Annotated in this window: 45 protein-coding genes and 2 tRNA genes (2 of these 47 running past the window's edge); 38 read left to right on the top strand and 9 right to left on the bottom strand. The window is 70.9% G+C overall.

Annotation, left to right across the window (positions count from 1 at the left end; genetic code table 11):
* Positions 1-44, top strand: partial view of a hypothetical protein gene (locus DT019_RS12625; protein ID WP_053727400.1) — the end only. The gene continues 151 nt to the left of window position 1, outside the view; only the last 44 of its 195 coding nucleotides appear in the window; its start codon lies beyond the left edge, outside the window; the stop codon is at positions 42-44.
* A 192-nt stretch (positions 45-236) separates the two neighbouring features.
* On the opposite strand, the gene DT019_RS12630 is transcribed toward DT019_RS12625, so the two are convergent.
* Positions 237-307 (bottom strand) — tRNA-Gly (locus tag DT019_RS12630).
* 189 nt (positions 308-496) lie between these two features.
* Between DT019_RS12630 and DT019_RS12635 the strand changes: the two genes are divergently transcribed.
* From DT019_RS12635 to clpX, 5 genes are all read left to right on the top strand, one after another.
* Positions 497-573: transfer RNA gene (locus DT019_RS12635), tRNA-Pro, on the top strand.
* A gap of 189 nt (positions 574-762) precedes the next feature.
* Positions 763-2,157, top strand: coding sequence for a trigger factor (gene tig, locus DT019_RS12640; protein WP_114036842.1), 1,395 nt, complete (start codon positions 763-765; stop codon positions 2,155-2,157).
* Between the two features lie 253 nt (positions 2,158-2,410).
* Positions 2,411-3,019, top strand: coding sequence for an ATP-dependent Clp protease proteolytic subunit (locus DT019_RS12645; protein WP_114036843.1), 609 nt, complete (start codon positions 2,411-2,413; stop codon positions 3,017-3,019).
* Positions 3,020-3,063: 44 nt separating this feature from the next.
* Positions 3,064-3,753 carry an ATP-dependent Clp protease proteolytic subunit gene (locus tag DT019_RS12650; protein WP_114036844.1) on the top strand — a complete coding sequence of 230 codons (690 nt, stop codon included), beginning with the start codon at positions 3,064-3,066 and terminating at the stop codon, positions 3,751-3,753.
* Positions 3,754-3,929: 176 nt separating this feature from the next.
* Positions 3,930-5,222, top strand: a complete 1,293-nt coding sequence (clpX, locus tag DT019_RS12655; protein ID WP_053727404.1) for an ATP-dependent Clp protease ATP-binding subunit ClpX — start codon at positions 3,930-3,932, stop codon at positions 5,220-5,222.
* 73 nt (positions 5,223-5,295) lie between these two features.
* On the opposite strand, the gene DT019_RS12660 is transcribed toward clpX, so the two are convergent.
* Complete coding sequence (locus tag DT019_RS12660) at positions 5,296-6,246, bottom strand: hypothetical protein (RefSeq protein WP_114036845.1); 951 nt, start codon at positions 6,244-6,246, stop codon at positions 5,296-5,298.
* Between the two features lie 137 nt (positions 6,247-6,383).
* Between DT019_RS12660 and DT019_RS12665 the strand changes: the two genes are divergently transcribed.
* A complete protein-coding gene (locus DT019_RS12665) occupies positions 6,384-9,008 on the top strand; it encodes a valine--tRNA ligase (protein ID WP_114036846.1) in 2,625 nt (874 codons plus the stop codon).
* An 81-nt stretch (positions 9,009-9,089) separates the two neighbouring features.
* On the opposite strand, the gene DT019_RS12670 is transcribed toward DT019_RS12665, so the two are convergent.
* Positions 9,090-9,656 (bottom strand): vitamin K epoxide reductase family protein, encoded by a 567-nt coding sequence (locus DT019_RS12670; protein ID WP_189389479.1) that lies wholly within the window; start codon positions 9,654-9,656, stop codon positions 9,090-9,092.
* A gap of 131 nt (positions 9,657-9,787) precedes the next feature.
* Between DT019_RS12670 and DT019_RS12675 the strand changes: the two genes are divergently transcribed.
* On the top strand, positions 9,788-10,948 hold the full coding sequence (locus DT019_RS12675; protein ID WP_114036848.1) for a sensor histidine kinase: 1,161 nt from the start codon (positions 9,788-9,790) through the stop codon (positions 10,946-10,948).
* A gap of 25 nt (positions 10,949-10,973) precedes the next feature.
* Here DT019_RS12675 and DT019_RS12680 read toward each other — a convergent pair whose 3' ends face one another.
* Complete coding sequence (locus DT019_RS12680) at positions 10,974-11,981, bottom strand: rod shape-determining protein (RefSeq protein WP_189389481.1); 1,008 nt, start codon at positions 11,979-11,981, stop codon at positions 10,974-10,976.
* 101 nt (positions 11,982-12,082) lie between these two features.
* Here DT019_RS12680 and folC point away from each other — a divergent pair, with 101 nt between their 5' ends.
* The 18 genes from folC (at position 12,083) to galE (ending at position 36,148) form a co-directional block, all read left to right on the top strand.
* Complete coding sequence (folC, locus tag DT019_RS12685) at positions 12,083-13,588, top strand: bifunctional tetrahydrofolate synthase/dihydrofolate synthase (RefSeq protein ID WP_114036850.1); 1,506 nt, start codon at positions 12,083-12,085, stop codon at positions 13,586-13,588.
* 4 nt (positions 13,589-13,592) lie between these two features.
* Positions 13,593-13,943 carry a DUF4233 domain-containing protein gene (locus tag DT019_RS12690; protein WP_114036851.1) on the top strand — a complete coding sequence of 117 codons (351 nt, stop codon included), beginning with the start codon at positions 13,593-13,595 and terminating at the stop codon, positions 13,941-13,943.
* Positions 13,944-14,030: 87 nt separating this feature from the next.
* The gene (ndk, locus tag DT019_RS12695) at positions 14,031-14,444 is read left to right on the top strand and encodes a nucleoside-diphosphate kinase (protein ID WP_114036852.1); all 414 of its coding nucleotides are present in this window, start codon (positions 14,031-14,033) and stop codon (positions 14,442-14,444) included.
* 267 nt (positions 14,445-14,711) lie between these two features.
* A complete protein-coding gene (locus DT019_RS12700) occupies positions 14,712-15,731 on the top strand; it encodes a rod shape-determining protein (RefSeq protein ID WP_053727412.1) in 1,020 nt (339 codons plus the stop codon).
* Between the two features lie 123 nt (positions 15,732-15,854).
* Positions 15,855-16,961, top strand: a complete 1,107-nt coding sequence (mreC, locus tag DT019_RS12705; RefSeq protein ID WP_114036853.1) for a rod shape-determining protein MreC — start codon at positions 15,855-15,857, stop codon at positions 16,959-16,961.
* Positions 16,962-16,973: 12 nt separating this feature from the next.
* Positions 16,974-17,648: a rod shape-determining protein MreD gene (mreD, locus tag DT019_RS12710; protein ID WP_114036854.1), complete on the top strand. Its 675-nt coding sequence runs from the start codon at positions 16,974-16,976 to the stop codon at positions 17,646-17,648.
* 19 nt (positions 17,649-17,667) lie between these two features.
* The gene (mrdA, locus tag DT019_RS12715) at positions 17,668-19,884 is read left to right on the top strand and encodes a penicillin-binding protein 2 (RefSeq protein ID WP_114036855.1); all 2,217 of its coding nucleotides are present in this window, start codon (positions 17,668-17,670) and stop codon (positions 19,882-19,884) included.
* Between the two features lie 4 nt (positions 19,885-19,888).
* Positions 19,889-21,082: a rod shape-determining protein RodA gene (gene rodA / locus DT019_RS12720; protein WP_114036856.1), complete on the top strand. Its 1,194-nt coding sequence runs from the start codon at positions 19,889-19,891 to the stop codon at positions 21,080-21,082.
* A gap of 83 nt (positions 21,083-21,165) precedes the next feature.
* Positions 21,166-22,716, top strand: coding sequence for a CYTH and CHAD domain-containing protein (locus DT019_RS12725; protein WP_114036857.1), 1,551 nt, complete (start codon positions 21,166-21,168; stop codon positions 22,714-22,716).
* 72 nt (positions 22,717-22,788) lie between these two features.
* Complete coding sequence (locus tag DT019_RS12730) at positions 22,789-24,714, top strand: TIGR03960 family B12-binding radical SAM protein (protein ID WP_114036858.1); 1,926 nt, start codon at positions 22,789-22,791, stop codon at positions 24,712-24,714.
* A 243-nt stretch (positions 24,715-24,957) separates the two neighbouring features.
* Complete coding sequence (locus DT019_RS40870; protein ID WP_317617755.1) at positions 24,958-25,446, top strand: hypothetical protein; 489 nt, start codon at positions 24,958-24,960, stop codon at positions 25,444-25,446.
* Between the two features lie 334 nt (positions 25,447-25,780).
* A complete protein-coding gene (locus tag DT019_RS12740) occupies positions 25,781-26,560 on the top strand; it encodes a TIGR03936 family radical SAM-associated protein (RefSeq protein ID WP_114036859.1) in 780 nt (259 codons plus the stop codon).
* 236 nt (positions 26,561-26,796) lie between these two features.
* Positions 26,797-30,786 (top strand): ribonuclease E/G, encoded by a 3,990-nt coding sequence (locus tag DT019_RS12745; RefSeq protein ID WP_114036860.1) that lies wholly within the window; start codon positions 26,797-26,799, stop codon positions 30,784-30,786.
* Between the two features lie 350 nt (positions 30,787-31,136).
* Entirely contained in the window at positions 31,137-31,457 is a 321-nt protein-coding gene (gene rplU / locus DT019_RS12750; RefSeq protein WP_114036861.1) for a 50S ribosomal protein L21, read from the top strand.
* A gap of 14 nt (positions 31,458-31,471) precedes the next feature.
* Entirely contained in the window at positions 31,472-31,726 is a 255-nt protein-coding gene (rpmA, locus tag DT019_RS12755; protein WP_114036862.1) for a 50S ribosomal protein L27, read from the top strand.
* 144 nt (positions 31,727-31,870) lie between these two features.
* Positions 31,871-33,310, top strand: coding sequence for a GTPase ObgE (gene obgE / locus DT019_RS12760; protein ID WP_114036863.1), 1,440 nt, complete (start codon positions 31,871-31,873; stop codon positions 33,308-33,310).
* A gap of 208 nt (positions 33,311-33,518) precedes the next feature.
* Entirely contained in the window at positions 33,519-35,138 is a 1,620-nt protein-coding gene (locus DT019_RS12765) for a glycosyltransferase family 2 protein (RefSeq protein ID WP_114036864.1), read from the top strand.
* Between the two features lie 26 nt (positions 35,139-35,164).
* Positions 35,165-36,148: a UDP-glucose 4-epimerase GalE gene (gene galE / locus DT019_RS12770; protein WP_114036865.1), complete on the top strand. Its 984-nt coding sequence runs from the start codon at positions 35,165-35,167 to the stop codon at positions 36,146-36,148.
* A gap of 63 nt (positions 36,149-36,211) precedes the next feature.
* Here the strand turns inward: galE and DT019_RS12775 are convergent, their stop codons facing one another.
* The 3 genes from DT019_RS12775 to DT019_RS12785 are packed head-to-tail and all read right to left on the bottom strand — an operon-like array spanning position 36,212 to position 41,793.
* On the bottom strand, positions 36,212-37,735 hold the full coding sequence (locus DT019_RS12775) for a DUF6056 family protein (RefSeq protein WP_147267304.1): 1,524 nt from the start codon (positions 37,733-37,735) through the stop codon (positions 36,212-36,214).
* Between the two features lie 24 nt (positions 37,736-37,759).
* Positions 37,760-38,926, bottom strand: coding sequence for a glycosyltransferase (locus DT019_RS12780; RefSeq protein ID WP_114036867.1), 1,167 nt, complete (start codon positions 38,924-38,926; stop codon positions 37,760-37,762).
* Positions 38,923-41,793, bottom strand: coding sequence for a CDP-glycerol glycerophosphotransferase family protein (locus tag DT019_RS12785; RefSeq protein ID WP_114036868.1), 2,871 nt, complete (start codon positions 41,791-41,793; stop codon positions 38,923-38,925). Before DT019_RS12785 ends, DT019_RS12780 begins: the two co-directional genes overlap by 4 nt.
* A 221-nt stretch (positions 41,794-42,014) precedes the next feature.
* Between DT019_RS12785 and DT019_RS12790 the strand changes: the two genes are divergently transcribed.
* Genes DT019_RS12790 through DT019_RS12800 form a run of 3 tightly spaced genes read left to right on the top strand, consistent with a single transcriptional unit; the run spans position 42,015 to position 45,960 of the window.
* A complete protein-coding gene (locus tag DT019_RS12790) occupies positions 42,015-44,540 on the top strand; it encodes a YfhO family protein (protein WP_223279445.1) in 2,526 nt (841 codons plus the stop codon).
* 2 nt (positions 44,541-44,542) lie between these two features.
* The gene (locus tag DT019_RS12795) at positions 44,543-45,532 is read left to right on the top strand and encodes a glycosyltransferase family 2 protein (RefSeq protein WP_114036931.1); all 990 of its coding nucleotides are present in this window, start codon (positions 44,543-44,545) and stop codon (positions 45,530-45,532) included.
* Positions 45,532-45,960 (top strand): GtrA family protein, encoded by a 429-nt coding sequence (locus DT019_RS12800; protein ID WP_114036869.1) that lies wholly within the window; start codon positions 45,532-45,534, stop codon positions 45,958-45,960. The genes DT019_RS12795 and DT019_RS12800 overlap by 1 nt, the downstream gene beginning before the upstream one ends.
* A 71-nt stretch (positions 45,961-46,031) precedes the next feature.
* Here DT019_RS12800 and DT019_RS12805 read toward each other — a convergent pair whose 3' ends face one another.
* Positions 46,032-48,185, bottom strand: coding sequence for a PIG-L family deacetylase (locus DT019_RS12805; protein WP_223279453.1), 2,154 nt, complete (start codon positions 48,183-48,185; stop codon positions 46,032-46,034).
* 360 nt (positions 48,186-48,545) lie between these two features.
* On the opposite strand from DT019_RS12805, the gene proB reads away from it, so the two are divergent.
* The 5 genes from proB to DT019_RS12830 all read left to right on the top strand — a co-directional run bounded on the left by proB (position 48,546) and on the right by DT019_RS12830 (position 53,685).
* The gene (gene proB / locus DT019_RS12810) at positions 48,546-49,673 is read left to right on the top strand and encodes a glutamate 5-kinase (RefSeq protein WP_114036871.1); all 1,128 of its coding nucleotides are present in this window, start codon (positions 48,546-48,548) and stop codon (positions 49,671-49,673) included.
* 153 nt (positions 49,674-49,826) lie between these two features.
* The gene (locus DT019_RS12815; RefSeq protein WP_114036872.1) at positions 49,827-50,285 is read left to right on the top strand and encodes a hypothetical protein; all 459 of its coding nucleotides are present in this window, start codon (positions 49,827-49,829) and stop codon (positions 50,283-50,285) included.
* Positions 50,286-50,359: 74 nt separating this feature from the next.
* Entirely contained in the window at positions 50,360-51,661 is a 1,302-nt protein-coding gene (locus DT019_RS12820) for a glutamate-5-semialdehyde dehydrogenase (RefSeq protein ID WP_114036873.1), read from the top strand.
* A 79-nt stretch (positions 51,662-51,740) separates the two neighbouring features.
* Entirely contained in the window at positions 51,741-52,424 is a 684-nt protein-coding gene (locus DT019_RS12825) for a hypothetical protein (RefSeq protein ID WP_114036874.1), read from the top strand.
* 178 nt (positions 52,425-52,602) lie between these two features.
* Entirely contained in the window at positions 52,603-53,685 is a 1,083-nt protein-coding gene (locus tag DT019_RS12830) for a hypothetical protein (protein WP_114036875.1), read from the top strand.
* A gap of 200 nt (positions 53,686-53,885) precedes the next feature.
* Here the strand turns inward: DT019_RS12830 and DT019_RS12835 are convergent, their stop codons facing one another.
* The gene (locus DT019_RS12835; protein WP_223279455.1) at positions 53,886-54,992 is read right to left on the bottom strand and encodes a M48 family metallopeptidase; all 1,107 of its coding nucleotides are present in this window, start codon (positions 54,990-54,992) and stop codon (positions 53,886-53,888) included.
* Positions 54,993-55,103: 111 nt separating this feature from the next.
* Between DT019_RS12835 and DT019_RS39530 the strand changes: the two genes are divergently transcribed.
* The 4 genes from DT019_RS39530 to DT019_RS12845 all read left to right on the top strand — a co-directional run.
* Positions 55,104-55,265, top strand: a complete 162-nt coding sequence (locus DT019_RS39530) for a hypothetical protein (protein WP_189389482.1) — start codon at positions 55,104-55,106, stop codon at positions 55,263-55,265.
* A gap of 81 nt (positions 55,266-55,346) precedes the next feature.
* Positions 55,347-55,511 carry a hypothetical protein gene (locus DT019_RS39535; RefSeq protein WP_189389484.1) on the top strand — a complete coding sequence of 55 codons (165 nt, stop codon included), beginning with the start codon at positions 55,347-55,349 and terminating at the stop codon, positions 55,509-55,511.
* A 37-nt stretch (positions 55,512-55,548) separates the two neighbouring features.
* The gene (nadD, locus tag DT019_RS12840; RefSeq protein ID WP_100578252.1) at positions 55,549-56,166 is read left to right on the top strand and encodes a nicotinate-nucleotide adenylyltransferase; all 618 of its coding nucleotides are present in this window, start codon (positions 55,549-55,551) and stop codon (positions 56,164-56,166) included.
* A 46-nt stretch (positions 56,167-56,212) separates the two neighbouring features.
* On the top strand, positions 56,213-57,671 hold the 5' portion of the coding sequence (locus tag DT019_RS12845) for an LCP family protein (protein ID WP_114036876.1). Its footprint extends 212 nt past the window's final position; 1,459 of the gene's 1,671 nt are visible here — the first part of the coding sequence; it begins with the start codon at positions 56,213-56,215; its stop codon lies beyond the right edge, outside the window.

Here is a 57,671-nt window from a genome sequence, read left to right on the forward strand (position 1 = left end):
TCCTGAACTCGATAGCGGACACGATCAACCAGATCAAGTTCTGACCTCCGCGAAGAGCGGGTCACGTCCCCTTGGACGGAGCGCGTACGCGCTCCGTCCGCCCGCGTACGCCAGAGGCGGTGGCGGGCGGCGCCCCGCCACCCCACCCGGGTGCGGCCCCCGCCGTACGCGCCCGGCACCCCTGAGCACGCCGAAGGGCCCGGCAGCCGAGCTGCCGGGCCCTTCGGTCCTTCGAGAGCGGGCGACGGGAATCGAACCCGCGTAGCTAGTTTGGAAGACTAGGGCTCTACCATTGAGCTACGCCCGCAAGCACCGCGCCGCAGGTCATCGCGACCGCGGCACGTAGAGCATCGTAGCGGGTCGTACCCCGGGCGTGCACACCGCGTTCCGGGTCCGTCGCCGGCGCGGCTCGCGGCCGCGCGGTCGGGACCCCGCGCCCGCGCGGGAAACCGGCCGACGCGGGCCCGCGGGGCATGTACCCTACGTGTCGCACCGACGGGGTGTGGCGCAGCTTGGTAGCGCGTCCGCTTTGGGAGCGGAAGGCCGTGGGTTCAAATCCCGCCACCCCGACCAGCGTCACCGACGTTCGATCTCCGCGTTCTCCGCGTATCAAGATCACATTGTGGGAGGCATCCCGCTAGCGGTTACTATGCAAGCTGCGTGCCCGTGTGTCTGATGAATCCGATGTACCGGGCCCCATCCGCTCCAGACCGTCGGTCTGCGGCAGAACCCCAAAGAAGTCAGCCACAAGGAGACCGAACCGTGAAGAGCGCCGTGGAGACCCTGAACCCGACTCGGGTTCGGCTCACTGTCGAGGTGCCCTTCGAGGAGCTCAAGGACAGCCTCGACGCGGCGTACAAGAAGATCAACCAGCAGGTCACGGTCAAGGGCTTCCGCAAGGGCAAGATCCCGGCCCGCGTGATCGACCAGCGGTTCGGTCGTGGCGCCGTGCTCGAAGAGGCCGTCAATGACGCGCTTCCGAAGTTCTACACCGAGGCGATCAACGAGGCGGAGCTCAACCCGCTGGGTCAGCCCGAGGTCGACATCACCGAGCTGAAGGACGGCGAGACGCTGAACTTCACCGCCGAGGTCGACATCCGCCCGACCATCGAGATCCCGGACTACTCCGGCATCGAGGTCACCGTCGACGCCGTCGAGGTCACCGACGAGGACGTCGAGAAGTCCGTGGAGCAGCTCCGCGAGCGCTTCGCCTCGACCTCCCCCGTCGAGCGTGCGGCCGAGGACGGCGACGTCGTGACGATCGACCTGCAGGCCAAGGTCGACGGCGAGGTCCTGGAGGACGGCGTGGCCGAGGGTGTCTCGTACACCATCGGCTCCGGCGAGCTCCTCGAAGGCATCGACGACGCCGTCAAGGGCCTGGAGGCCGGTGGCGAGGCCACCTTCACCTCCGAGCTCAAGGGCGGCTCGGCCGAGGGCAAGGAGGCCGAGGTCACCGTCAAGGTCACCCAGGTCGCCGCCCGTGAACTGCCCGCCCTGGACGACGACTTCGCGCAGCTCGCGTCGGAGTTCGACACCCTGGACGAGCTCAAGGCCGACAGCCGCAAGCGCCTCGAGAACATGAAGCAGTACGACCAGGCCACCCAGGCCCAGGAGCGCGTCCTGGACGAGCTCCTGAAGCTGGCCGAGGTCCCGATCCCCGAGAAGCTCCTCGCGGACGAGATCCAGACCCGCAAGCACAACCTCGAGCACCACCAGCTCGGCCAGATGGGCATCGACCTCGCCAAGTACCTGGAGATCCAGGGCAAGACCGAGGAAGAGTTCACCGCCGAGACCGAGGAGCAGGCGGTCAAGGGCATCAAGACGCAGTTCATCCTGGACGAGCTCGTCAACAAGGAGAAGCTGAACGTCAACCAGGAGGAGCTCACCGAGCACCTCATGCGGCGTGCGGCCTCCTCCGGCATGAGCCCGGACCAGTTCGCCCAGGCCGTCGTCGAGGGCGGCCAGGTGCCGATGCTCGTCGGCGAGGTCGCCCGCGGCAAGGCGCTGGCCGTGGTCGTCGAGGCCGCCAAGGTCACCGACACCAACGGTGAGGTCGTCGACCTGGAGGACGACGAGGACGAGCTCGCCGAGGCCGTCGTCGCGGCCGCCGAGGGCGAGTCCGCCGACGCCGCCGCCGAGGAGAAGACCGAGGCCTGAGCCTCGGCCTGATGGCTGGGAAGGGCCCGTGCGCACCGCGTACGGGCCCTTCTTCGTACGTGATTCCGCTTCAACCACCTTGCGCTCCGAGCGAACAGTTCGGGAACCGGGATGGCGTTGTCCCACCTGCGCGTTAGGGTCCATGAATACGAGGGTGGTGGAGTCTGGCGAGCCGGAGTCCGCGCCCCCGGAACGAAGACGCTGAGACGGCCGAAGCCGTCAGAGACGAGCAGGTGGATACGTGACGAATCTGATGCCTTACGCCGCCGGTGAGCCGTCCCTCGGTGGTGGCCTCGGCGACCAGGTCTACAGCCGACTGCTCAACGACCGCATCATCTTCCTCGGCCAGCAGGTCGACGACGAGATCGCCAACAAGATCACCGCCCAGATGCTCCTGCTGGCCGCCGCCGACCAGGACAAGGACATCTACCTGTACATCAACAGCCCCGGCGGCTCGGTGACGGCGGGCATGGCGGTCTACGACACCATGCAGTACATCCAGAACGACGTCGTCACCATCGGCATGGGAATGGCGGCCTCGATGGGCCAGTTCCTGCTGACCGGCGGCACCGCGGGCAAGCGCTTCGCGCTCCCCAACACCGACATCCTGATGCACCAGGGCTCCGCCGGCATCGGTGGCACCGCCTCCGACATCAAGATCCAGGCCGAGTACCTGATCCGTACGAAGAAGCGCATGGCGGAGATCACTGCCGCGCACTCCGGCCAGACCGTCGAGACGATCATCCGCGACGGCGACCGCGACCGCTGGTACACGGCGGAGGAGGCCAAGGAGTACGGCCTCATCGACGAGATCATCTCCGCTGCCTCGGGCGTTCCGGGCGGCGGCGGCACCGGGGCCTGAGCCCCGACCCGCACCGCTTCCCCCGCCCACTGAACGCCACCAGGATGGTGAACACCCCAATGAGCAACTTCTCCGGCCCTTCGGCCAACGCGAGCGGCCTCTACACCGGCCCGCAGGTCGACAACCGCTACATCGTCCCGCGCTTCGTCGAGCGCACCTCGCAGGGCGTGCGTGAGTACGACCCGTACGCGAAGCTCTTCGAGGAGCGCGTGATCTTCCTCGGTGTGCAGATCGACGACGCGTCCGCCAACGACGTGATGGCGCAGCTGCTGTGCCTGGAGTCGATGGACCCGGACCGCGACATCTCCATCTACATCAACAGCCCGGGTGGTTCCTTTACCGCCCTCACGGCGATCTACGACACCATGCAGTTCGTGAAGCCCGACATCCAGACGGTCTGCATGGGCCAGGCGGCCTCCGCCGCCGCCGTCCTGCTCGCCGCCGGCACGCCGGGCAAGCGCATGGCGCTGCCGAACGCCCGCGTCCTGATCCACCAGCCCTCGGGCGGCACCGGCCGCGAGCAGCTCTCCGACCTGGAGATCGCGGCCAACGAGATCCTCCGGATGCGTTCGCAGCTGGAGGAGATGCTGGCCAAGCACTCGACGACGCCGATCGAGAAGATCCGCGACGACATCGAGCGCGACAAGATCCTCACGGCCGAGGACGCGCTGTCCTACGGTCTGGTCGACCAGATCGTTTCCACGCGCAAGACGACGACCTCCGCCGCGGCCTGAGCCGTTTCGGCACACTTGGCGCGGTCCACGTCAAAGTGAACCGCGCCAAGGGGGGCCCGAACGAGGGGCTCGGCAAGGTACCGTCGGTAGGGGGTCTGGGGGTGTCCCCCCGGAACACGCAGTAGGCACCAGGAGGCGGCGCACATGGCGTCTCCCAGGCGAAGGGGAAGCACCTCGTGGCACGCATCGGTGACGGCGGCGACCTGCTCAAGTGCTCGTTCTGCGGAAAGAGCCAGAAGCAGGTGAAGAAGCTCATCGCAGGCCCCGGGGTGTACATCTGCGACGAGTGCATCGACCTCTGCAACGAGATCATCGAGGAGGAGCTCGCCGAGTCCTCCGAGGTGCGGTGGGAGGAACTGCCCAAGCCGCGCGAGATCTACGAGTTCCTCGAGGGGTACGTCGTCGGGCAGGAGCCCGCCAAGAAGGCCCTCTCGGTGGCGGTCTACAACCACTACAAGCGCGTCCAGGCCGGTGAGAACGGCGGCGCGCAGGGCCGCGACGACGCGATCGAGCTCGCCAAGTCCAACATCCTGCTGCTCGGACCCACCGGCTCCGGCAAGACGCTGCTCGCCCAGACGCTGGCGCGCATGCTCAACGTGCCGTTCGCCATCGCCGACGCCACCGCGCTCACCGAGGCGGGGTACGTGGGCGAGGACGTCGAGAACATCCTGCTCAAGTTGATCCAGGCCGCCGACTACGACGTCAAGAAGGCCGAGACCGGGATCATCTACATCGACGAGATCGACAAGGTCGCCCGCAAGAGCGAGAACCCGTCGATCACGCGCGACGTATCGGGCGAAGGCGTCCAGCAGGCCCTGCTGAAGATCCTGGAAGGCACCACCGCCTCGGTCCCGCCCCAGGGCGGCCGCAAGCACCCGCACCAGGAGTTCATCCAGATCGACACGACGAACGTGCTGTTCATCGTGGGCGGCGCCTTCGCGGGCCTGGAGAAGATCATCGAGTCCCGGGCCGGCGCCAAGGGCATCGGCTTCGGCGCGACGATCCGCTCCAAGCGCGAGATCGAGGCCAGCGACCAGTTCCAGGAGGTCATGCCGGAGGACCTCGTGAAGTTCGGGATGATCCCCGAGTTCATCGGCCGCCTCCCGGTCCTGACCTCGGTCCACAACCTCGACCGCGAAGCGCTCCTCCAGATCCTCGTCGAGCCCCGCAACGCGCTGGTCAAGCAGTACCAGCGCCTCTTCGAACTCGACGGCGTGGAGCTGGACTTCGACCGCCCGGCCCTGGAGGCCATCGCCGACCAGGCCATCCTGCGCGGCACCGGCGCGCGCGGCCTGCGCGCCATCATGGAGGAGGTCCTCCAGTCGGTGATGTACGAGGTGCCGTCCCGCAAGGACGTCGCCCGCGTCGTCATCACGGCGGACGTGGTCCGCAACAACGTGAACCCGACCCTGGTCCCGCGCGAGCCGCGCATCGTCAAGAACGACGGGCGGCACGAGAAGAGCGCGTAGCGCTGCGCTCGCCCGGCCATAGCAAAGGGGCGCCCGGTCAACTTCCTTGACCGGGCGCCCCTTTGAGCTGTCGCTAGGCCTTCTGGCGGGCCGTGTTGTACAGCGTGGCCGTCTCCTTGGCCACGTCGTCCAGCGACGGGCCGCCCCCGGTGGCGGCCTTGGCCATGTCCACCATGGTCACCACGCCGTAGGTGCTGTAGTCGGCCCACACGCACGCGGGGACCATGATGTTCTTCGGGGCCGCCGCCCCCGAGCTGCCGCTGTTGGTGGTGTTGAACTTGAGGTTCTGGCACTTCATCAGCGCACCGGAGAACCCGGCGGGCTTGTACGGCTTGGCCTCGCCGACCAGCTCGATCGTGACGCTCGGGTCCTTGCTGTTCTTGACGTTCTGGAACGACGAGTCGACCACCTTCGCCGGGTCGCCGATCTCGCCCCAGACGCCCTGCAGGTTGAGCCCCTTGCCGGCCAGCGGGTTGTTGGGGTCACCCGACTGGTAGGCCGCGGAGACCTGCTGCGGGTTCTTGACGGTGAGTGCCTCGGCCTTCGACTTCTGATCGGCCGACATGGGGAGGGTCTTGTCGGACCCGTTCTTCTTGTACTCGTCGACCGAGGCCGGCGGTACGACCTTGTACCCCTTCGTGCTCGCCGACACGTCGCTGTTGCTCGCGCCGCCGCCCTTCGTCAGGAACCACACGCCGCCGCCGATGACCGCGACCGCCACGACGACCGCCGTGATGATGACGCCGGTCTTCTTCTTCGGCGGGGCCGGGGGCATGGGCTGCATCGGGGCGCCGTACGGCGGCTGCTGGCCGTACGGGGGCTGCTGGGGCGGCTGGCCGTACGGCTGCTGCTGCGGGTAGCCGTAGGGCTGCTGCGGCGGGACGCCCTGCGGGGCCTGCTGCGGGTAGCCGTAGCCGGGCTGCTGCGGACCGGGCTGCCCATACGGCTGCTGCGGCGGCTGCTGGCCGTACGGGCCGGGCTGCTGTGGCTGGCCACCGTACGGGCCCGGCTGGTTGTAGCTCATTGCTGGGTTCCCCCTAGGGATGCTTATCCGATCCAGACATCCTGGCCGAAGGCCCGCCGAGGCGGTGCATCGGGGGGCTCACCGTTACCAAACATTCCCGTTTCAGTACCGGCCCGTGACACCCCTAAACTGGCCCCGTGACCGAGAACACTCAGCAGCAGAATCCAGCGCCCATCACCGAACTGCCGACCCAGTACGCGCCGGCCGAGGTAGAGGGGAAGCTGTACGAGCGCTGGGTAGAGCGCGGTTACTTCACCGCCGACGCCGGGTCCGAGAAGGACCCGTACACCATCGTCATCCCGCCGCCGAACGTCACGGGCGCGCTGCACCTGGGGCACGCCTTCCAGGTCACGCTCATGGACGCCCTCACCCGCCGCAAGCGGATGCAGGGGTACGAGACGCTGTGGCTGCCCGGCATGGACCACGCCGGCATCGCCACGCAGAACAAGGTCGAGCAGCAGCTCGCCGAGGAGGGCAAGTCCCGGCACGACCTGGGGCGCGAGGCCTTCACCGAGCGGGTCTGGCAGTGGAAGGGCGAGTACGGCGGCCGCATCCTGGGCCAGCTCAAGCGGCTGGGCGCCGGGCTCGACTGGACGCGTGAGCGGTTCACCATGGACGAGGGCCTGTCCAAGGCCGTCCAGACCATCTTCAAGAACCTGTACGACGACGAGCTGATCTACCGGGCCGAGCGCATCATCAACTGGTGCCCGCGCTGCCTGACCGCCATCTCGGACATCGAGGTGGAGTACCAGGAGGACCCGGGCGAGTTGGTCTCGCTGAAGTACGGGGAGGGCGACGACACCCTGGTCGTCGCCACCACCCGCGCCGAGACGATGCTGGGTGACACCGCCATCGCCGTCCACCCGGACGACGAGCGCTACCAGCACCTCATCGGCAGGCTCATCAAGCTGCCGCTCACCGACCGCTCCATCCCGGTCGTCGCGGACGCGCACGTCGACCCCGCGTTCGGCACGGGCTGCGTCAAGGTGACCCCGGCCCACGACCCGAACGACTTCGCCATCGGGCAGCGGCACAACCTCGACTCCATCACCGTCATGGACGAGCGCGGCGTCATCACCGTCCCGGGTCCCTTCGAGGGGCTCGACCGCTACGAGGCCCGTTCGGCGATCGTCGGGGCGCTCAAGGAGCAGGGCCGCATCGTCGCCGAGAAGCGGCCGTACATGCACTCCGTCGGTCACTGCTCGCGCTGCAAGACGACCGTCGAGCCGCGCCTGTCCATGCAGTGGTGGGTCAAGGTCGGCCCGCTCGCGCAGGCCGCCGGTGACGCGGTCCGCGACGGCCGGGTCAAGATCCACCCCGAGGACATGTCGAAGCGGTACTTCGACTGGGTCGACAACATGCACGACTGGTGCATCTCGCGCCAGCTGTGGTGGGGCCACCGCATCCCGATCTGGTACGGGCCGGAGGGCCAGGTCGTCTGCGTCGGGCCCGACGACGAGGTGCCGAGCGGCGACGGATGGCACCAGGACCCCGACGTCCTGGACACCTGGTTCTCCTCCGGCCTGTGGCCGTTCTCCACGCTGGGCTGGCCGGAGAAGACCCCGGACCTGGAGAAGTTCTACTCGACCGACGTCCTGCTCACCGGCCACGACATCATCTTCTTCTGGGTCGCCCGGATGATGATGTTCGGCCTGTACGCGATGGACGGCGAAGTCCCTTTCAAGACGGTCGCGTTGACCGGTCTGGTCCGTGACGAGTTCGGCAAGAAGATGTCGAAGTCGAACCCGAACGCGGTCGACCCGATCGACTGGATGGACGCCTACGGTTCGGACGCCGTCCGGTTCACCCTGGCCAAGGGCGCCAACCCCGGCGCGGACGTGCCGATCGGCGAGGACTGGGTCCAGGCGTCCCGCAACTTCGCCAACAAGATCTGGAACGCGACGCGGTTCGCGCTCATGAACGGCGCCACGGTCGAGGGCGAACTCCCGCCCGTGGAGCAGCTGTCGGCGGTCGACCGCTGGATCCTGTCCCGGCTGAACAAGACCGTGGCCGAGGTCGACGCGTACTACGAGGACTACCAGTTCGCGAAGCTCAGCGAGTCGCTCTACCACTTCGCGTGGGACGAGGTCTTCGACTGGTACGTCGAGCTGTCCAAGACGACGTTCTTCGCGGGCGGCGAGCAGGCCAAGGTCTCCGGCCGGGTCCTGGGCGAGGTGCTCGACGTGATGCTGCGGGTCCTGCACCCGATCGTCCCGTTCGTCACCGACACCCTGTGGACGACGCTGACCGGAGGCGAGTCCCTCGTCGTCGCAGACTGGCCCCGGGACAGCGGTTTCCGCGACGAGGCCGCCGAGCGCGAGATCGAGCTGGTCCAGCAGGTCGTCACCGAGGTCCGGCGCTTCCGCTCCGACCAGGGGCTCCAGCCCGGCCAGAAGGTCCCGGCCGAGCTGACCCTGACCGGCACCGCGCTGGCCCCGCACGAGGCCGCCATCCGTCAGCTCCTTCGCCTCCAGCCGGCCGGTGAGGGCTTCCACGCCACGGCCTCGCTGCCGGTCGCGGGCGCCACGGTCGCGCTCGACCTGTCGGGCACCATCGACGTCGGGGCCGAGCGCAAGCGGCTGACCAAGGACCTCGGCGCGGCCGAGAAGGAGAAGGCCGACGCGAACAAGAAGCTCGGCAACGAGGCCTTCCTCGCGAAGGCCCCGGACAACGTGGTCGACAAGATCCGTACGCGGCTCGCCAAGGCCGAGGCCGACATCGAGCGCATCACCCGCCAGATCGACGGCCTGCCCCAGGGCTGATCCGGCGACGGGCACACGGATATGAGCAGGGCCCCCGGGATCGCATCCCGGGGGCCTTCCTCATGCCGCCCCCTCCCGCGCTCAGAACAGCCGGTCGCCGAACTCCGCCCACACCAGCGCCACCACCACCGCGTACATCGCGAGCGGGACCAGCCAGTGCGGCACCACCCGGCGCAGCCACGAGCGGGGCCCGGCGACGTGCCGGGAGACGTACCAGAACAGCGGGATCATCACCGCCCACACCAGCAGGCACCAGGGGCACAGCGCCCCGATGACGTACAGGCACTGGCCGATCAGCCAGACGGTGAAGGCGAAGCCCGCGGCGACACCCGCCCAGATGCCGAGCCACAGCCACCGCGGGAAGGCGGCGCCCGCCACCAGGGCGAGCCCCAGTGCGGCCAGGGCCGCGAACGCGCCGACGCCGAGCAGCATGTTGGGGAAGCCGAGCAGGTTGCCCTGCCAGGTGTCCATGACGTCGCCGCAGCTCAGCACCGCGTTGATGGAGCAGCCGGGGGAGAAGGCCGGGTCCTCGAGGACGTGGACGCGGTCGGCGGTCAGGGCGGCCGAGGCGAGGGTGCCGAGCAGTCCGCCGATCAGCAGGAGCAGGGCGGTGCCGCGCGCCGGACGGCGGGAGGTGGGAGCTGCCATGGGGCCAACGCTAGGAATCCGGGCGGCCATCGGGGGAGGGCCGAACGGGCAGAAGCCGCGTGCGACATATCACTAAATTTGGGCCGTTCGGCTTAGGCGTTCGGGTCCAAAGACCTTGGATGATGGAGGGCATGCACACCCCGTCCTCCTCCTTCGCGCCGCAGCGCGCGCTGGCGGCGGTGCGCGCCGCGAGCGCGCGCTGGGTGGGCGAGGAGCGCGCCCTGGACGTGCTGATCGCGCTGAGCTGCTTCGGCCTGATGGTCCTGGACGTGCCCGGCCTCGCCAAGGCGGACAACTCCCTCAACAGCTACACCGCGCCCCCCGTCCTCGCGCTGGGCGCGGCCACCCTGCTCTTCCGGCGCCGCTGGCCGTGGCTGCCGTACCTGATGGCGCTGGTCTTCCTGGGCTGGCTGCACCAGCTGAACCTCGTGCAGTTCGCGCTGTACTCGCTCGGCCGCTTCCGGGGCCGGCGCGCGAGCATCCTCGCCACCTGCGGGTACATCGCGGTGGCGTACGCCCTGTTCAACCTGCCGGGCTGGCCGGACAGCCGGGGCGAGACGCTGAGTTCGTTCCTGGCGATCGTCGTGCCGGTGGGCGTGCTGGCCTCCGGCGTCGGGATCTCGGCCTACCGGCACGACCTGGTGCGGGAGCTGGAGGCCCAGCGCGCCGAGACGGCGGCCCTGCACGCCGTGCAGGCCGAGCGGGTCTCGGTGGCCCGTGACGTGCACGACATGGTGGGCCGGGAGCTGACGATGCTCGCGGTGCGCTCCGAGGTGCTCGCCCTGCGGGCCAGGAACGAGCCGCACCACAAGGACTTCGAGGAGCTCGCGGACACCGCGCGCCGGGCCCATCTGATGCTGAACGAGATCATCGTGCGGCGCGCCGACGAGCGCACCGCCACGCCCGGACTCGACGGGCTGCTCGCGCTCGCCGAGGAGAGCCAGGCCGCGGGCACGCCGGTCGGGCTCGACATCGAACCGGCCGCCCACCGGCTGTCGCCGCTGCGCCAGGCGGCGGTGTACCGGGTGGTCCAGGAGTGCCTGACGAACTCGGTCAAGCACGCACAGGGCGAGCCCGTCGCGGTGACGATCCGGCTCGCGGACGGGGACCTGGTGGTCACCGTCCAGAACCCGCTGCCCCGCTCGGCGCCCGTGAAGGCCCCGGTCTCCACCGGAACCGGGACCTTCTCGATGCGGGAGCGGGTGGAGAGCATGGGCGGTTCGCTCGCCACGACCCGTACCGACACCACGTACGAGGTCCGGGCGACCCTTCCTGCCGGTACGGTCGGCTGACCGGCCGGGCAGGGCGCCCGGCGGGTCAGGCGCTCGCCAGGAGCTTCTGCAACTGGTCGAAGTCCTCCACGCACTTGCCCGAGCCGAGCGCCACGCAGTCCAGCGGGTCGTCCGCCACGAACACCGGGATGCCGGTCGCCGACGCCATCCGCAGGTCGAGGCCCGGCAGCAGCGCGCCGCCGCCGGTCAGCACGATGCCGTGCTCCATCACGTCGCCGGACAGCTCCGGCGGGCACTCCTCCAGGGTGACCCGCACCGCCGCGATGATCGACTCGACGGGTTCGTCGAGCGCGGCCCGCACCTCGCGCGCGGTGAGCCGGAGCGTCTTGGGCAGGCCCCCCACCTTCTCGCGGCCCCGGACCGTGAAGACCCGCTCCTCCAGCTCCTCGTCCCCGGGCACCGGCCACGCCGACCCGATCGCGCACTTGACGTCCTCGGCGGTGCGCTCGCCGATGAGCAGCGAGTGCTCCTTGCGCACGTAGTCGGTGATCGCGGTGTCCAGACGGTCGCCGCCCACCCGCAGGGACTGCGAGGTGACGATGCCACCCAGCGAGATCACGGCGACCTCGGTGGTGCCGCCGCCGATGTCCACGACCATCGAGCCGCGCGGCTCGGCCACCGGGAGCCCGGCCCCGATCGCCGCCGCCATCGGCTCCTCGATGAGGTGCACGGCCCTGGCCCCGGCCCGCTGCGAGGCGTGCACGATCGCGCGCCGCTCCACCGGGGTCACCCCGCTGGGCACGCACACCACCATGCGGGTGCGCGGCCGGCGGCCGGGCACCGCCTTCTTCACGAAGTGGCGGATCATCTCCTCCGCCGCCTCGTAGTCGCTGATCACGCCGTCGCGCAGCGGCCGGATCGCGGTGATCGAGCCGGGGGTGCGGCCGATGGTCTCCTTGGCCTCGGTGCCGACCGCGAGGGCCGTGCGGCCGCCCTCCTTCATCGCCACCACGGACGGCTCGTTGAGCACGATGCCCTGCCCGCGGGCGTAGAGAAGCGTGTTGGCGGTGCCGAGGTCGATCCCTATGTCCATGATCGCCAAGTTTGCCCGGGCGGGCCGGAGGACCCGGGGGCCGAACGTCCCGAAAGGGGCGGGTCCAAGGTCCTGTCGGTGCTCGTCCGTAGACTGGCCCCGTGACCGAGCAGCCCGACCGCAGTGAAGCCGATGACTTCGACGGAATTGTCGAAGCCGAGACCGACAGAGACCCCGACCTGGCGGTGATCGAGGCCGGCAGCCGCACCCTGCGCACCCACGGCGGCCCGCCCCAGGGCGAGGCCGTGCCCGCCCGCCCCGCCGACCCCGAGGTGGACGCGGCGCTGCGCGCGGTCGAGACCGAGCTCGCGGGCCGCTGGGGCGAGACCAAGCTGGAGCCGTCCGTCCGCCGCATCGCCGCGCTGATGGACGTCCTGGGCGAGCCGCAGCGCGCCTATCCGACGATCCACATCACCGGCACCAACGGCAAGACCTCCACCGCCCGCATGATCGAGGCCCTGCTCGGCGCCTTCGAGCTGCGCACCGGCCGCTACACCTCGCCGCACATCCAGTCGATCACCGAGCGGATCAGCCTGGACGGCCTCCCGATCCCCGCCGAGCGCTTCATCGAGACGTACGAGGACATCAAGCCGTACGTCGAGATGGTGGACGCCAAGGAGGAGTTCCGGCTCTCCTTCTTCGAGGTCCTCACCGGCATGGCGTACGCGGCCTTCGCGGACGCCCCGGTGGACGTGGCCGTCGTCGAGGTCGGCATGGGCGGCTCCTGGGACGCGACGAACGTGATCGACGCGGGCGTCGCCGTGGTCACCCCCATCGACCTCGACCACACCGACCGGCTCGGCAACACGCCGGCCGAGATCGCCGTCGAGAAGTCCGGGATCATCAAGCAGGGCGCGACCGTGATCCTGGCGCAGCAGCCCGTCGACGCGGCTCAGGTCATGCTGAAGAAGGCCGTCGAGACGGACGCCACGGTGGCTCGCGAGGGCATGGAGTTCGGCATCGTGGGCCGCGAGGTCGCCGTCGGCGGCCAGCTCCTGACGCTGCGCGGCCTGGGCGGGGAGTACGAGGAGGTCTTCCTCCCGCTGTACGGAGCCCACCAGGCGCACAACGCGGCGGTGGCGCTCGCCGCGGTCGAGGCGTTCTTCGGCGTCGGCTCGCAGCAGGCCGGGCCGCTCGACATCGACACCGTCCGCAAGGCGTTCGCCTCCGTCGTCTCGCCGGGCCGCCTGGAGGTCGTGCGCCGCTCGCCGACCGTCGTCCTGGACGCCGCGCACAACCCGGCGGGCGCCCGTGCCACCGCGGACGGCCTGACCGAGGCGTTCGGCTTCTCGCGCCTGATCGGCGTGGTCGCCGCCAGCGCCGACAAGGACGTGAAGGGCCTGCTCGAAGCGTTCGAGCCGGTCCTCGCCGAGATCGTCGTCACCGCCAACACCTCCATGCGCTCCATGGACGTGGACGAGCTGGCCGCACTCGCCGTCGAGGTCTTCGGCGACGAGCGGGTCGTGGTCGAGCCGCGCCTGGACGATGCCATCGAGGCCGCCATCACCCTGGCCGAGGAGGAGGACGAGTACGCGGGAGCGGGCGTCCTCGTCACCGGCTCCGTGTTCACGGTCGGCGATGCCCGGCTGCTGCTGAAGAGGGGCTGAGCCGATGCGTACGCTCTGCGCGTCCACCCTGATCGGTGAATTCTTCGTGATCGCCTTCGCGGGTCTGGTCGCCATGAAGGACCCGGACCTCGCGACCACCACCGTGTGGACCGTCTGCGGCATCGGCATGCTGCTCTCGGTGCTGCTCTGCGGGATGCTGGGCCGGCGCGGCGGGGTGGAGCTCGGCTGGGCGCTCCAGATCGCCCTGATCGCGAGCGGTCTCGCGGTCCCGCTGATGTTCTTCATGGGCGCCCTCTTCGCGGCGCTGTGGTGGGCCTCGGTCCACTACGGCCGCAAGATCGACGAGGCGAAGGCGCGCTTCGCGGCGCAGGCGGAGGCCCAGCCCCAGGGCTGAGGCGCGGCGGTGGTACCGGGTGACGGCGGTTCAGCTACACCCGGTAATCTCGGCGGACCGCACACGTTTGCCAAGGAGCCGTACACCATGACGCAGCGCACCCTCGTCCTCCTCAAGCCGGACGCCGTCCGTCGCTCGCTGGTCGGCGAGATCATCGGCCGCATCGAGCGCAAGGCCGGCTGGCAGATCACCGCTCTGGAGCTGCGCACCCTGGATCAGGACACGCTGGAGCAGCACTACGGCGAGCACAAGGGCAAGCCTTTCTACGAGCCGCTCGTGGAGTTCATGTCCTCGGGTCCGGTCGTCGCCCTGGTGGTCGAGGGGGAGCGCGTCATCGAGGGCGTACGCCAGTTGGCGGGTCCCACCGATCCGATCGCGGCGGCCCCCGGTTCGATCCGTGGCGACTTCGGGACCATCGTCCGGGAGAACCTCATCCACGCCTCGGACTCCGAGGAGTCCGCGGAGCGAGAACTGAAGATCTTCTTCCCGGGCCGCGCCTGATCATTTCCTGACGGAATGTCAGCCATATAGCGCTCATGACCTGGGGCGACCGAAGGAATTTCGGTCGCCCCCCGGCATATGCGGGCCGACTTCGGGAACGCATCGCCCCGACACGACGTCACCCATACTGAGGTGGACCACCGCGCCGTGTCCGCGCAGGCCGGACTACGATGGGGCCTCACGCTCAACGCAGCCACCTCGCCGACCTGAGAAGCCGTCAACGCTCGATTAGGGAAGGCCGGACGCATCCTCATGGGGAGCAACAAAATGTCGTTCATCGGCCGTGACATGGCTGTCGACCTCGGGACCGCCAACACGCTGGTGTACGTCAGGGGCCGCGGAATCGTCCTGAACGAGCCGTCCGTCGTCGCCATCAACACCAACACCGGCGGCATCCTGGCGGTCGGCGCGGAAGCCAAGAAGATGATCGGCCGTACGCCGGGCAACATCGTGGCCGTACGACCGCTGAAGGACGGCGTGATCGCCGACTTCGAGATCACCGAGCGGATGCTCCGCTACTTCATCCTGAAGATCCACAAGCGCCGGTACCTGGCCCGCCCGCGCGTCGTGGTCTGTGTGCCCTCGGGCATCACGGGAGTCGAGCGCCGCGCCGTGATCGAGGCCTCCACACAGGCCGGCGCCCGCCAGGTGCACATCATCGAGGAGCCCATGGCCGCGGCCATCGGCTCGGGCCTGCCGGTCCACGAGGCCACCGGCAACATGGTCGTCGACATCGGCGGCGGCACCACCGAGGTCGCCGTGATCTCGCTCGGCGGAATCGTCACGGCACAGTCGATCCGGGTCGCCGGCGACGAGCTCGACAACGCGATCATCCAGCACATCAAGAAGGAGTACTCCCTCCTCCTCGGTGAGCGGACCGCCGAGCAGATCAAGATCACGATCGGTTCGGCGTACGACCTCGACAAGGACGAGCACACCGAGATCCGCGGCCGCGACCTCGTCTCCGGCCTGCCGAAGACCGTCGTGATCTCCGCCGCCGAGGTGCGCAAGGCGATCGAGGAGCCCGTCAACGCGATCGTCGACGCGGTCAAGACAACCCTGGACAAGTGCCCGCCGGAGCTCTCCGGCGACATCATGGACCGCGGCATCGTGCTGACCGGCGGCGGCGCCCTGCTGCGCGGCCTGGACGAGCGGCTGCGCCGCGAGACCGGCATGCCGATCCACATCGCCGAGGACCCGCTGGACTCGGTCGCCCTGGGGTCCGGCAAGTGCGTCGAGGAGTTCGAGGCGCTCCAGCAGGTGCTCGACGCGCAGCCCCGCAGATAGCTCCCCGGGCCTGCTGTCCGCCGTATGGGTCACTGCCAACCCGTACGGCGGATCGTTGATATACAGATCGAAGAGATCTTGTAGATCACCCACATTCCTACGAGGAAGGCACGGCCGCCGCACGTGAGGGACACACGAGAGAGCCGGCTGCTCCTGGTGCTGCTGATCGCCGTAGCGTTCGCGCTGATCACGGTCGATATCAGAGGCGGGGCGAATTCACCGGTGGACGGCGCCCGGCAGGCCGCCGCCGCCGTCTTCGGGCCGGTGGAGAACGGGGTCGCGGCCGCCGTCGACCCGGTCGGCAACGCGATCGGAGCGGTGCGCGACTCCGGCAGGCGCCACGACAAGATCTCCGCCCTGCAGGCCGAGAACGAGGCGCTCAAGCAGAAGCTCGGCAGCGACTCCCGCAACCGCAGCCGCCTGAACCAGCTCGACTCCATGATGAAGACCGCCGGCGAGGGCCAGTACGGCATCAAGGCCGCCCAGGTCGTCGCCATAGGAGCGGCCCAGGGCTTCTCCTGGACGGTCACCATCGACGCCGGATCGCACGACGGCATCCAGCGCGACATGACGGTGCTCAACGGCGAGGGCCTGGTCGGCCGGGTCACCACCGTCGGCCCCTCCACCTCCACCGTGCTGCTCGCCAACGACCCCGACTTCACCGTCGGCACCCGGATGGAGAACAGCGACGAACTGGGCTTCGCCACCGGCCACGGCGACCGCCCGCTGTCGGTGCAGCTGCTCAACGGCAAGGCCAAGGTCAACCCCGGCGACCGCCTGGTGACCTTCGGCTCGCAGGCCGACAAGCCGTTCGTGCCGGGCGTCCCGGTCGGCGAGGTCGTCAAGGTCGACCCCTCGGGCGGCGACCTCACGCGCACCATCTACGTACGCCCCTACGTCGGCTTCACCAAGCTCGACATCGTCGGCGTCGTCGTCCAGGCCCCGCGCACCGACCCGCGCGACCAGGTGCTGCCCGCCAAGCCCCAGCCGACCCCGACCCCGACGGTCACCGTCACCGCCTCCCCGTCCGGGACCCCCAACGGCCAGGGCAACACACCGATCGCCAACGAGAACGCGATCGCCAACCCCGACCCGAACGCGAACGCCAACCGCCCCAACGGCAACGCCAACCCCCCGGCGGGCCAGGCCAACCCCCCGGCCGGCAACGCGAATCCGCCCAATCCCAACGGTGAGCCGAACGGCAACGCGAACGCCGACGGCGAGCAGTAGGAGCTGATCCAGATGCGTCTCAACAGGGTCATCCTCTCCGCCGCCCTGATCGTCGTCGCCCTCGTGGTCCAGGTGAGCGTGCTCGCCCGCCTCCAACTTCCGGGCGCCGTACCCGACTTGGTCCTCCTGACCGTGCTCGGCCTGGCGCTGGTCTACGGCCACGTCGGCGGCGCCTTCGTCGGCTTCGGCGCCGGGCTGCTCGCCGACCTCGCACCCCCCGCCGATCACGCGGCCGGGCGCTACGCCCTGGTGCTCTGCGTGATCGGCTACCTCGCGGGCCTCGCCAAGCCCGACCACGGACGGCTGCGCACGGCGGTCGGGCCGATGCTGGTGGTGGTCGGCGCGGCCATCGGCTCGACGCTGCTCTACGCCCTGGTCGGCGCGCTCGTCGGGGACACCGCGGCCCGCCATGTCGGCCTGCCCAGCCTGCTGTTCACGGCCGCCGTCTACGACCTGCTGCTCGCGCCGTTCACCGTGCCGCTGATCATGGCCATCGCCCGGCGGGCCGAGAACGACCCGCTCGCCGACACCACCGGCAACGGCGGCCCCAAGAGCAACATCACCTCCGGCTGGCTCTCCGGCGGCACCGGCCTGCGCATCGGCAACCAGCGCGGCGGTCTGCGGATCAAGGCCGCCAAGAACAGAGCGGCCCGCGCAGGCCGCATCAAGGGCGTCAAGCGACTGTGAACCAGGGGGTCGTCACGGCATGAGCAACATCCCTGAGACCGGCCGCACCCCCCGGGTGCAGATCCGGCTCATCATCATCCAGGTCCTGGTCTTCTCGCTCCTGCTGACGCTGGGCGGACGCCTGTGGTACCTCCAGATCCGCAACGGCCAGGAGTACGAGGACGAGGCCAAGAACAACCACGTCCAGCAGGTCGTCCAGCCCGCCGTGCGCGGCTCGATCCTCGACGCCCGCGGCGTGCCGCTCGCCGACAACGAGACGCGCCTGGTGGTCTCCGCCTCGCGCACCGACCTGTCGAAGATGCCCGACCGGGGCAAGGCCGTCCTGACCCGGCTCGCCGCCGTGCTCGGCATGAAGCCGCAGGACGTCATGGACAAGGTCAGGCTCTGCGACGCCAAGACCCCCAAGCCCTGCTGGAACGGCTCCCCGTACCAGCCGATCCCGGTCACCGACAAGGCCACCACCCAGCAGGCCCTCCAGATCCGCGAACGCTCCGAGGACTTCCCCGGCATCACCGCCGACCCCACCGCCGTACGCCGCTACCCCGCGCCCGGCAAGGCCAACACCGCCCAGGTGCTCGGCTACCTCTCGCCCGTCACCGACGACGAGATCACCAAGGCGAAGAACAGCGACTCGCCCTATCTGCGCTCCGACCAGGTCGGCCGCTCCGGCCTGGAGCGCACGTACGACAAGCAGCTGCGCGGCAAGGCGGGCATCACCCGGTACGAGGTGGACAACCTCGGGCGGGTCATCGGGCAGGCCCAGAGCGACAAGGCGCAGCCCGGCTCCAACGTCGTCACGTCGATAGACGCACGCGTGCAGGCCGTCGCCGAGTACGAGCTGAACAACGCGATGGTCGAGGCCCGCAAGCAGTTCGACAAGATCACCAACGAGAACTACAAGGCGGACTCCGGCGCCGTCGTCGTGATGGAGGCCAAGACCGGCCGCATCGTGGCCATGGCCTCCGCCCCCACCTACGACCCGAACGTCTGGGTCGGCGGCATCTCCGGCAAGGACTACCAGGCGCTCACCGGCAAGGACAGCGACTACCCGCTGCTGAACCGCGCCATACAGGGTCAGGCCGCGCCCGGCTCGACGTTCAAGGTGGTCTCCACGGCCGCCGCGGTCGAGGCCGGCTACAAGTGGGACGGCGGCTACCCCTGCACCAGCTCGTACTCCGTGGGCGGCCAGGTCTTCAAGAACTTCGAGGGGGAGAACTTCGGCCCCATCTCGCTCGGCCGCGCCCTGGAGGTCTCCTGCGACACCGTCTTCTACGGGCTCGCCGACAACGAGTGGAAGAGGGACGGCGGGATCAACCCGAAGAAGGGCCAGCCCAAGGACTACTTCTACAAGGCGGCCCACCAGTTCGGCCTCGGCAAGCCCACCGGCGTGGACCTGCCCAACGAGGTCACCGGCCGCGTCCCGGACCGCCAGTGGAAGGAGAACTACTGGGCGGCCAACAAGGACGGCTGGTGCAAGACCGGCAAGAAGGACGGCAGTTACGTCGAGAAGATCTCGTACGAGAACTGCCTCGAAGGCAACAAGATGCGCGAGGGCGACTCGATCAACTACTCCATCGGCCAGGGCGACACCCTCGTCACCCCGATCCAGGAGGCCATGATCTACGGAGCGCTCGCCAACGGCGGCACCATGCACACCCCGACCATCGGCAAGGCGATCGTCAGCGCCGACGGCAAGAACGTCCAGGAGATCCAGCCGAAGGTCAACGGCAAGCTGCCGATCACCCAGGCCACCCTCGACGGCATGAACAAGGCCCTCGCGGGCGTCGTCACCGGCGGTACCGCCGCCTGGAAGTTCCAGGGCTGGCCGCAGGACAAGATCGAACTGCACGCCAAGACCGGCACCGCCGAGGTCTACGGCAAGCAGACCACCTCGTGGCTCGCCACGTACTCCAAGGACTACACGGTCGTCATGACCATCGCCCAGGCCGGTACGGGTTCCGGCGCCTCCGGTGAGGCCGTGCGCAAGATCTACGAGGCGATGTACGGCATCGACGACTCCGGGAAGCAGGACCTCAAGCGCGCCCTGCTGCCGCAGCCCGAGCAGTCCCTGCCCAAGATCCAGGCCGACGGCTCCATCGACGCCCCCACGGTCACCGCCTACGACCCGGACGCCGGCAAGACCAAGGGCAAGGACCCCAAGCAGCCCGACGGCCAGCCGCAGCCGAACAGCAGCCCGGCGACCAACGTCGACAACCGCAACCCACGAAGGGACTAGCGCCATGGCAGGCTTCTCCGTCCAGCGCTACGCCCCCAAGGAGCGCGGCGCCTTCGCTAGACTGACGGCACGCGACTCGGTGCTGCGCAGACTCGACTGGCCGCTGCTGCTCGCGGCCCTCGCGCTCTGCCTGATCGGCTCGCTCCTGGTGTGGTCCGCGACCCGCAACCGCACCAGCATCAACCAGGGCGACCCGTACTTCTTCCTGATCCGGCACATCATGAACGCCGGCATCGGACTCTGCCTGATGATCGGCACCATCTGGCTGGGCCACCGCACCCTGCGCGGCGCCGTGCCCATCCTGTACGGGCTGTCCATCCTGCTGCTGCTCGCGGTGCTCTCGCCGCTCGGCGCCACCGTCAACGGCGCGCACTCCTGGATCGTGCTCGGCGGCGGGTTCTCCCTCCAGCCCTCCGAGTTCGCCAAGATCGCGATCATCCTGTGCATGGCGATGCTGCTCGCGGCCCGGGTGGACGCGGGCGACCAACCGCACCCCGACCACCGCACGGTGATGAAGGCCCTCGGCCTCGCGCTGATCCCCATCGGCTGCATCATGCTGATGCCCGACCTCGGCTCGACCATGGTCATCGTGGTGCTCATCCTCGGCGTGCTGCTGGCCTCCGGGGCCTCCAACCGCTGGGTCTTCGGGCTGCTCGGCGCCGGGGTGGTCGGGTCGGTCCTGGTCGCCGCGCTCGGGATACTGGACAAGTACCAGATCAACCGCTTCGCCGCGTTCGCCAACCCCAACCTCGACCCGGCCGGCGTCGGCTACAACACCAGCCAGGCGAGGATCGCGATCGGCTCGGGCGGGCTGACCGGCACCGGGCTCTTCAAGGGCTCGCAGACCACCGGGCAGTTCGTTCCCGAACAGCAGACGGACTTCGTCTTCACGGTCGCCGGAGAGGAACTCGGCTTCGTCGGCGCGGGCCTGATCATCGTGCTGATCGGCGTCGTCCTGTGGCGCGCCTGCCGCATCGCCCGCGAGACCACGGAGCTGTACGGCACCATCGTGGCGGCCGGCATCATCGCCTGGTTCGCCTTCCAGTCCTTCGAGAACATCGGCATGACGCTCGGCATCATGCCGGTGGCGGGCATCCCGCTGCCCTTCGTCTCCTACGGAGGCTCGTCCATGTTCGCGGTGTGGGTCGCCATAGGGCTGCTCCAGTCGATCCGCGTGCAGCGGCCGATAACGGCCTAGCGGGCGGCGTCCCGGACCGGCCCCGACAGGATGGCCGGTCCGGAGCCCTGCCGCCGACCGCCGATCGCGTCTAGATTCTGGTCATGGCGGACACGAAGCGCGAGATCGAGCGGAAATTCGAGTGCACACCGTCCGACGGGGACCGGGCCCCGCTTCCCGACCTGACCCGGATCCCCGGCGTCGCCGACGTCGTCGACCAGGGCGTCGTCGACCTCGACGCCGTCTACTACGACACCCCCGACCTGCGCCTTGACGCCGACTCGCTCACCCTGCGCCGCAGAACGGGCGGCGCCGACGCCGGCTGGCACCTGAAGTTCCCGGTCGGCGCGGGCGTCCGCGACGAGGTCCGGGCCCCGCTCTCCGACCGCCTCCCGGCCTCGCTGTCGGCGCTGCTGCGCTCCCGCGTCCGCGACGGTGAACTCCTTCCCGTCGTGCGCCTGCTGTCCACACGCGCCGTACGCCATCTGCTCGCCGACGACCGCACCCTGCTCGCCGAGCTCAGCATCGACACCGTCCGCGCCGAGGGGCTGCGCGACGGCTCCTCGACGGCCGCCTGGACCGAGATCGAGGTCGAACTCGCCGACGGCGTCGACGACGAGAGCATCCTGGACAGTGTGGAGAAACGGCTGCGCAAGGCGGGCATCCGGCCCTCGACGAGCTCGTCCAAGGTCGCCAGGGCCCTGCGCGAGACGGCCCCGCACCCGGCCGCCGAGACCGCCAAGACACCCAGCACCGGGCCCGCCGAAGGCACCGCGGGCGCCCACGTCCTCGGCTACCTGCGGGCCCAGCGCGACGCGCTCGTGGCCCTCGACCCCGCCGTCCGCCGCGAACTGCCCGACTCCGTCCACCAGATGAGGGTCGCCACCCGGCGCCTGCGCAGCGCCTTCAAGTCGTACGGCAAGGTCCTCGACCGGGATGCCACCGACCCCCTCGGCGACGAGCTCAAATGGCTCGCGGCCGAGCTCGGCGTCGACCGCGACCAGGAAGTGCTCACCCAACGCCTGCGGGACCGCATCGCCGCCATGCCCCGCACCCTGCTCCTCGGGCCGGTGCGCGGCCGGCTCCGCATCTGGGCGGTGGCCCGCCGCGCCGGCTCCCGGCGCCGCGCCGTCGCCGTGCTCGACGGCAAGCGCTACCTCGCCCTGCTCGGCGCCCTCGACGCGCTGCTCGCGGCCCCGCCGCTGCTCCCCGCGGCCGATGAGCCGGTCGCCGATGTCCTGCCCAAGGCCGTGCTCAAGGACTACGACCGGCTCGCGGGCCGGGTCCGCACCGCGCTCGACCTGGCCCCCGGCCACCAGCGCGACCTCGCCCTGCACGAGGCCCGCAAGGCCGCCAAGCGCGCCCGGTACGCCGCCGAGGCCGCCGCCCCCGCGCTCGGCAGGCCCGCCACCAGGTTCGCCAAGCGCATGAAGGCCGTACAGAACGTGCTCGGCGACCACCAGGACAGCGTGGTCGCCCGCGACGCCCTGCGGCTCCTGGCCATCCAGGCCCACGCGGCCGGCGAGTCCGCGTTCACCTGGGGGCTCCTGTACGGCCAGGAGGAGGCCACCGCGGCACGGCGGGAGAGCGAACTGCCCGGCGTCTGGGCCCGCGCGAGCGCGCCGAAACTGCGCAGGCGCCTGACGGCCGGATGATCGCCGGGCGAGGGGGCGACCCGGCTCGCGTTACGCTAGAGAGTCGCCCCCTGCCAGCCCACGAAGGTCGAGATGTCTGCCGAGTCCGTCTTCCCACAGCTCGAAGCGCTGCTCCCGCATGTGCAGAAGCCGATCCAGTACGTCGGCGGTGAGCTCAACTCCACCGTCAAGGCCTGGGACGAGTGTGACGTCCGCTGGGCGCTCATGTACCCGGACGCGTACGAGGTCGGGCTGCCCAACCAGGGCGTCATGATCCTCTACGAGGTACTGAACGAGCGGCAGGGCGTCCTGGCCGAGCGCACGTACAGCGTGTGGCCGGACATGGAAGAGCTCATGCGCGAGCACGCGGTGCCCCAGTTCACGGTGGACTCGCACCGCCCGGTGCGCGCCTTCGACGTGTTCGGGCTCAGCTTCTCCACCGAGCTCGGTTACACCAACATGCTCACCGCCCTCGACCTCGCGGGCATCCCGCTGGAGTCCAAGGACCGCACGATCGACGACCCGATCGTCCTCGCGGGCGGCCACGCGGCCTTCAACCCCGAGCCGATCGCGGACTTCATCGACTGCGCGGTCATCGGCGACGGCGAGCAAGCCGTCCTCGACATGACCGAGATCATCCGGGCGTGGAAGGCCGAGGGCCGCCCCGGCGGCCGCGAGGAGGTCCTGTTCCGCCTCGCGAGGACGGGCGGGGTCTACGTCCCGGGCTTCTACGACGTGGAGTACCTGCCGGACGGCCGCATCGCCCGGGTCGTGCCGAACCGGTCGGGCGTGCCGTGGCGGGTGTCCAAGCACACCGTCATGGACCTCGACGAGTGGCCCTACCCCAAGCAGCCCCTGGTCCCGCTCGCCGAGACCGTCCACGAGCGGATGTCCGTGGAGATCTTCCGCGGCTGCACCCGCGGCTGCCGCTTCTGCCAGGCCGGCATGATCACGCGCCCCGTGCGGGAGCGAAGCATCACCGGCATCGGCGAGATGGTGGAGAAGGGCCTCAAGGCGACCGGCTTCGAAGAGGTGGGCCTGCTCTCCCTCTCCTCCGCGGACCACACCGAGATCGGTGACATCGCCAAGGGCCTCGCGGACCGCTACACCGACGACAAGATCGGCCTCTCGCTGCCCTCGACCCGCGTGGACGCGTTCAACGTCGACCTCGCCAACGAGCTGACCCGCAACGGCCGCCGCTCGGGTCTGACGTTCGCCCCCGAGGGCGGCTCCGAGCGCATGCGCAAGGTCATCAACAAGATGGTCTCGGAAGAGGACCTCATCCGGACCGTCGCGACCGCGTACGGCAACGGCTGGCGCCAGGTGAAGCTGTACTTCATGTGCGGCCTGCCGACCGAGACCGACGAGGACGTCCTCCAGATCGGCGACATGGCGGTCAACGTGATCGCCAAGGGCCGCGAGGTCTCCGGCCAGAACGACATCCGCTGCACCGTGTCCATCGGCGGCTTCGTCCCCAAGCCGCACACCCCGTTCCAGTGGGCGCCGCAGCTCAGCGCCGAGGAGACGGACGCCCGCCTGGAGAAGCTCCGCGACAAGATCCGCGGCGACAAGAAGTACGGCCGCTCCATCGGATTCCGCTACCACGACGGCAAGCCCGGCATCGTCGAGGGCCTGCTCTCGCGCGGCGACCGCCGCGTGGGCGCCGTCATCCGCGCCGTCTACGAGGACGGCGGCCGCTTCGACGGCTGGCGCGAGCACTTCAGCTACGACCGCTGGATGGCCTGCGCCGACAAGACGCTGCCCTCCTTCGGCGTCGACGTCGACTGGTACACCACCCGCGAGCGCACCTACGAGGAGGTCCTCCCCTGGGACCACCTCGACTCCGGCCTCGACAAGGACTGGCTCTGGGAGGACTGGCAGGACTCGCTCGACGAGACCGAGGTCGAGGACTGCCGCTGGACCCCGTGCTTCGACTGCGGCGTCTGCCCGCAGATGGACACGAGCATCCAGATCGGCCCGACCGGCAAGAAACTGCTCCCCCTGACGGTCGTCAAGTAACCACCCCGTCACACCAGGCCCCCTGCCGCAACGGGCGGGGGGCTTTCGTGCGTCTCTGGGCGCATGGAGAATTCGCCCGGTGCCGAGGGCCGCGAAGGCTGTCTGACCGTTGCCGTTCGGCTGCCCGTGCGGGTCGTGGTGGTTGTTCTTGTCCTGCCTGTGCGGGTGGTCTGGGACCTTCTCGTTAGCGGGGTGGAGGCGCTGTGGCGGGGGGTCGTGGTGCCTGTGGGGCGGGTGTTGGTCGTGGTCCCGTTCGGGTGGTTGTACGGCCTGGTGCTGACGCCGCTCGGCCACGCAATCTCCTGGGTGTACCGGGTGGTGCTCACGCCGATGGGGCGCGGGGTCGGGTGGCTGTTGTGGGCCGTGTTCGTGTGGCCCTGGGTCACGCTGTGGCGGTACGTCGCCGCGCCGGTGCTGCGGTACGGCCTCGTGGTGCCCGCCGTCTGGTTGTACCGGCACCTGCTGGCGCCGCTCGCGGTGCTGCTGCTCGTGGTCCCGGCGGTATGGCTGCACCGCACGGTGCTCGCGCCGCTCGGGCGGGCGGCCCTCGTCGTCCTGCGTGAGATCGGCGCCGCGCTCGGACACGCCTGGCGGATCGGCGGCTTCGTCTCCCGCGCGGTCGGCCGGGGCCTCAAGTGGCTCGTCTGGAACCTCGCCGGGCGGCCCCTGCGCTGGGCGTACGCGACCCTGCTCGCTCCCGTGGGGCACTGGGTGCGGGACGCGGTGCTGTGACCTGCGGCCCGGGTCGCGCGCGAGGCCCTCGCCACGGCCCGCGAGACTGTGCGGTCGGCCGGGCGCGACGCCTGGCGGGCGCTGGTCGGCGGGCCGCCCCGGGAACGGGGCGAGCACCGGGCGCGTACTCTGGGTAGTACAACTACTGCCTCCGGCGCGGTGCCCGCCCCCGAGATCTCCCTTCGCAAGACGGAGGGATGAGCCGGGTGGCGGACGGGCCGTGACCGGAGGGACCCCCACAGGACGGTGGGCGGCGCACACCGCGCCCGCCCCGCACCGAGGAGAAGAACCACTGGGCAAGCGACAGCCCGAAGGCCCGCCGCCCGCACCTGCGGTGCAGCGCATCCGACTGCGCTACACCAAGCGCGGCCGCCTCCGGTTCACCAGCCACCGCGACTTCCAGCGTGCCTTCGAGCGGGCCCTGCGCCGCGCCGAGGTACCCATGGCGTACTCGGCGGGCTTCACCCCGCACCCCAAGGTGTCGTACGCGAACGCCGCGCCCACCGGCGTCGGCTCCGAGGCCGAATACCTGGAGATCGCCCTCACCGCGCAGCGCGACCCCGAGAAACTGCGCGCCCTGCTCGACGAGTCGCTGCCCACCGGGCTCGACATCGTCGACGCCGTCGAGGTCCGCACCTCGGGCCTCGCCGACCGGCTGACCGCGTCCGTATGGGAGCTGCGCCTCGACGGCGTCACCGTCGAGGCGGCCGAGAAGGCCGTCGCCGCGTTCCTGGCCGCCGAGACCGTCGAGGTCCAGCGCAAGACCAAGAACGGCATGCGCACCTTCGACACCCGGGGCGCGGTCGCCGAGCTCCAGGCGCTTCCTCCACAGGCTGATAGGCCTCTCGGCGACGCCTGTGCGATACTGCGGCTGGTAGTGCGGCACCTGACACCTGCCGTACGACCCGACGACGTCCTGTCCGGTCTCCGAGCTGTGGCCGACCTGGCGCCGCCGGTCCCCGCAGCGGTGACCAGGCTGGCGCAGGGGCTCTTCGACGAGGAGTCCGGCACGGTGACCGACCCGCTCGCGCCCGACCGCGAGGCAGCCCCGGCCGCTCCACAAACAGCCGCCGGGACCGTCTCAGCGACGGCGCCGGAAGGTCCCGCCGCGTAAGGGCGGTCGTTGTAGCGCAGCCCTGGCACTCGGGAGCCACCTGGGTCGGGCCGCGCACTGACCTAAAAGACTTTCGCCAGGCCGTGCGTACAGAGCGCAGGGAACCGGCGAGCCAGACATAACAGCTCCCGTGCGGCGCCCGCGCCCCGGACGGCGGCACCCGCGCACATCACGCGGTCGTGCCGCCGGACCGGAACAGGCGCGGCGCCCGGGAGCGTGACGGGAGCTACGCCCGCATGCTTGAGCAGAACGAACCCGGCACCGCCGGGGACAACAACGAACAGAACAGCCCCAGCGACACGCTGCCGCCGCGCCGCAGGCGCCGCGCGGCGTCGCGGCCCGCGGGCCCGCCGGTGGGCGCCCAGACCGCGGAGCCCGCGGCACAGGCCGCGCAGCCCGCCGAGCCGGCCACGCCGGTCGCCGCGGCCGAGGAGACCGACGCCGCTCCGGCGCCGCGCACCCGCCGCCGCGCCACCCGCAAGGCGACGGCCCCCGCCGGTACGCCGCAGACCGCCGAGGCACCCGCCGAGGCACCCGCCCCGGCAGAAGAGGCCGCCGAGGCGCCCGCCCCGCGTACCCGCCGCCGCGCCACCCGCAAGGCGACGGCTCCGGCTGGTGCGCCGCAGGTCGCGGAGGAGATCGTGGAGGCCGTCGCGGCTCCGGTCGCCGTCGAGGCCGAGGTGGTCGAGGAGGCCGCCGAGGCGCCTGCTCCGCGTACTCGTCGCCGTGCGACGCGCAAGGCGACGGCTCCGGCTGGTGCGCCGCAGGTCGCGGAGGAGATCGTGGAGGCCGTCGCGGCTCCGGTCGTCGCCGAGGCCGAGGTGGTCGAGGAGGCCGCCGAGGCCGCCGCCCCGCGTACCCGTCGCCGTGCGACCCGTAAGGCGACCGCACCGCAGACCACCGTCGCGGCCCCGGCCGTCGCCGAGGTCGTCGAGGACGAAGAGCCCGAGGCCGCCGAGGACACTGAGGTCACCGAGGAGACCGACGAGCTCGCCGCCGTCGAGCCCGCCCCGGTCGTGGCCGACGAGGCGCCGCGCGGCCGTACCCGCCGCCGTGCCACCCGTCAGGCGACCGCCCCCACCGCCGAGGAGCCCGCCGCCGAGACCCCCGCGGCCGAGGACGAGGCACCCCGTGGCGGCCGTACCCGCCGCCGCGCAGCGCGGGCCGTGTCCACTCCGCAGTTCACCCCGGTCGAGCCGGAGCCGAAGGCCGAGACCCCGGCCGAGGAGCCCGCCACCGGACGGTCCCGCCGCCGGGCCACGCGTCCCGCCGTGGCCGTGTTCCAGGCGCCGGTCTTCACCGAGCCGATGTTCCAGACCCCGGAGACGGCCGCGGCCGCCGCCGCTGCCGCCCGCGTCGAGGAGCCGGAGCCCGCCGAGGCCGAGGAGACCGTCCACGAGGCGGCCGAACCCGCCGCCGAGCCCCAGGGCCGCTCGCGCCGTCGCCGCCGCCGTGGCGAGCCCGCCGAGCCGGTCCTGGGCAAGCCCGCCGAGGAGCCGGTCGACGAGCACGTCGAGGAGCCCGCCGAGGCCGAGGCCGAAGCGGAGACCGAGGACACCGACGACGACCGCCCCTCGCGCCGCCGTCGCCGCGGTGGCCGTCGCCGCCGCCGTGGCGAGAGCGCCGAGTCCGAGGACGCCGCCGAGGAGCAGGCGTACGAGCCGGCCGAGCAGACCGAGGAAGCCGCGGAAGCGGAAGAGGACGAGGAGCACGAGGACGAGGACGCCGACGGCACCCCGTCCGCGGCCGGTACCAGCAGCAGCCGACGCCGCCGCCGGCGCCGCCGTCGCTCCGGCGACGCGGGCCCCGAGAGCGAGCAGGGCTCCGACGACCCGGAGCGCACCGTCGTCAAGGTCCGCGAGCCGCGCCCGGCCCGCGAGCGCGCCGAGTCCCTCGCGTCCGGCTCTTCCTCCTCCGACGAGGTCCAGTCCATCAAGGGCTCGACGCGTCTGGAGGCCAAGAAGCAGCGCCGCCGCGAGGGCCGCGAGCAGGGCCGCCGCCGCGTCCCGATCATCACCGAGGCCGAGTTCCTGGCCCGCCGCGAGGCCGTCGAGCGCGTCATGGTCGTCCGCCAGAGCGGCGAGCGCACCCAGATCGGCGTCCTCGAGGACAACGTGCTCGTCGAGCACTACGTCAACAAGGAGCAGGCCACCTCGTACGTCGGCAACGTCTACCTGGGCAAGGTCCAGAACGTACTGCCGTCCATGGAGGCCGCGTTCGTCGACATCGGCAAGGGCCGCAACGCCGTCCTGTACGCCGGTGAGGTCAACTTCGAGTCGCTCGGCATGGGCAACGGCCCGCGCCGCATCGAGGCCGCCCTCAAGTCGGGCCAGTCGGTGCTCGTCCAGGTGACGAAGGACCCGATCGGCCACAAGGGCGCCCGCCTGACCAGCCAGGTCTCGCTGCCCGGCCGCTACCTGGTCTACGTGCCCGAGGGCTCGATGACCGGCATCAGCCGCAAGCTGCCCGACACCGAGCGCGCGCGCCTGAAGACCATCCTCAAGAAGATCGTCCCCGAGGACGCGGGCGTCATCGTGCGCACCGCCGCCGAGGGCGCGAGCGAGGACGAGCTGCGCCGCGACGTCGAGCGCCTCCAGGCGCAGTGGGCCGACATCCAGAAGAAGGCCAACCAGATCTCGACGTCCTCGCCGTCGCTGCTCTACGGCGAGCCGGACATGACCGTCCGGGTCGTCCGCGACATCTTCAACGAGGACTTCTCCAAGGTCATCGTCAGCGGTGACGAGGCGTGGGAGACCATCCACGGCTACGTCGCGCACGTGGCGCCGGACCTGACCGAGCGGCTCTCGCGCTGGACCAGCGAGGTCGACGTCTTCGCGACCTACCGGATCGACGAGCAGCTCGCCAAGGCCCTGGACCGCAAGGTCTGGCTGCCGTCCGGCGGCTCGCTGGTGATCGACAAGACCGAGGCGATGATCGTCGTCGACGTCAACACCGGCAAGTTCACCGGCCAGGGCGGCAACCTCGAAGAGACCGTCACGAGGAACAACCTCGAGGCGGCCGAGGAGATCGTGCGCCAGCTGCGCCTGCGCGACCTGGGCGGCATCGTCGTCATCGACTTCATCGACATGGTCCTGGAGTCCAACCGCGACCTCGTCCTGCGCCGCCTGCTCGAATGCCTGGGCCGCGACCGGACCAAGCACCAGGTGGCCGAGGTCACCTCGCTCGGCCTGGTGCAGATGACCCGCAAGCGGGTCGGCCAGGGCCTGCTGGAGTCGTTCTCCGAGACCTGCGTCCACTGCAACGGGCGCGGCGTGATCGTGCACATGGAGCAGCCGGCCGCGGTCGGCGGCGGTGCGGGCAAGCGCGCGAAGAAGCGCGGCCGCGGCGGCGCCGAGCACGACCAGCACACCCACGAGCACGAGGCCGCGGACGTCGAGTCCGTCGACGCCGTCGAGTCCGAGGCCGAGGTCGCCGCGGAGATCGCGGCCCCGGTCGCGCTCGCCGAGCCCGAGTTCGTGCCCGACGAGGAGCTGTACAGCAGCGTCGCCGAGGCGGAGGCAGCGGCGCGCGGGCGTTCGCGCCGCCGCGCCACCCGCAAGGCCTCGGCCCCGGCCGGCGCGCCCCGTACGGCCGCCGTCGAGGCGCCGGCCGCCCCGGCCCCGGTCGAGGAGCCGGAGGCCGCACAGGCCCCGGCCGCGGTGACCGTCGCCTCGTTCATCGAGGACGACGCGCCGCGCGGGCGCACCCGCCGCCGCGCCACCCGCAAGGCGACCGCCCCGGCGGGCGCGCCGACGGCGTCCGCCGCCGAGCCGGTGGTGGTCGTCACGGAGCCCGCACCGAAGGCCGAGGAGCAGGTTGCCGAACCGGCCGCCCCCGTCGCCGAGTCGGTCGTCGAGTCCGTGGCCGAGCCCGTCGTCGAGGAGGCGCCCGTCGCCGCCCCGCCGCGGGCCCGCCGCCGGGTGACCCGCAAGGCCACGGCCCCGGCCGGATCGCCCGCGGGCGCCGAGGAAGCCGCGGTCGTCGTGGTGGCCGCCACCCCGGCCGCCGAGCCGACCGAGGCCGCCGAGTCCGCCGAGGAGGCCGCACCGGCCAAGAAGGCGGCGCGCAAGACGGCGAAGAAGGCCACCGCGAAGAAGGCCGCCACGAAGAAGACGGCGGCCAAGAAGACCGCGGCGAAGAAGACGACCGCCAAGAAGGCCACCGCCAAGAAGACGGCGGCGGCCGAGAAGCAGCAGTCCTCGGTCTCGGCGTCCACGGACAGCTGAGACCGGCCGGTCGACGGCCGACGGGCCCGCCTGTCGGTCGGCGGCCGGTGAGCGTCATGGGCCGACCGGAGCCCGCCCCGGACCACCGGGGCGGGCTCCGGTCGGCCGACGGACGCAGGGTCCCCGGGCCCGGATTTCCGGGCCGGGACCGGTGGTTTCGTTGCCGAGCGGTACGGGTAACGACCCTGGTTTGACCCACCACGTCCGGCCCCGTAGCCTTGACTCTCGGCGTGTTTATATACGCGCCTGCCCCTGAGCACCTCACCTCCCGGTCCGCCGGGGGAGGCCCCCTGCTTTTCTGCGGGAGGGCTGGCTTCAAGGGTTCCGTATCGAGCGAGAGAGAGATCCGCGTGTACGCCATCGTGCGCAGCGGTGGTCGCCAGCACAAGGTTGCTGTCGGCGACATCGTTGAGGTTGACAAGATTTCCACTGCCAAGGTTGGCGACACGGTCGAGCTCTCGACCCTGCTCGTTGTCGACGGCGACGCTGTGACCAGCGACCCGTGGGTGCTGGCCGGTATCAAGGTCACCGCCGAGGTCGTGGACCACCACAAGGGTGCCAAGATCGACATCCTTCGGTACAAGAACAAGACCGGTTACCGCCGTCGCCAGGGCCACCGCCAGCAGTACACGGCGATCAAGGTCACCGGTATCCCCACGGCTGCGAAGTAAGGGACTGAGGAGACATGGCACACAAGAAGGGCGCATCGTCCACTCGGAACGGTCGCGACTCCAACGCTCAGCGGCTCGGTGTGAAGCGCTTCGGCGGTCAGACCGTGCTCGCCGGTGAGATCCTGGTCCGCCAGCGCGGCACCCACTTCCACCCGGGTGCGGGCGTCGGTCGCGGTGGCGACGACACCCTGTTCGCGCTGCAGGCCGGTGCGGTGCAGTTCGGCACCCACCGTGGCCGCAAGGTCGTGAACATCGTTCCGGTTGCCTGATCACTTAGGCACCCGTAGAGCGGTTTCAGCGGAGGCGGACCTCACTTCCCCCACGGGAAGCGGGTCCGCCTTTCGCGTGTTACTAGATAGACATTCCCGTACTCTCCCGACTTCCCGTCGGGGGGACCCCCAGGAGGCACACCCATGACCACCTTCGTGGACCGCGTCGAGCTGCACGTCGCCGCGGGTAACGGAGGCCACGGCTGCGCCTCCGTTCACCGTGAGAAGTTCAAGCCGCTCGGCGGCCCGGACGGCGGCAACGGCGGCCGTGGCGGCGACGTCACCCTGGTCGTCGACCAGTCCGTGACCACGCTTCTCGAATACCACCACTCGCCGCACCGCAAGGCCACCAACGGCCAGCCCGGCGCCGGTGACAACCGCTCCGGCAAGGACGGCCAGGACCTGATCCTGCCCGTGCCGGACGGCACCGTCGTGCTCGACAAGCAGGGCAACGTGCTGGCCGACCTGGTCGGCGAGGGCACCACCTACATCGCGGGCCAGGGCGGCCGCGGCGGCCTCGGCAACGCGGCGCTCGCCTCCGCCCGCCGCAAGGCGCCCGGCTTCGCGCTGCTCGGCGAGCCTGGCGAGGCCACGGACATCGTCCTGGAGCTCAAGACCGTCGCCGACGTGGCCCTGGTGGGCTACCCGAGCGCCGGAAAGTCCTCCCTGATCTCCGTCCTCTCGGCGGCCAAGCCGAAGATCGCGGACTACCCGTTCACGACGCTGGTCCCCAACCTCGGTGTGGTGACGGCCGGTTCGACCGTCTACACCATCGCCGACGTCCCCGGCCTGATCCCCGGCGCCAGCCAGGGCAAGGGGCTGGGCCTGGAGTTCCTGCGGCACGTGGAGCGCTGCTCGGTCCTCGTGCACGTCCTGGACACCGCGACGCTGGAGTCCGAGCGCGACCCGGTCTCCGACCTCGACATCATCGAGGAGGAGCTCAAGCAGTACGGCGGCCTCGACGACCGGCCCCGCATCGTCGTCCTCAACAAGATCGACATTCCGGACGGCAAGGACCTCGCGGACATGATCCGCCCCGAGCTCGAAGAGCGCGGCTACCAGGTCTTCGAGGTCTCCGCCGTCGCCCGTACGGGCCTGAAGGAGCTGTCCTTCGCGCTGGCCGGGATCGTCGCCGAGGCGCGTGCCGCCAAGCCCAAGGAGGAGGCGACCCGCATCGTCATCCGCCCGAAGGCCGTCGACGACGCGGGCTTCACCGTCGCCTTCGACGAGGCGAACGACGTCTACCGGGTACGCGGCGAGAAGCCGGAGCGCTGGATCCGCCAGACCGACTTCAACAACGACGAGGCCGTCGGCTACCTCGCGGACCGCCTCAACCGCCTCGGCGTCGAGGAGGCCCTGATGAAGGCCGGTGCGCGCTCCGGCGACGGCGTGGCCATCGGGCCCGAGGAGAACGCGGTCGTCTTCGACTGGGAGCCGACGATGATGGCGGGCGCCGAGATGCTGGGCCGCCGTGGCGAGGACCACCGGCTCGAGGCGCCCCGGCCTGCCGCCCAGCGGCGCCGGGACCGGGACGCGGAGCGGGACGAGGCGGACCGCGAATTCAAGGAGTTCGGCCCCTTCTGACCCCCGGCCCCGCCCCGGGGCGCCTGCGGACCGTGCTGGGTTGCTCGCGCAGTTCCCCGCGCCCCTGGCAGGGTCGGTGCTGGTCAGCGTGGGCATCCTCAGCCCGTCATGGGGGTCCCCCCTGGCCCTTAAGGCCTTGGGGGAGTTTGAGGACGAGCGCCGTTCAGGCGCGATACGGGGTCTGGGGCGGAGCCCGTAGGATTCTCGGGTGAGTCAGAGTCGTGTCAGCCCGGACGGCCCCGCGGGCGTCAGTGTCGTCGTCATCGCCTACAACGACGCCGGGCTGGTCGCCGACGCCGTGCGGTCGGCCCTCGCGCAGGGGCCGGCCGTCACCGAGGTCGTGGCCGTCGACGACTGCTCCCAGGACGGCACCGCCGCCGTCCTGGACCAGCTGGCCACCACCGAACCCCGGCTCCGCGTGGTGCGCCGCACGGAGAACAGCGGGGGCTGCGGAACGCCCCGCAACGACGGAATCGCCGCCGCCACCGCCCCGTACGTCATGTTCCTCGACAGCGACGACGTGCTGCCCCCCGGAGCCGTCGCCGCCCTCCTGGCCGCTGCCGAGGAGCACGGCACCGAGGTCACCGTGGGCCGGGCCGTGCGCCGCGAGCTGCCCGCCGGCCGCGACGTGCGCTGGCAGCCCGGCCTGTACCGGGAAGCGGCCGTGCACGCGTCGCCCGAGGCCGAGCCGAAGCTGCTCCACGACACGCTCTGCGTCAACAAGCTCTACCGCCGCGACTTCCTGAATGAGCGTCAACTCCGGTTCCCCGACGGCAAGTTCGTCTACGAGGACTTCGTCTTCACGGCCCGCGTGTACGCGGCGGCGCCCCGCGTCGCCGTCGTGCCCGAGCTCGTCTACGTCTGGCATGTGCGGCGCGCCGCCGCCCAGGTCTCCATCTCGCTGGCCCGCAAGGACGTCGGCAACTGGCAGGCGCGGATCGCCGCCCACACCCAGGCCGTCGAGGCGTTCCGGGCGGCCGACCGCAAGGCGCTCGCCGCCGCCTGCCGCACCAAGTTCCTGGACTACGACCTGTGCCTGTACCTGCGCGAGCTGCGCGTGCGCGACGCCGGGTACCAGGCCGACTGGTGGCGGCTGACCCGTGCCTACCTCGCCGGGTTCGAGCCCGGCGAGGTGGCCGCGGCCGCCGCCCCGGCCCGCTGGCTCACCCAGGTGGTGCTCGCCTCGGACACCCCCCGTGACCTGGACCGGCTCTCCCAGCTCGCCGCCGAGCACCCCCGCCTCACCCCGCCGTACACCACCGCGGAGTCCGGCCCGGTGTGGGCGGACGACCTGACCGTGCCGCTGGACGGGCTCGACGCGCTGCCCGCCGACCGGCTCCCCCTCGCCGTGGACGCGACGCTGCTGGCGGCCCGGCGCGGCATCCTCAAGCTCCGCGTGCACGAGCTGTACGGACGGCTCGCCGCGAACGGTGCCCCGTCCGGCGCCGACGTCGAGTTCGTGTCCCGGGACGGCGGCGAGAGCGCGCTGACCGTCACCGCGCCGCTGCGCGCCACCGAGGGCGGCTGGAGCGGGCAGGTGCCCGTACCGCTGGCGCGCCTCGCGGCGGCGGGCGGCCGCGGCACCCAGATCTGGGACCTGCGGGTCCGCGTGCACACCGGCCGCGCGCCGGGCCCGTACACCACGCTGCGGGCCGGGGCGGCCGGGCTGCGGCGCACGGCGGTTCCCGGCAGCCGGTACGGTGTTCTGCTGGTGCAGCCGTACCGGACGTCGAGCGGATCGCTCGCGGTGCGGCTCGCGCCAGGAGTGCAGGGGGCCCTCGGGGTGGTCGGCGGCAAGCTGCGCAGGCTGGCCCGGAAAGCCCGGTAGAACGCGATGACGACGAGGACGCGCATATGACTTTTCTGATCACTGGTGGCGCCGGATACATCGGTTCCCATGTCGTGCGGGCCATGACGGCGGCGGGGGAGCGCGTCGTCGTGCTCGACGACCTCTCCACCGGTGACGCGGCCCGTCTGCCGCAGGGTGTGCCGCTGGTGGTCGGCTCCGTCCTGGACCGCGCGCTCCTGGACCGCACCCTCGCCGAGCACGAGGTCACCGGGGTGGTGCACCTCGCGGGCAAGAAGCAGGTCGGCGAGTCCGTCGAGATCCCGCTGCACTACTACCGGGAGAACGTGTTCGGGCTGACCGTGCTCCTGGAGGCCGTCGCCGAGGCGGGCGTGCGCACCTTCCTGTTCTCCTCGTCCGCCTCCGTGTACGGGATGCCGGACGTCGACCTCGTCACCGAGGCCACCCCCTGCCTGCCGATGAGCCCGTACGGCGAGACCAAGCTGGCAGGCGAGTGGCTGGTCCGCGCGGCCGGCAAGGCCCACGGCATCGCCACCGGCTGCCTGCGCTACTTCAACGTGGCGGGCACCGCCACCCCCGAACTCGCCGACACCGGCGTCTTCAACCTCGTACCGATGGTGTTCGAGAAGCTGGAGGACGGCGAGCCGCCGCGCATCTTCGGCGACGACTACGAGACCCCCGACGGCACCTGTGTGCGCGACTACATCCACGTCGAGGACCTCGCGGACGCGCACCTGGCCGCCGCCCGCAAGCTCGCCGAGTCCGCGCAGGCGAGCGACTTCCGCGACCTGACCGTCAACATCGGCCGCGGCGAAGGCGTTTCGGTGCGCGAGATGGTCGACCTCATCAACGAGATCAGCGGCCGCGGCATCGCCCCCGAGGTCCACCCGCGCCGCGCGGGCGACCCGGCGCGCGTCGTCGCCTCCGCCGACCGCATCGCCGAGGAACTGGGCTGGAAGGCCCACCACGACGTGCGCTCCATGATCTCCTCGGCGTGGGCGGGCTGGCGCCACCACCGCGACGCCGTCTGAGACCCGGACACGGAAAAGGGGCGCCCCGGATCTCCTCCGGGGCGCCCCTCCTCCGTGTCTACGTCACTGCTTGTGGATGCGGTCCACGCCGTAGAACTTCGAGGTGCACTGGGCGACCCAGTCGCGCTTGTAGTTCTTGGTGAAGAACGGCTCGGCGAGCGAACCGATGTACATCGGCTTGTACGCCACGTCCGTCTCGCCGTTGGCGATCTCCGAGCGGATCTTCGCGTTCTGCTTGTCCCAGGCGATGCTGCGGTACACCGTCGAGACGGCGAGCTTCTGCACCGACGGCACCAGCGCCGCGGTCGCCGACAGCGCGAACGCGCCGACCAGGACCGTCGCCACGATCGGCACCAGACGCGGCGCCCGGCGCTCGACGATGCGCCGGCCGGCCCAGTGGCCGAGCAGCACGCCGTACCCGCACAGCGCGATCACCAGCGGGATCATGAAGTTCATCCAGGTGCGGGCGTACGTCCAGCCCGTCGGCCCGTAGCCGCTGCGCAGCGCGTACGCCACGAGCAGCGTGCACAGCGCCATCAACGGCACCGGAAGCACGGCGATCACGCGCAGCATCGCGACCGGCGGACGGTGGGCGGCCGGTGCCTCGCGGCGCGGCGCGAGCAGGGCCACGGCGAGGCCGAGGAGCAGGCCCGCGGCGATGGCGCCCAGGTAGATCCACTGGTGCAGGATCGTGTCCCAGATGTGGAAGTAGTCCTTGAACACGTCGCCGACGCTCATCTTCGTCGGCGGGGTCTGCGCCCGGCGCCAGCGGGCACCCGGCGAGGTGTACAGGAAGGTCAGGCCGATCACGGCCGCCCCGCAGTACACCGCGGACCAGGTGAACGGGTACCACGTGCGGGCGACCTTCAGCCGCGGCAGGCACACCAGCGCGGCCGTGCCCACCAGCACGCAGCTGACCACCGTGAACGGCTCGCTGAGCGTGCCGATCGCGAAGCCCACCAGCGCGGTCACCACCAGGGCGGTGTTGCGCAGCGCCTTGCGGCCGGTGCGGAACGCCCAGATGCCGAACAGGAGCGCCCACAGGGCGATGATGAACGGCATCGTGTGCGAGATCGTCGCCGGGGTCCACAGGAGCACCTGGTAGGAGCGGGTGCCCGCGAAGAACAGCAGCGCCTCCAGGACCATCGCCACCGCCACGAGCAGCAGCAGCGGCGCCCGGGTGCCGAACGCCCGCAGGATCTCACGGCCCAGCAGCACCAGGCCGACGCCCATCGTGACCACGAGGATCACCGGAAGCACCTTGATGCCGGCCAGGCCGTCCGAGTAGATGATCCCGCTCAGGAAGGCGTTGGTGACCCGCCCGTTCTGGGTGTTGTAGAAGTCGGAGGTGATCCCGAAGACGCCCATGTCCCGGGACTTCCAGGCCGCGCACCAGTCGTCGGACGTGGGGCGCACGTACAGGCCGAGGAAGGAGCCGACGGACAGCAGGATGCCGGAGACGGCGGTGATTATGCCCGCGGTCCACAGCAGAGCTCTACGGGCCCCCGACCGCTCGGGGCGGTCCGCGGCGGCGCTCGGCGCCGGGGCCGCGCTGTCGTCGGCGGCCACAGTGGTCGATGAGTTCATGATTCCAGGGGGTCTCGGGGACGGTCAGCGCTGGAGCAGGTCGAAAAGCGACTCCCAGCGCCGGACGATCTCCTCGGTCCGGTAGCGCTGGATGTTCTCACGGGCCGCCTCGCCGAGCCGGTCGCGCAGCTCCTGGTCGGCCAGGAGGCTGCTGAGACGGCGGGCGAAGACGTGCGTGTTGCCGGGCGGGGCGAGCAGACCGTCCTCGCCGTCCCGGATGATCTCGTGGATGCCGGGGGCGACGTCGAAGGCGACACACGGCACGGCGGTCGCCATCGACTCCATCAGGGACAGCGGGAAGCCCTCGCCGCGCGAGGCGAGCGTGAAGACCGAGGCGTCGCGCAGTGCGCCCGCCGGGTCGTCGGTGCGGCCCATCCACTCCACCGAGCCGTCCAGGCCGAGCTCGGTGCACTGGCGGCGCAGCGCCTCCTCGTCGGAGCCCGAGCCGTAGATCCGCAGCGTCCAATCAGGGTGCACCGGAGCCACCTCGGACCAGGCGTCCAGGAGCAGGTCGGTGCCCTTCTCCTCGTGCAGCCGGCCGATGCTGACCACGTGCTTCTCGGTGCGCGGCGAGGGCACCTCGGGGAAGAACGGCAGCGGGTTGGGCATGAAGCCCACGTTGTCCAGGCGCTGAAGGGCCCACAGGTCGGCGTCCTCGCGGGTCAGCGCGAGCATCCGGTCGACGTCCTTGTAGAACTTCTTGACCCGGCCGAAGCGCGAGGACTTGCGGCACGTCTCGTACGACTCGTGGGTCATGCCGATGACGGTCAGGCCCGCGGTGTCGGCGAGCGCCACCCACTCCATCGCCCACACCTGGGTGACGATCACGATGGCGCCCGGCCGGGCCTGCTGGAACAGCCGGGTCATCTTCGCGGCCTGGGCGTGCATGCCCGCGGTGCGGGCGGCGCGGCGCCGGTGCTCGACGACGTTCAGCCGGCCCTTGATGCCGCGCGAGCGGCCGGCCGACGGCGGGTGCGCGTCGTACAGCGTCGTCGTCGCGTACGGCAGGTCGTCGTCCAGCTCGAACGGCACCGACGGCGGGGTGATGCCGATGACGTGGACCCGGTTGCCGCGCTCCACGAACAGGCGGGCCATCTGGTGCGACCAGGTGGTCACACCGCCCAGCTCGTTGACGGCGTTGGAGACGAGGAAGATGTCACGGCCGCCGTCCGTGGCGGTCACTTCAGTCACTTACCGCTCCCGGGAGTGAAGAACTTGGAGACGATCTGCTGGGCCGCGGTGCCCTGGTCGTACTCGCCGAATTCGGTGGCGAACCGCTCACGGGCCCCGGCGAAGTCGGTGTCCGCGGCCTTGAGGCCGTCCACCGTCGCGAACAGCTCGCTCTCGGTGGCCACGACCGGGCCCGGCGCCTTGTCCCGCAGATCGAAGTAGGTGCCGCGGGTCTCGTTCGCGTACTCCTCGTAGTCGTACGCGAAGAAGATCATGGGACGGTCGAGCAGAGCATAGTCGAACATCAGGGACGAATAGTCGGTGATGAGACCGTCGGCCAGGGCCAGCAGCGGCGTGATGTCGTGGCCCTGCGAGACGTCGATGACCTTGCCGCGCACCGAGGGCGGCAGGACCACCTGGTTCAGGTAGTGCGAGCGGATCAGAAGGGTGTACCGGTCGCCGAAGCGCTCCGCGAACTCCTCGACGTCAAAGGGAAGTTCGAACTTCTTGACGGCGCCCGACTCCGAGGCGCGGAACGTCGGCGCGTACAGCAGCACCGTCTTGTCGGCGGCGATACCGAGCTGCTCGGCGATCGGGCCGCGCACCCGCTCGCCGGTCTCCTTCTCCTGCTCGCGCGCCGCCACCAGGGCGTCGTTGCGCGGGTAGCCGACGCGCAGCAGCACCTCGTCGCGCAGCCGGAAGCCGCTGGCCAGGGTGCGCACGTCGTGCTCGGAACGGATCAGGAAGTGGTCGAAGCGGTCCAGGACCTTCTGGTGGTGGGCCTGGCCGGCCCGGTTCAGCAGCTTCATCTGCGGCACGTCGAAGCCCATCCGCTTGAGCGCGCTGCCGTGCCAGGTCTGGATGTACGTGGTGCCGGGCCGCTTGGTGAGCTTCATCGGGAAGCCCTGGTTGTCGACCCAGAACTCGGCCTGCGCCAGCGCCCGCAGATACGGGTAGCTCCACCGCTTGACCAGGGTGGCGTCCTTGGGGAACCCGGTCGGCTTGGCGCCGTCGTAGGACCACACCGCCTCGAACTGCACGCCCCGGCGGCGCATCTCCTCGTAGATCGCCTTCGGGCTGTCGCTGAACTGCTTGCCCATGTGGCTCTCGAAGACCACCAGACCCTTGCGGATCGGCAGCTTGGAGAACACCTCGTGGTACACGCGGATCTTGGTGTCGCCCGAGTTGAGGTCCTTCTTGGCCTTGCGGGCCTTGCGCAGGCCCTTCTTGGCCAGCGAGGCGGCCTTGCTCTGGAGCGCCTCGCCGATCAGCTCCTGGGTGCGGACGGAGGCCTGGCCCTCGGCCGTCAGCAGGTAGGACAGGTTGCCCTTGGCGGAGATCTCCGGCACCAGGCGGTCGGCGACCAGGCGGGTGAGGCGCGGCCGGATGCGCAGCGGCCGCGCGTTCTCCAGCTCGATGCGGCCGGCGCCGAGCCGCGTCGGCACACTCTCGCCGTCGACGGTCAGGTTGACCCACACGTCCCAGACCACGTCGATGATGCCGAGCGGGCGCAGCTTGCGGGCCAGGTCGGCCTCGGCCGTCCAGTCGAGCGTCTGGCCCGCGTGCCGCAGCGAGGACAGCGGGAACCGGAAGGACTGCAGGCTGGCGCGGCGGGCCCGGAACTCCAGGGTGCCGCTCAGCTTGGCGTCCGGCCGGACGCGGCCCAGCGGATTGACGACCGAGCCGCCGAGCCGCACCTTGCCGCGCCCGTCGTCCGCGTACGAGGTCAGGCGGTTGCCGAGCGCCAGCTGGGTCAGCGGACGGGTGTGGTAGCCGAGCTCCGTCACGTCCAGGAACTTGCGGCCCTCGTCGGTGTCGAGGTGCTCGCCGCACCAGTAGATCCGGCCGTCCCGCTCGATCAGCGGCGACGTCACGGTGTTGCGGCGGATCAGCGCGTCCACGGCGGGCAGCAGGTTGGCCCAGTCGCCCCGCTGGAGCAGGTAGGAGCAGATCGCCTGGATGGGCAGCACACTGTCGTACGCCTCCGGCGAGAGGTCCGCCAGGTACTCGCGCGACAGCTCGGCGAACTCCGCCCGGTACTCCTCGTCACGGTGCGGCAGGTCCCGCAGGTGCAGGACCAGGTCGTGCTTGAGGAACTTGACGTCCTTGGCGAGCCGCAGCCCGTGCAGGTCGTTGTCCTCCAGGAGCGCCTCGATCCGCCGGTGGATCTCCAGGCGGTGCTCGTAGTTGGTCATCTCGTGGCGCCGGTTGGTGACCGACTTCACGGCCGCCTTCTCGTGCACGTTCCAGAAATAGACCTGGTTGGGAATGAGGGTGATGCGGTTCGCGGCGAGGTAGGCCTCGGCGATGAACATCAGGTCCTCGTAGAACATGCCCTTGGGGAAGCGCAGGTCGTTGTCGAGGAGGAACTCGCGGCGGTAGCACTTGTTGGTGGAGAGGGTGTCCCACACGAACAGGTCGGGGAGCTCGGTGATCGACTCCAGGGTGCGCGTGGTCCGGTAGAGCCACGGGTACCACTCGGTGCGCTTCGTGGTGCGGGTGCCCTGCGTGAGGCGTACACAAAGGCCGGAAACGATGTCTGCCTGCGTCTGTTCCGCGGCCTCCAGGAGGTTCCGGCAGGCGTTGTGCTCCAGCACGTCGTCGCTGTCCAGGAACATGATGTAGCGGCCGGTGGCATGGCCGATGCCCACGTTGCGCGGCTCGCCGCCGGCGCCGCTGTTCTCGGGCAGCTGGAAGGCGCGCACCCGGCCGGCGTGGGAGGCTTCCAGGGCCCGTGCGACCTCGAAGGAGCTGTCGGTGCTGCAGTCGTCGACGATCAGGACCTCGACGCTGTTCAACGTCTGGTCCAAGACCGATTGGACAGCCGTCGGCAGGCGATCTGCGTCGTTGTAGACGATGACGATCACGGAGACGTCAGGCACTGGCACCTCAATCCACTTGTTCTACTCGCAGGCGCTTCAACGCTACCTGGTATTCGTGACGTGCCGTGCAGCCGCCCGGCCCCGCCCGGCCGCCCCGCAAAAGGGGCGTCGTCAGGGCCGTCGCGGTGTGTCACCCGAATGTGTGGCGCGAAAGCAACCCCCGCGAGGCCCCACCCCTCTATAGGGAGAAGCGTGGAGAACCGAACCGAACGCACCAGGGAGCCGGGGTGCTGAAGACCTTGCCCCGCCCGGCCCGCGACCCGGGCAGCACGGGATCCCGCCCCGCACGGGCGGCATCCCGCGCTGCCCGGGTCGCGCCCGCCGCCGCCGCGCTCGCCGCGATGGGCGCGTACTGCCTGGCCACGGCGCTGCGCGGGACCTATCCCTTCGGCGGGCGCTCGCGGGCCGTCAACGACCTCGGCAACCAGTTCGTGCCCTTCCACGCCCACCTGTGGGACCTCCTGCACGGGCAGGGCGGCGGCGACCTCCTCTTCAACTGGGACAGCGGCTACGGCGTCCCCTTCCTCGCCGACTTCCTCACCTATCTGATGAACCCGTTCTCCTGGCTCGTCGCGCTCTTCCCCCGCGACGGCCTGGAGCTCGGCGTCTTCCTGGTCACGCTGCTCAGCATCGGCCTGGGCACCGCCCTGATGACGGTCTTCCTCGACCGGCTGCGCCCCGGGCCGCCCTGGCCGCGGGCGATCCTCGCCGTCGGCTACGGGATGAGCGGCTGGGTGACGTTCGACGGCTGGTCCGATCCCATGTGGATGTGGGGCCTCCTCTCGTGCCCCCTCATCGGCATCGCCACCGACTGGGCGCTGCACCGGCGGCGCTGGGTCGCCGGCACCCTCCTGGTCACCGTCTGCTGGGCCGGGAACTTCTACACCGCCGCCATGGCCACCCTCGGCATGGGCCTGGTCCTGCTGGTACGGCTCCTCCTGGACGCGCGTCCGCCGCGCGAACGCGGCCGGGCCCTGCTGCGGGCCACCGGCATGATCGTCACCGGTGTCCTGCTCGCCGGGCCCGTCGTCACCGTCCCCTACCTGGCCAGCCGCGCCACCCAGCCCTCTCCCGACGCCGCCTGGGACGGGGCGCCCGACGCCCGCGACTACCTGGCCCACCTGCTGCCCGGCGGCTACTTCACGAGCGCGCCCCGGGCCTGCGTCGGCATCCTGGCCCTGCTCCTCGTGCTCACCTTCCCCTTCCTGCGCACGGTGGCCCGCCGCGAACGCGCCGCCTGGTGCGCGCTGGCCGTCCTCGTCGCGCTCTCCTACACCTGGCAGCCGACCGTCCTGCTCTGGCACGGCCTCGCCATGCCCAACGGCAGCCCCTACCGCGCCGCCCTGGCGCTGACCGCGATCCTGATCGCCATCGCCTGGCTCGCCCTGACGCACAGCCCCGGCCCCCGCGAGCTCCTGTCGGGCGCCGGCCTCCTGCTGGCGCTGCTCGCCGCCGCGAGCACCAGCGCGTACATGTCCGCGGCCACCTGGATCCTCACCCTGGCCGGGCTCGCCGCGTCGGGCGCGCTGCTGTGGCTGCTGCACCGCCGCGGGCCGCGCACCCCGCTCCTGTGCGCGCTGGCCGCGGTCGTCCTCCTGGGGACCACGGGCGCCGCCTGGTCGACCAGCGACATCCGCGACCGGCAGAGCTTCTGGCAGCCCCGGACCACCCTGGACGCCGACGCGCTGGCCGCCCGCTCCGCCGTACGCGCCCACGACGCCTGGCCCACCGAGCGCAGCGACCCCGGCCGGCACGAGTTCGCCGACAACGACCCCATGCTCCTGGGCGGCCAGGGCGGCTCGTACTACAGCAGCTACGTGCCCGCCCGGACCGCGAGCACCCTGCACGACCTCGGCGCCGGCTGGGAGATAGGCGGGCGCCACCTGCTGTCCTTCACCGACCCGGTGGGCCGCGCGATCATGGGCATCGCCAGCCACCTGGACAGCTCGGCCACCGCGCCGCACGGATTCGTCCAGGTCACCGAGGACGCCCCGCCCGTCGTCACGCTGCGCCCGCCCGGCATGCCCCTGGACTCGGCGACCCCCGACGCCTCCCTGTTCGCGCGCCGCAACCGGGTGCTCGGCGCCCCCCTCTACACCACACCGCCCCTCACCCCCGGGACGGGCACCACCCTGCACCTGCCCGCCGGGACCAGCACCTTCACCGCCCGGTGCGCCCCCGGCAGCACGGCCCAGCTGTACGCGCCCTGGTATTCCGGCACCGTCCGCGCACTCGGCGTCACCCTGCGCCCCGACCCCGTGCGGCCCATGGCCAATCCCGGCGTGCTCCCCCTGGCCGACGTCCCCGGCGGCGGCACCTTCACCGTGACGTTCGCCTCCGACCGGGCCCAGGACATTCCCCGCACCCCGCTCGGCTGCTACCAGCGTGGGACACTCGACAAGGTGGTCGACACACTGAAGGCCACCGGCCCGGCCCGCATCACGGCCGGCGGCCACTCCATCGAAGCCGACTTCCGCCCCGGCACCACCGGCACGGCCGTCATCGCGGTTCCCGCCGTCGACGGCTGGCAGTGCCGGGCGGACGGCCGGGCGGCGACAACCCCCGGTACGCTCGGTGGGCTGATCGCCGTGGAACTGGCCGGGAGTGGCTCCCGCGTCGCCTGCTCGTACCATACTCCCGGGCTGAAGTCCGGACTGGCGGTGAGCGGTCTGGCACTCGCCACCCTGCTCGCTGTCGCCATCGGTGGGGCGCTCCGCACCCGCACCTGCCGCTCCTCTACTGGAAAGCACTGATGATGAAGCTGTCGGTCGTCGTCCCCTGTTACAACGAAGAAGCGGTCATCGACCAATTCGACGCCAAGACCCGCAGCGTGCTCGACACCCTCGCGATCGAGTACGAGATCTGCTACGTGGACGACGGCAGCCGCGACAAGACGCTCGTGCACCTGCGGGCGCTCGCCGAGAAGTACCCCGACGCCACCCGCTACGTCTCCTTCAGCCGCAACTTCGGCAAGGAGGCCGGCATGCTCGCCGGGCTGCGCGAGGCCACCGGCGACGCCGTGGTCATCATGGACGCCGACCTCCAGCACCCGCCGGAGCTCATCGAGCGGATGCTCGACCTCTACCAGCTGGGCCACGACCAGATCATCGCCCGCCGCACCCGCGAAGGCGACAAGAAGGTCCGCTCCGCCCTGAGCCGCCTCTACTACCGCGCGGTCAACAAGTGGGTCGACGTCGAACTCACCGACGGCGTCGGCGACTTCCGCATGCTGTCGCGGCCCGCCGTGGACGCGCTGCTCTCCCTCGGCGAGTACAACCGCTTCTCCAAGGGCCTGTTCTCCTGGATCGGCTTCGACACCGTCACCTTCGACTACCAGAACGCGCAGCGCGAGGCCGGCGAGACCAAGTGGAAGTTCGGCTCCCTGCTGAACTACGGCATGGACGGCCTGATCTCCTTCAACAACCGCCCGCTGCGCATCGCGATCTGGCTCGGCATGGTCCTGGCCGGGATCGGCGCCGCGTACGCGCTGTGGATCGTCATCGACGCCATCACCAACGGCCCCGGCCAGCCGGGCTACACCACCCTCGTCGCGATCATCGTCGGTCTCGGCGGCGTCCAGATGGTGATGCTCGGCCTGATCGGCGAGTACATCGGCCGCATCTACTACGAGACCAAGCGCCGCCCGCACTTCCTGGTCAAGGAGGCGCACGGCTTCCCGGGCGAGCGCGAGGGCGTCGAGCGCCGCGAGGTGCGGCGCAACGACCAGCCCCACAAGGTGATCTGATGCCCAGTCAGCTCGGTCAGGTGATCCGCTTCGGCTTCGTCGGCGGCGTCAACACCTGCACCTTCTACGCCTTCTACTGGCCGCTGCTTCACCTCGCGCACCTGCCGTACTTCGTCGCGTACACCATCGCCTTCCTGCTCAGCATGGTCGGCTCGTTCTTCCTCAACACCTACTTCACCTACCGCACCAAGCCGTCCTGGAAGAAGTTCCTCCTCTTCCCGCTCACCAACGTCACCAACTTTGTGGTGCAGAGCGCGGGCCTGTTCGCCCTGGTGCACTGGGTCGGGATGAACAAGACGATCGCCCCGCTGGTCGCCGCCGTCGTGGCGATCCCGTTCACCTATGTGCTGTCCCGCAAGATCCTCGTGCCGGGGCACCGCGAGGCGGGCGAGGCCGTACCGGTCGCGCCGAAGATACCGGTGAAGTAGCTCGCACCCGCGCGACGCGACACGCAAGGGGGGCGGACACCGACGGTGTCCGCCCCTTGCGCGCGCTCCCGCTAGACACGGCTGCCCGCGCTCTCCTTCACCGCCGGCACCCACTCGCCGAACCGGGCACCCGGCCTGGTCTGACGGGACGCGTACAACTGGCCGTCCGTGCCGATCACCGCGAGCACGGCCCGCCCCGACGAGTCCTGCGCCGCGCCCGGTATCCCCACGAACTGCACACCCGGACTCTCCCAGCCCGCCGCCTGCGCCGACTCCTCCGACGACGGAACCACCCGGCCCCCGTTGTCCCGGGCCGCCAGCACCAGCGTGCCGCCGCTCCCGCTGAGCCGGTACGCGGTGACCCGGCCGTAGCCGCCCGCCGGAGTACGCCGCGCCACCGTCCACGCACCGCCCGGACCACCCGGCGAGGCGACCGCCACCTGGGCCGTGCCCGCCTGACGGTAGACGGCCGACGCGCCGCCCTTGCCGTCCGCGACCAGACTCACCGCGCTGCCCGACGGCGTCAGACCCGTCGGCGCCGACAGCTTCGGCACCTCACCCGGCGACGGCGACACCCAGTGCAGCACCGTCTTGGCGACCGGAGCCGCCACGTGCAGCCGGCCCGACGGATCGACCAGCGCGTCGATCCCCTCCACCACCAGCGGATGCGGAGGCTGCTTGCCCGGCGGATGGTCCAGAAGCTGCCAGGGCCCCCAGTCCTTGCCGCCCCGGCCGCTGCGCAGCGCCACATCGCCCGCCCAGTTCCGCGCCAGCACATGCACGGTGCCGTCCGGCGCCAGCGCGGTCGCCGGGAAACCCGTCTCCAGCGACTTGTCGGGCGCCGCGTCCGGAGTGCCGAGCGAACTCCACGCGCCGAACCTGGGCACCCCGTCGGCGCCCGTCCCGCTCTGCAGGACGCACACCAGCTCCTTGTGGTGCTTCTCGCCCTTGAACGGCAGGACCGTACGCGTCGCGAACAGCTGAAGCGTTCCGTCCGCGTGGCGCACCACCTCCACCTGCGGATCCAGCGGCGAGCCCGCGCTGCCCACCACGTCGAACGGCCCCGCCCACGGCCCCTTGCCCGCCGCCCGCTCCACCCAGCAGCGCACCGCGCCGTTCAGCACCGAGAACGCCGCCAGACGGCCGTCCTTCAGCGGCGCGATCCAGCGCGAGGTCCCCGGCGTGCGGGTCCGCGTGCCACGCGCCCAGCCGGCCCCGCCCGCCTTCAGCCCGTTCGGGCCCACCTTCAGGTCGCCGCAGCCCGACGGGTCACCGCAGTCCCGGTGGTCCACCCAGCCGTACGCGTTCAGGAGCTGGGCCGTGCGCCGGGTCGTCGCCGCGTCCAGGGACGGCGGCGTGTAGTTCGTCGGATAGCCGAAGTAGTTGGTCACCGACGCGGCACGGCCCTTGCCCGCACCCCAGTACCGCTCCATCGCCGCCTGCATGAAACGGGCCGACGCGGTGTGGTCCTGGTGGTCCAGATAGCTCAGCCCGCGCAGTATCGTCGGCGCGCTCATCATCGCCACCGTCTCGCGCGGAGCATGCAGGGGCGTGGGGTCAAGGGTGCGTATCACCGTGGGATTGACCCGCGCGATCGCCGCCGCGAGCGCGTCCGTGAGCTGGTCCCGCGTATAGGCGCGCGGCATCCGCACCGTGCTGCCCGTGCCCGGCAGCGTCGGCAGCTGCTCGATCGCGCCCAGCCACAGACCCCGCATGCTCACCGGACGCGGCACGCTCACATAGCGCGCCTCGCACAACCCCATGTAGATCAACTGGCAGTGCGGAGCCGCCCGCAGATAGTGCAGCTCCGAGCGGAACCCCGGCAGCAGCTCCACCGGCTCCACCGACCACGGACTGTTGTCGTCACCCGTCGCCATCAACGCGTGGGCGGCCCGCAGCCCATTGATCCGGGCCCGCGCGAAACCCGGCCGGTCCGTCGGCAGCGACTTGAACTGCGGGCTCTTCGGCGCCGCGTTGCGGCCGTCCGACTCGCCACTGGTCATGCACACCGTCACCGACAGGGCGCCGCTGCGGATCGACTGCTCCAGATCCGGATTCATGAAGTAGATGCCGTCGTCGGCATGCGCGATCACATGCAGATACGCCTGGTCCGGCGCCGCGGACGCCGGCTTCCCCGTCGTCGTCCCGGTGGACGGGCCCTGCACCCCCGCCCCGCCCCGCGGTGCCAGCCACTGCCATCCTCCGTAGGCAAGAGGCGCCGCCACAAGTCCGCCCCCGGCGACTTGCAACAGACGTCTACGAGACGGCGACGACGGCATCCGGCACGCTCCTTGTTGCGTCCATGTGAGCCGAGCCCCGCCCCGCACCCACCATGGAGTTGTTCGACTGGTCATCAGAAGGGAGGGCCAAGCGGCTGCGGAGGTTTCACTTCAGACGCTAAATTTGCCCGGCTGGTACGAAACAGCAAGCTACGGACGTGTGGGCTTCAGCACCCCCTCGGGCCATCACTTCCCCAGTTTTCGTACTTTGTCGAACTTAAAGGTTCTCTGCGCGGTCACGTTGAGGCTGTCCGCCGATTGGAACTTCCAAGCGCCCGACACCCGTCCTGACATAGATTTCACCGTGTGACAGTGGCAAGGCAGCAGGTGGCACAGGCCCGCAGAATCGTAGTCAAGATCGGCTCCTCCTCACTCACCACCGCCTCCGGCGGCCTCGACGCGGACCGCGTCGACGCCCTCGTGGACGTGCTCGCCAAGGCGCGCAGCGGCGGCGAGAAGGAGATCGTCCTGGTGTCCTCCGGCGCCATCGCCGCCGGCCTCGCCCCACTCGGCCTGCGCCGCCGCCCCACCGACCTCGCCCGCCAGCAAGCCGCCGCCAGCGTCGGCCAAGGCCTCCTCGTCGCCCGCTACACCGCCTCCTTCGCCCGCTACGGCGTCCGCGTCGGACAGGTCCTGCTCACCACCGACGACACCAGCCGCCGCGCCCACTACCGCAACGCCTACCGCACCCTCGACCAACTCCTGGCCATGGGCGCCCTCCCCGTCGTCAACGAGAACGACACCGTCGCCACCGACGAGATCCGCTTCGGCGACAACGACCGGCTCGCCGCCCTCGTCGCCCACCTCGTCCGCGCCGACCTGCTCGTCCTGCTCTCCGACGTCGACGGCCTCTACGACGGCGACCCCGCCAAACCCGGCACCTCACGCATCGACGAAGTCCACGGCCCGGCCGACATCGCCCACGTCCAGATCGGCAGCGCCGGCAAGGCCGGCGTCGGCACCGGCGGCATGGTCACCAAGGTCGAAGCCGCCCGCATCGCCGCCGCCGCCGGCATCCCCGTCGTCCTCACCTCCGCCAGCCAGGCCGCCGACGCACTCGCCGGACGCGCCACCGGCACCCACTTCCACCGCACCGGCCGCCGCTCCGCCGACCGCCTCCTCTGGCTCGCCCACGCCTCCACCCCCCAAGGCGCCCTCATCCTCGACGACGGAGCCGTACACGCCATCGTCGAAGGCCACAAATCCCTGCTCCCCGCCGGAATCGCCGCCGTCGAGGGCGACTTCGCCGCCGGCGACCCCGTCGAACTCCGCGACCCCCAGGGCCGCGCAGTCGCCCGCGGCCTCGTCACCTTCGACGCCAAGGAGATCCCCCAACTCCTCGGCCGCTCCACCCACGACCTCGCCAAGGAACTCGGCCCCGGCTACGAGCGCGAAGTCGTACACAGGGACGATCTGGTCGTCCTGCACCCCTGAAACGGCTGAAAGTCCAGCCATAAGACAGACACCTTCAGGAAAACCACCCCGCGCCCGGCCTCGGGCTGGTCAACTTTGAAGCGGGGGTACGCGCGGGACGGCAACCCGCGCAGTACCGCACCGCATCGCACACAGCAGCACAGGAGGCCGCCGGTGAGACGAGCGCGCCCGGGGGCGGCGCCCCGAGGGACGACGGCTGAGCGGACCCTGACCAGTGTGGGGACGGGGGCCGACGTCGAACGCAGAGAGGTACACGAACAGCCCGGGGACACCCCCAGGCTGTGGCACATCACGCTGAGCGTGTCGGGAGCCGAGGCCCCGCTGAAAGAGGTCCGCCGCGGCCTCGAACAGCTCGCCCACGACCACCCGTTCCTGCTGACCAGCAGATACGCCAACGACCACGCCGAGATCCGCTACTGGGAAGAGGCCCGCGACCTCCACGACGCGGCCGCCGTCGCGCTGCGCCTGTGGGGCGAACACCGCTCCACCGCCAAGCTGCCGCCATGGGAGATCGTCGGCCTCGAAGTGATCGACCGCGGCACCTACCACCAGCGACTCGCCGAGGGATACGGCCCGCCACCGGCCGCCCCCGTCGGCGTCCACCCTTTCTGAGCCCGCTCCCCGGCCGCGTCTCGGGGAGCGGAACACGGGCCGGACGACCACCCGCCGCCCATTAGTCTGCCGACATGGTTTCGCTCCCCTCGCCCTCCCCGGCCACCCCCTCCGACGACATGTCCCCGGTCACCAGGACCGCCCACCGGGCCCGCGCCGCGGCCGCCGAGATCGCGCCACTTCCGCGCGCGGCCAAGGACGAGGCACTGCTCGCCATCGCCGACGCCCTCGAAGCACGGACCGCCGAGATCGTCGAGGCCAACGCCGTGGACGTCGCCAAGGCCCGCGAGACCGGCACCAGCGAGACCGTCATCGACCGGCTCACCCTCACCCCCGACCGGATCCGCGCCATCGCCTCCGACGTACGCGACGTGGCCGCCCTGCCCGACCCCGTCGGCGAAGTCGTCCGCGGCTCCACCCTGCCCAACGGCATCGACCTCCGGCAGATCCGCGTCCCGCTCGGCGTCGTCGGCATCATCTACGAAGCCCGGCCCAACGTCACCGTGGACGCCGCCGCCCTCTGCCTCAAGTCCGGCAACGCCGTCCTGCTGCGCGGCTCCTCCTCCGCGTACGCCTCCAACACCGCGCTGGTGGACGTGGTGCGCGACGCCGTCGGCGCCGCGGGCCTGCCCGCCGACGCCGTCCAGCTCGTCCCCGGCGAATCCCGCGACTCGGTCCGCGCACTCATGCGCGCCCGCGGCCTCGTGGACGTCCTCATCCCGCGCGGCGGCGCCTCCCTCATCCGCACCGTCGTCGAGGAATCCACCGTCCCCGTCATCGAGACCGGCACCGGCAACTGCCACGTCTACGTCGACGCCCAGGCCGACCTCGACATGGCCGTCGACATCCTGATCAACTCCAAGGCGCAGCGCCCCTCGGTCTGCAACTCCGCCGAGACCCTCCTCGTGCACCAGGACATCGCGGACGCCTTCCTGCCCCGCGCCCTGGACGCACTCGCCGACGCCGGCGTCACCGTCCACGCCGACGAGCGGGTGCGGGCATACGCCGACGCCGCCAAGGCCACCGTCGTCGAGGCCACCGCCGAGGACTGGGAGACCGAGTACCTCTCGTACGACATCGCAGCCGCGGTCGTCGACTCCCTCGACGCCGCCGTCGCCCACATCCGCCGGTGGACCTCCGGGCACACCGAGGCCATCGTCACCACCTCCCAGGCCGCCGCACGCCGCTTCACCCAGCTGGTCGACTCCACGACCGTCGCCGTCAACGCCTCCACCCGGTTCACCGACGGCGGCCAGTTCGGATTCGGCGCCGAGATCGGCATCTCCACCCAGAAGCTGCACGCCCGCGGCCCCATGGGACTGCCCGAGCTGACCTCGACGAAGTACATCGTGACCGGCGACGGTCACATCCGGTAACGGCACGCAACTCCCCGTCGAAGGGGGCGAGTTCGGCCACTCCCTGCCCAAAACGACTGCCCGGGGCTACGCTGAACGCGTGCCGGACGACGTAGGGGGCGGGCCGTTCCCGGACGGCTGGGAGCCCGACGACGACCGCGGGGGCGCGGACGATGACTTCGCCTCCGTGGTGTTCGACGAGGACTTCGTACGAGCCGCCGAGATCCACGAACCGAGCGCCGTCGAGCGCCTGCTCGCCGCCGCCCAGGCCCGCGCCGAGGCGGAGGCGGCCCGCGCCCGCGCGGGCGGCGGAGCCCCCGACGACGAGCCGTACGACGACTACGACCCCTACCGGCCCGGCCGCGACCCGGACGACCTCGGCGGACCCGGCCTGTCCGGCGGCGCCGAAGCGGGACCCTACGGCCGCCACGGCGGCGCCCTGCGCCCCTACCGCGGCCGCGCCCGCTGGCACCGCCCCGTCGCCTGGCTCCTCGCCGTCGTCATGGGCATCGGCATGATCGCCCTGGCCTTCTCGGCCGTCTACCGGGGCGCCACGTCCGACCACGAGGACAAGGCCCCGCCCCCGGCCACCAGCAACGTCGACAACCCCACCAACGCGGCAGGACCCGGCACCGCCGCCGTCCCCGGCAGCTCCGGCGACCTGGGCCCACCCCTCGGCGCCGCCCCCGCCACCCCCTCCACCGCCGCCTCCAGTTCTGCCTCGGCCTCCGCCTCGGCCGACTATGGCGCCCCACCTGTCCCGGCGGTGCCGCGGGTGCCTTAGGGGGCTTCGGGGTGGGGGCGAGGGCTTGCGGTCGACGGGGTGGGGGCCCCTCCCCCCCGCCCCCCACCCCACCCGCCCCGCCCCCCTGAACAGCATCTGTAGATCCCCGTAGGAACTCGTCAGAAGTTGTCGTGTACCAGCGCGTTTACCTTTCCCTCACCAGACCTACCCTGAAGGTATGGCAGGGCGCGGAGAGCCACCCGAGGGGACACCGGAGGGCCTCCCCGGCGGTGGTGACGACGAGTACGGGTCCGTCGTCTTCGACGAATCGTTCGTCCGTGCTGCCCGCCTCCAGGAGTTCTCCGCCCAGGAGCGCATGCGCGAGCACGCCCGGGCCGTACGGTCCCGTCCCAGCTGGTCCCTCAGGGCATCCTCCAAACCCGCCGTCGCGTTGGTCCTGCTGCTCCTCATAGCCTTCAGCACCGCCATCTACATGGGCATCCGGCACCCCTACGACCCGCCGCCCACCAGCCACCCCGAGCCGCTGCGGATGACCGTGATCCCGCTCGCTCCGCAGGGCCCGGTGCCCGGCGGCGACGCGGAGCAGCTCTTCTCGCACAGCCCGGCCGCCCAGTTCCGTACCGGCGGCTCCGGCATCAACCTGCCCTCGGCCACCAAGACCGCGCACTTCTCCGAGGCCCAGGTGATGAACGCCCTGTCCATCGCCAAGGACTACCTGGTCAAGTCGTCCCTGGACCCGGATGTCCTCTCCGGCGGCCCGGTCCACCAGATCCGGGTGCTGCTCGACCCCGATCTGATGGCCCAGTTCGACCAGAGCGTGGCCAGCCCGGTCGACGACGGCCGCCACTCCGCGACCGGCTGGCTGGTGCGCTTCGATCCGACCAAGGTGGCCCTGGCCGATCCCCGGATCAGGGTCCAGGGCTCGATGAGCTACGCGGAGTCCGGACCGGACGCGCTCGAGGTCGCCACCGACTACGTCTTCGTGTACGCCCTGCACCCGGTCGGGGACGGGCCCCACACCACCGACGCCTCGCTGTTCACCGTCCGCCGTGAGCTCCACTTCCGCCTGGACCGCGAGGACCTGCGGCTCAACCGGACGGAGCTCCAGGCCAGCACCGTCGAGGCCGGTCCCCAGGCCTGCTCGGCCGACGTGGCGGGCCTGCTGCGCCCGCTCCTGGCGGGGGAGCGGGCGAGCGCCCAGAGCCCGGCCGGCACCGACCCGTACGCGATCGGTCCCGCTCCGGAAGCACTCTGCGGCACCCTGGCGGCGGGCGCCCAGCCCTCGACCACCCCCGGTTGACCCGGCGCAGACCCTCCCCGGCGTTCGGCCTGCGTGTCAGCAGGACACCCCTGGTCGCCCCTCGGCTGGGCCATGCCCCGAGCCACCCCACCATCAGCTCGTCAGCCAGGGCTCGCCAGTCCGCGCCCTCAGCCCTCCCGCCCCTCCGCAGGCCGCCCCGCTGTCAGTCCTCAATCAGGCCTCGCTCAGTCCTCCCCTTCTCAGTTCTCCCCCTTGCCGTTCCGCTCCCCCTTGCCGTCGGTCGCCTCCGTGTCCGGGCCGGAGGGCTTGTCCGAGGGGCGCGGGCCGGTGCCCGTGAACTTGTCGCGCAGCTTGCCGCCCAGGTCCGCCGTGCCGCCGGCGATGTCGCCGACGAGCTTCATGAGCGGGTCCTTGCTGCTCTTGACCGCGTCGGCGTACGAGGCCGCGGACTCCCGGAACGAGTCGCTGACCGAGGTGTCCCTGTCCTCGTCGCGGCGCGCGTAGTGGCCGTCCATGATCCGCTGGTAGTCGCGGGTCTGTGCCCACTTCTTCAGCTCGGCCGCGCGCACCGTGGTGAACGGGTGGGAGCGGGGCAGCACGTTGAGGATCTTCAGCACGGAGTCGCGCAGGTCGCCTCCCGCCTCGTACTCCTCGGCCTGCTCCAGGAACGCGTCCACGTTCATCTCGTGCAGGTGGTTGCCACCGGCTATCTTCATCAGCCCCCGCATCGAGGCGTGCAGATCCTGGCCCACCAGCAGGCCCGCCCGGTCCGCGGACAGCTCCGACTTGCGGAACCATTCGCGCAGCGCCGTGACGATCGCCATGATCGCGACATTGCCCAGCGGGATCCAGGCGACCTTCAGCGCGAGGTTGGTGAGGAAGAGCAGGATCGTGCGGTACACGGAGTGGCCGGAGAGGGCGTGGCCCACCTCGTGGCCGACGACCGCGCGCATCTCCTCCTCGTCGAGGAGCTCGACCAGGCCCGTCGTCACCACGATGATCGGCTCGTCGAGCCCGATGCACATCGCGTTCGGCTGCGGGTTCTGTGTGACGTACATCGGGGGGACCTTCTCCAGGTCCAGGATGTAACAGGCGTCCCGCAGCATGTCGTTGAGGTGCGCGAACTGGGCGTCGCCCACCCGCACCGAGTCCGACAGGAAGAGCAGTCTGAGGCTCCGCTCGGGCAGCAGCCCGCTGAGGGCCTTGAAGACCGTGTCGAACCCGGACAGCTTGCGCAGCGCGACCAGCGCCGAGCGGTCCGCGGGGTGCTCGTAGGCCCGGGAGGAGATCCCGGGGAATCTGCGCCGTTGCCTGCTCGGCACGGTGTCGTTGATGTCCTCGGTCATGGGTGCCCCCTGTCGTTCGAGTCGTCGGCTCGTCCCCCTGACGTCATCCACATTAGGTGGTGGCGATACCGTGGCCCGGGGGCCTGTGGATAACTTTCGAGGAGACCTGCCATGCCGGACGTCGCCACCGTTCTCGCTGCCGCTTCCGGCCAAGGGCCGGGCGCCCTGTTGCGGATCCTGCTGCTCGGCTCCATGGTCGGAGCAGCCCTGCTGGCCTGGTTCCTGCTGCGCGGATACCGCTCGAACGGCGGCGACGACAACAAGAACGACTGAGTCGGCGTGAGCGTGCCCGGACCGCCCGCATACGATGTGGGCGAAGTCTCCGCCCCGACTCCCGGATAGGTCCTGCCGAAGATGAGCCTCCACAGCACCGCCGCCAACCTGGTCTCGCTCGCCGAAGGCGCCGAGCACGGGGGCGGCAACCACGAAAGCCTGCAGCCCTGGATGACGGGCGGCGGCGCGCTGGTCGCCCTGCTCCTGCTGCTCTGGATCACCACCCGCTTCAACCGCGACCGCTGAGTCGGGGCCGAAAGCCGGGCCAGTAGGCTCTGCACGCATGGGAGAGCAGGAAGTGCCTACCGGTCCGGTGAAGCGACGCATCGGCGTGATGGGCGGAACGTTTGATCCGATCCATCACGGACACCTCGTGGCCGCCAGCGAGGTGGCGTCGCAGTTCCATCTGGACGAGGTCGTGTTCGTACCGACCGGGCAGCCGTGGCAGAAGAGCCACAAGCTGGTCTCACCGGCCGAGGACCGCTATCTCATGACGGTCATCGCCACCGCGTCCAACCCGCAGTTCTCCGTCAGCCGCATCGACATCGACCGCGGCGGCGCGACGTACACCATCGACACCCTGCGGGACCTGCGCGAACGCAACAGCGACGCGGACCTGTTCTTCATCACCGGAGCCGACGCGCTCGGCCAGATCCTGACCTGGCGCGACGCCGAGGAACTGTTCTCGCTGGCCCACTTCATCGGCGTGACCCGGCCCGGTCACGTCCTGACGGACGACGGGCTGCCCGAGGGCGGGGTCTCGCTGGTGGAGGTGCCCGCTCTGGCGATCTCGTCGACGGACTGCCGGGCGAGGGTCGCGCAGGGCGACCCGGTCTGGTATCTGGTTCCCGACGGTGTGGTCCGCTACATCGACAAGCGCCAGCTGTATCGCGGCGAGTGAGACCAGCCGTACCGCCTGCACGTCGGCGAGTGAGAGAAGGCCATCGGTGAACGACCGCCAGTACGACCCGTACGCGCCCCAGGTGCAGCTGGTCGGGTACGACGAGTACGGCCGGCCGGTGTACCAGCAGGTCCAGCCGCAGCAGCAGGCCTACGACCCCTACGCCCAGCCCCAGGAACCCCAGCAACAACAGCAGCAGGGGTACGGGTACGACCAGGCGTATGTCCCGCAGCAGTCGACGTACGACCCGTACGCGCAACAGGCCCAGCAGCCCCAACAGGCGCAGCAGGCCCAGCAGTTCGCGCAGCAGGACTACGGTCACGACTACGGCGGCGCGCGGCAGCAGCCCGGCCAGGCACCTCCGGAGCCGGAACCCGTCGCGGAGCCGCAGGGCGCGCCCGTGCTGCCGCAGCAGCGCCGGGACGAGCACGCCGAGGGCGGCGAACGCGACTACCGCACCGAGCAGTTCTCGTTCATCGAGGAGCCCGACGAGGAGTCCGAGGACGTCATCGACTGGCTCAAGTTCACCGAGAGCCGCAGCGAGCGCCGCGAGGAGGCCAAGCGGCGCGGCCGCAACAGGGTCGTCGCGCTCGTGGTGGCGCTCGCCCTGGTGGTGGCCGGTGGCGTCGGCTACCTCTGGTTCGCGGGCAAGCTGCCCGGGCTGTCGTCCTCCTCGGACGAGAAGAAGGGCGGCGCCACCGCCGTCGGGGCGCAGAAGCGCGACGTGATCGTGGTGCACCTGCACAACACCAAGGCGGGCGGCACCTCCACGGCGCTCCTCGTCAACAACGTGACCACCAAGCAGGGCACCACGGTGCTGCTGCCCAACTCGCTGGCCCTGTCCAACGACGACGGCAGCCGCACCACTCTGGGCAAGTCGGTGGACACGGACGGCTCGCAGGGCACCCGCGAGTCGCTCTCCACCCTCCTCGGTGCCAAGATCACCGGAACCTGGCGGCTGGACACCCCGTACCTGGAAAACCTCGTCGACCTCGTCGGGAACATCGACATCAGTACGGACGCGGACGTCCCCGGCCCCAAGCAGGGCGGCGACCCGCTGGTCAAGAAGGGCGACGACCAGACGCTCTCCGGTCAGATGGCCATCGCCTACGCCACCTACCGCGCCCCCGGCGAACCCGAGGCCAAGCAGCTCCAGCGGTTCGGCGCGGTGATGTACGGCGTGCTGCGCAAGATCTCCGACGATCCGAAGGCGGCCACCATCACCGTCCAGACGCTCGCGCAGATCCTCGACCCGTCGCTGCCCGAGGCCGACCTCGGCGCCTCCCTGGCCAAGCTCGCCGAGCACGCCAAGATCGGCGCCTACAAGACGGCCGTCCTTCCCGTGCAGCCCGACGGCACGCTCAGCCAGCAGGCCACCGACAGCGTGGTCAAGGACGTCCTGGGCGGCCGGCTCGGCGGCGGGGCCGACCAGGGATCGGCGGTGCGGGTGGGCGTGAAGAACGCCACCGGCAACCCGAAGACGACCGAGGCCGTACGGGTCGCCC

It is taken from the genome of Streptomyces sp. SDr-06, from assembly GCF_003324565.1.
Classification (GTDB): Bacteria; Actinomycetota; Actinomycetes; order Streptomycetales; family Streptomycetaceae; genus Streptomyces.

What these genes read in the sequence shown, in the direction of transcription:
- DT019_RS12645 (WP_114036843.1), top strand. Translation starts at nt 2,411, where the DNA reads ATGCCTTACGCCGCCGGTGAGCCGTCCCTCGGTGGTGGCCTCGGCGAC.
- DT019_RS12650 (WP_114036844.1), top strand. Translation starts at nt 3,064, where the DNA reads ATGGTGAACACCCCAATGAGCAACTTCTCCGGCCCTTCGGCCAACGCG.
- DT019_RS12660 (WP_114036845.1), bottom strand. Translation starts at nt 6,246, where the DNA reads ATGAGCTACAACCAGCCGGGCCCGTACGGTGGCCAGCCACAGCAGCCC.
- DT019_RS12670 (WP_189389479.1), bottom strand. Translation starts at nt 9,656, where the DNA reads ATGGCAGCTCCCACCTCCCGCCGTCCGGCGCGCGGCACCGCCCTGCTC.
- DT019_RS12675 (WP_114036848.1), top strand. Translation starts at nt 9,788, where the DNA reads ATGCACACCCCGTCCTCCTCCTTCGCGCCGCAGCGCGCGCTGGCGGCG.
- DT019_RS12680 (WP_189389481.1), bottom strand. Translation starts at nt 11,981, where the DNA reads ATGGACATAGGGATCGACCTCGGCACCGCCAACACGCTTCTCTACGCC.
- DT019_RS12690 (WP_114036851.1), top strand. Translation starts at nt 13,593, where the DNA reads ATGCGTACGCTCTGCGCGTCCACCCTGATCGGTGAATTCTTCGTGATC.
- ndk (WP_114036852.1), top strand. Translation starts at nt 14,031, where the DNA reads ATGACGCAGCGCACCCTCGTCCTCCTCAAGCCGGACGCCGTCCGTCGC.
- DT019_RS12700 (WP_053727412.1), top strand. Translation starts at nt 14,712, where the DNA reads ATGTCGTTCATCGGCCGTGACATGGCTGTCGACCTCGGGACCGCCAAC.
- mreD (WP_114036854.1), top strand. Translation starts at nt 16,974, where the DNA reads ATGCGTCTCAACAGGGTCATCCTCTCCGCCGCCCTGATCGTCGTCGCC.
- mrdA (WP_114036855.1), top strand. Translation starts at nt 17,668, where the DNA reads ATGAGCAACATCCCTGAGACCGGCCGCACCCCCCGGGTGCAGATCCGG.
- rodA (WP_114036856.1), top strand. Translation starts at nt 19,889, where the DNA reads ATGGCAGGCTTCTCCGTCCAGCGCTACGCCCCCAAGGAGCGCGGCGCC.
- DT019_RS12725 (WP_114036857.1), top strand. Translation starts at nt 21,166, where the DNA reads ATGGCGGACACGAAGCGCGAGATCGAGCGGAAATTCGAGTGCACACCG.
- DT019_RS12730 (WP_114036858.1), top strand. Translation starts at nt 22,789, where the DNA reads ATGTCTGCCGAGTCCGTCTTCCCACAGCTCGAAGCGCTGCTCCCGCAT.
- DT019_RS12745 (WP_114036860.1), top strand. Translation starts at nt 26,797, where the DNA reads ATGCTTGAGCAGAACGAACCCGGCACCGCCGGGGACAACAACGAACAG.
- rpmA (WP_114036862.1), top strand. Translation starts at nt 31,472, where the DNA reads ATGGCACACAAGAAGGGCGCATCGTCCACTCGGAACGGTCGCGACTCC.
- obgE (WP_114036863.1), top strand. Translation starts at nt 31,871, where the DNA reads ATGACCACCTTCGTGGACCGCGTCGAGCTGCACGTCGCCGCGGGTAAC.
- galE (WP_114036865.1), top strand. Translation starts at nt 35,165, where the DNA reads ATGACTTTTCTGATCACTGGTGGCGCCGGATACATCGGTTCCCATGTC.
- DT019_RS12775 (WP_147267304.1), bottom strand. Translation starts at nt 37,735, where the DNA reads ATGAACTCATCGACCACTGTGGCCGCCGACGACAGCGCGGCCCCGGCG.
- DT019_RS12795 (WP_114036931.1), top strand. Translation starts at nt 44,543, where the DNA reads ATGAAGCTGTCGGTCGTCGTCCCCTGTTACAACGAAGAAGCGGTCATC.
- DT019_RS12800 (WP_114036869.1), top strand. Translation starts at nt 45,532, where the DNA reads ATGCCCAGTCAGCTCGGTCAGGTGATCCGCTTCGGCTTCGTCGGCGGC.
- DT019_RS12820 (WP_114036873.1), top strand. Translation starts at nt 50,360, where the DNA reads ATGGTTTCGCTCCCCTCGCCCTCCCCGGCCACCCCCTCCGACGACATG.
- DT019_RS12830 (WP_114036875.1), top strand. Translation starts at nt 52,603, where the DNA reads ATGGCAGGGCGCGGAGAGCCACCCGAGGGGACACCGGAGGGCCTCCCC.
- DT019_RS12835 (WP_223279455.1), bottom strand. Translation starts at nt 54,992, where the DNA reads ATGACCGAGGACATCAACGACACCGTGCCGAGCAGGCAACGGCGCAGA.
- DT019_RS39530 (WP_189389482.1), top strand. Translation starts at nt 55,104, where the DNA reads ATGCCGGACGTCGCCACCGTTCTCGCTGCCGCTTCCGGCCAAGGGCCG.
- DT019_RS39535 (WP_189389484.1), top strand. Translation starts at nt 55,347, where the DNA reads ATGAGCCTCCACAGCACCGCCGCCAACCTGGTCTCGCTCGCCGAAGGC.
- nadD (WP_100578252.1), top strand. Translation starts at nt 55,549, where the DNA reads ATGGGAGAGCAGGAAGTGCCTACCGGTCCGGTGAAGCGACGCATCGGC.